Origin of the sequence: Paenibacillus sp. FSL R5-0766, from assembly GCF_037971845.1 — a bacterium.
Taxonomy (GTDB): domain Bacteria; phylum Bacillota; class Bacilli; order Paenibacillales; family Paenibacillaceae; genus Paenibacillus.
The window spans coordinates 6,920,218-6,977,888 of record NZ_CP150227.1 but is presented as its reverse complement, the minus strand read 5'-3'; the positions used below and the strand labels follow the sequence as shown (position 1 = coordinate 6,977,888).

Sequence of the window (57,671 nt, the reverse complement as noted above, 5' to 3'; positions counted from 1 at the left end):
TCTGGAGCTGATCCGTGATCTGAAGAATGAAATTAACGCAGGCATTATTCTCATTACACATGATCTGGGTGTCGTAGCTGAGATGGCTGATCGCGTTGCAGTTATGTATGCAGGCGAAATTGTTGAAATCGCAGATATCTTCACATTGATGAACGATGCGAAGCATCCATATACCCGCTCACTGTTGAACTCTATTCCCACCCTGTCTGAAGAAAGATCCAAATTACATGTCATCCAAGGCATCGTACCATCACTCAAAAATCTTCCTCGCAAAGGGTGCAGATTCAAAGCCCGAATTCCATGGATTAGTGAATCGGCTCATGAAGAGAACCCACAGATGCATGAAATTGCACCAGGTCACTTTGTACGGTGTACCTGTTACCAGCACTTTCATTTCCCTGACCAAAGCTGAGGAGGAATAACATAATGGCATTACTCGAAGTAGAAGGGCTCAAGATACACTTTCCGATTCGCGGTGGATTGCTTAAACGGGAAATTGGCAGTGTAAAGGCTGTTGATGATGTTAGCTTCTCCATTGAAGAAGGACAGACCTATGGTCTGGTTGGCGAATCAGGTTCAGGTAAGACAACAACAGGCAGAGCCATTATTGGACTAAACCATGTCACTGACGGAAAGATTCTGTTTAATGGCAAAAATCTGGCTACGGAGCGACGTAAGAACAGGCAGCTCCAGCGTGATGTACAAATGATTTTTCAAGACCCATATTCATCACTGAATCCAAAGAAGCGGGTTATCGATATCATCGCTGAGCCGTTCCGTAACTATGAGCGTCTGACAGCTACCGAGGAAAAAAGACAAGTAAGAGAATTACTTGAAAAGGTTGGCCTGAGTCCGGAATCAATCTACAAATATCCGCATGAATTCTCAGGGGGGCAGCGTCAACGGATCGGCATTGCACGGGCTATTGCACTGAAGCCGAAGTTAATTATCGCTGATGAACCTGTATCTGCACTCGATGTATCGGTACAGGCTCAGGTACTCAACTTCATGCAGGAAATTCAAAAGGAATTAAATCTGACGTATCTGTTCATCAGTCACGATCTGGGCATCATCCGCCATATGTGTGATGAGATTGGAATTATGTATAAAGGTCGATATGTGGAACAGGGCACAACAAATGATATTTTTGAGAATCCGCAACACATCTATACCAAACGTCTTATTGCAGCCATTCCGGATATGGACCCAACCAAACGAGAGGAAATGGTAGCCTTCCGTCAACAGGTCAAATCCGAGTATGAACATTCATACCGAAATTTCTTTGATGAGGAAGGGCTTGCATACTCGCTCAAATCCATTTCCGATACTCACCGAGTAGCTCTACCTCAGAAAGGTTGAAGGCCATATGTGGAAAACGATAGTACGCAGAATTATCATAATGATCCCTCAGATCTTTTTACTTAGTCTTTTGGTCTTTCTGATGGCCAAGGCCATGCCGGGCGATGCACTAACGGGATTGCTTGATCCAAGCGTTGATCCCAAAGCATTGGAAGCCCAGCGAGAGAGATTGGGATTGAATAATCCTTGGTATGTGCAATATTGGGACTGGATCAAAAACGCCATCCAAGGTGATTTTGGGCAATCCTTCCGTTTCAAAATGCCGGTTACCGACTTGATCGGTCAGCGTGTAGCAAATACATTCTGGCTCGCACTGGCGACACTTGTACTGACTTACCTGATCGCTATTCCACTGGGTATCATCAGCGGTCGTTACAACGATACCTGGTCTGATCGGTTGATCACGGGATACACCTATCTGGGGTTTGCCGCACCATTGTTCATCTTCGCACTGGTGATGGTATGGATCTTCGGATTCCACTTCGGCTGGTTCCCGACAGGAGGTAGCGTTGCGCCAGGACTTACACCAGGCACATTCAGCTATGTAATGAGTAAGTTCTATCATCTATTATTGCCGGCACTATCCATGGCACTGATTACAACGGTATCTACGGTTCAATATTTACGTAGTGAAATCATTGATATCAAGCATAAGGAATTCGTTATTACTGCCAGAGCCAAAGGTGCCTCGGAATCTCGGATCTACAACAGGCATATCTTGAGGAATTCACTATTACCTATCGCCGCGTTCTTTGGATATGAGATCACAGGACTTATCGGAGGCACGGTATTTATCGAAAGTATATTCAGTTATCCAGGTATGGGGCAGTTGTTCCTGAGTTCCATCTCATTGCGTGACTTCAGCGTTGTGACTGCACTCGTATTGTTGTATGGCGTAGCTTCCATTCTTGGGGCATTGCTGTCTGACATAATTCTGGGAATTGTAGATCCACGTATACGGATCAAGTAAGAACTTGAAGATTTCGGGGTGAAAACAAGATGAGCAAGGCCAACGAGGTAGTTGTAACTTCACAAAAGGTTGATAAAAGCCCCTCCAGCTTGAGTATTTTATGGAGGGAGCTTGTCAGAGATAAGGTGGCACTAATCTCGCTCATTTTCTTGGGCTTGGTCATGTTGCTGGTATATGGCACGTCTCTCATTCTGAATCAGGATGATATCGTACGCGTGGATCTGTTTGCCTTATATGAACCGCCATCCGCGAAATATTGGCTTGGAACGGACTATGGAGGTCGTGATGTATTTGGCCAACTGGTCATCGGTACACGTAACTCCCTGACCATTGGAATTATCGTAACGTTAATGACTGGCTTCATAGGTATCTTAATTGGCCTTTTATCCGGTTATTTCGGTGGAATGATAGACAACCTGTTTATGCGTGTTGTTGATTTCTTCATGATCCTTCCCATGTTGATGATTGTTATTGCGTTTGTTACGGCAGTACCGAAATACAATATCATCTCGTTCTCTCTTATCATGACGGCATTTCTCTGGATGGGTATCGCCAGATTGATTCGCTCCAAAGCATTACAGGAACGGGAACTGGATTATGTAAAAGCTTCAAAAACATTGGGCTCTTCTCATCTGAAGATTATGCTCTCACAGGTTCTTCCGAATCTGAGTTCCATTATCATCGTAACGATGACATTGAATCTCGCTGCCAACATTGGCCTCGAATCCGGGCTGTCTTTCCTAGGGTTTGGTTTTCCCGAAAGTACGCCTAGTCTTGGAACACTCGTAAGTTATGCACGTAATCCGCAAACCCTGGAATCCAGATGGTGGATATGGCTACCCGCATCGGTACTGATTCTGGTATTGATGTTGAGTATAAATAATGTCGGTCAAGCCCTAAAGCGTGCGACTGATGCAAGACAAAGAAGAGGTTAAAAAAAGGGAGGAAAGGTTCATGAAAAAGGGATTATTTTCACGGGGACTATTTTTCACGATGATGTTGGTCTTTGTATTGGTGCTCGCAGCGTGCTCTGAGAAAGAAGCAGCTACTCCAGCTCCAGCTTCCAACACAGAAGAGGGAAAAACGGAGGAAAAACCTGCTAATGAAGAGGGCGTTTACTCCATTGAAGACTTCAACAATGTCAAAACGAATGAGGGTACTGCGATCGAAGGTGGATCGATTACATTCGGACTTGTATCAGATACTGCTTTTGAAGGTACACTGAACTTTAACTTCTATTCCGGTAACCCGGATGCACAGGTTCTTCAATGGTTCGATGAAGGCTTGCTGACTTGGGATAAAGACTATGTGTACACCAATGATGGTGCTGCAACATATGAGACTTCCGAAGATGGCAAAACGTTCACACTGACCATTCGCGACAATGTAAACTGGCATGATGGCAAGCCGGTAACGGCTGAAGATCTGCAGTTTGCTTATGAAGTGATCGGTAACAAAGCGTATGATGGTCCACGTTACGACTCCAACTTCACTAGTGTAGTAGGTATGGACGAGTATCATGCTGGAAAAGCAAAAACAATCTCTGGTATTAAAGTGCTGAGCGACAAACAAATCAGCATTACGTATAAAGAATCTACTCCGTCCCTGCTGACAGGTGGCGTATGGACATATCCACTGGCTAAACATATCTTCGGAGATATGGATGTAGCCAAAATGTCTTCTTCCAAAGAAGTACGTGAAAAACCAATTGGTTTTGGTCCATTTAAAGTGGATGTGATCACTCCAGGTGAGTCTGTAACTTTTGTTAAAAATGATGACTACTGGCGTGGAGCTCCAAAACTGGATGGTGTAACTCTGAAAGTTATCAACCCGACAACGGTTGTTCAAGAACTGAAATCTGGCGGGGTAGATCTCGTGGATGCATTCCCGACAGATCAATACAAAGACAATGCTAACCTGTCCAACGTAGAATTCCTGGGCACAATCGATCGTGCTTATACGTACATCGGTTTCAAACTGGGTACGTGGGATGAAGAGAACGGAAAAGTTGTAAGCAATGCCGAAGCAAAAATGGGCGACAAAAACTTGCGTAAAGCAATGTGGATGGCTGTAGATAACGATCAAGTAGGTAAACGTTTCTATAATGGTCTGCGTTGGAATGCAACAACGCTGATTCCACCGTCTCACCCAGAATTCCATGATTCCAACAATCCGGGTGTAGCATATGATCCAGAAGCAGCGAAAGCATTGCTTGACGAAGCTGGTTACAAACTGGATGGTGAATTCCGTACGAATCCGGATGGAACACCACTCGAAATCAACTTTGTATCCATGACTGGTGGCGACACAGCTGAACCATTGGCTCGTTATTATGTTCAATCATGGGCAGCTATTGGTTTGAAAGTAAACCTGGAAATGGTTGAATTCAACAGCTTCTATGACCGTGTAGGTAACACAGGTAAAGATGATCCGAATATTGATGTGTATCAAGCAGCATGGGGCGTTGGTATTGACGTAGATCCATCTGGTCTGTATGGCCGCGATGCACTCTACAACTTCTCCAGATTCTCCAGCGAAGAGAATGACAAATTGCTGGCACAAGGTATCTCTGCTGAAGCATTTGATGTAGACAAGCGTAAAGAGATCTACAATCAATGGCAGCAATACATGGTAGATGAAGTTCCTGTATTCCCTACACTGTATCGTGCAGTTGTAGCACCAGTTAACAAACGTGTAATGAACTATGCGATTGGTGATGGAACAGGCGTTTACCTGAGCGACCTGCAAGTTAATGCAGACAAAGCAGTTGTAGCTGAGTAACACATTCTTAGATTAGCAGCTGTAAGGATTGGGGTCCTTTAAGAAGTCGGTTGCTAGATTATTAATGAAGAATTCTCCTGGGAAATGTTAAAAAGTGTCTTTAAAAACATGGATTCTGTACACTCTGGCATGGGTGTATGGGGTTCATGTTTTTTTGTAACCAAAAAATAAAAAAAATTTAACTTTTTTTCAAAAAAGTGCAGACAAAATGCCTCTTTACTTCGTCTATATAGGTAAGAGGTGATCATCTTATGAAAAAATGGTGGAAACGGGCAGGTATGCTGCTGGCTCTCTTGCTTATTATATATTTGGGTGTGAAACCGGACATGCTGGTAGGTAAACCGGGAATTAAAGCTGAATCTGCGGTATTAATGGATATGAATTCTGAACAGATCTTAATGGATTATAACGGCTCCGAAGGGATTGCTCCGGCAGGCGTCAGTAAGTTGATGACAGAACTGTTAGTAATGGAGGCCGTGATCAATGGTGATATAGGCTGGAATGATCTTGTTAATGTGAGTCTGTATGCCAGCTCCGTGGGGGGCAGTCAACTGACCCTGAAACAGGGAGAGCAATTCACCGTTCAGGAGTTGTTCGAGGTCGTAGCTGTCTATTCAGCCAATGATGCAGCGGTTGCTCTGGCTGAACATATCAGTGGTACAGAGCAGAAGTTTGTGCAACAGATGAATCAGAAAGCAACTCAGATTGGGCTGTCTGAGGATACACAATTCACGAATTCAACGGGCCTCAGTGAAAAGTTGCTTGGTCCTAACCGTCCGATGGAAATACAAGGGCAGACTTTAATGACGGCTATAGATGCATGCAAGCTTGCGCGATATCTGCTGAATAACCATCCCGAGATTTTAAGAATCTCCAGTCAAATGCAAGTATCAATGCATCAAAAAGGGATGTACATGAGTAACACGAACTGGATGTTGTCCTCTATTGGTGGGCCGTATGCTTATGATGGGAATGACGGATTGAAGACCGGGTACGATGAAGATTCCGGATATCATTTTGTGGGGACAGCTGAACGTGATGGCAAAAGACTAATTTCAGTTGTATTTGGAACAGATACTCGTGAAGGGCGTTTTGTGGAGACACGGAAGTTGTTCAACTATGGATTTTCGGGAAACTGAGTCCGACCAATTATTGAAGCATTACGCAAGCGTTAGTACGTTAGATAAGATATGAGGGCTGTCTCACAGGCTCGACTGAACGTGTGGCAGCTCTATTTTAGCGAATCGGAGGTAAATTGAGCCATATATCCATATTATTAAATTGACATATGGTTTTCTTTTGTTTTAAAATGACCAGTGAGTCATTATTATTCAATTCAGTTTAATATATATGTACCAAACCAACTGTACGATACTGAATTTATGATCTGATCGGGAGGTAATATGTGATGCAAAAACAAATGAAATGGCCGCTAATCCTGTTTGCCATAGGGGTATTTATGGCTGCGCTGGATAACGGGATCATCACCTCTTCACTGACCACCTTAAATGCATCATTTGGTGTGTCGCCAACATGGGGAGCATGGACAATTACGCTTTACACGCTTGGGCTCGCAGTGAGTGTTCCTATTGCGGGCAAGTTGTCGGACCGTTATGGCCGCAAGAAACTATTTCTGATTGAAGTGGCGTTGTTTGGAATCGGGTCCCTGCTCGTCGCGTTGAGCACATCGTTTACCTTCTTCCTGATCGCTCGTGTCATTCAAGCTCTGGGCGGTGGGGGGATCTTTATCATTGCCAGCTCATACGTATTAAGCAAGTTCCCGGCGGAGCGACAAGGTACAGCCTTGGGTCTGCTCGGAGGGATGAATGGTGTTGCCGCTATTTTGGGACCAAATGTCGGTGCTTTTATACTGGATCTTACGGGCAACTGGCATTGGTTATTCCTGATCAATGTACCTATCGCCATTCTGCTATTCATAGCAGGTATTCGATATATTCAGGAAGAGCAGGAACTGAATCGTGCAGCAGTGGACTGGAGCGGCATTGCTGTCCTAACGTTGGGTGTACTCAGTTTAATGTATAGCTTCAGCAATCTGGACGGTGTGAACATGCTTCAAAGCTTGGGATCACCGATGTTCTACGGTTTCTTCTTGGCAGGTGTGATCATTCTGGTGCTCTTTTACTTCATGGAAAAAAGGCTGGAAGGATCTGAACGTGAACCTGTTGTATCGACACAGCTTCTGGGCATTGCGTCCTTTCGCTGGACGCTGTTGATTGCCTTTTTCTCCGGAGCCATTCTGGCCTCGGTGATCTTTATTCCCGGATTTGTTGAACAATATCTTGGTGTATCCAATACAGCTTCCGGGTACTGGTTTACTCCGCTCGCACTGGCATCTGGCATCGGGGCAGGTGGAGGTGGATATCTGGTTGACCGTAAAGGGCCAATCTGGACGTTATCCGTTGCGGGGCTGCTATCTGCGATTGGATTCCTGCTGTTCCCGCTATGGGTGGAGCATATCTGGCAATTTGTCATCGCGAGTACACTCGTAGGTATCGGCTTCGGCATGATGCTTGGTGCGCCAGTTAACGTACTTGTCACGGAACAGGCAGGGGAGAACAACAAAGGCATCGCGGTAGCGACCAGCTCGTTATTCCGCCAGATGGCGATGGCTATTGCACCTACGATTTTCGCTGGATTCCTGGCACGTTCTTTCATTAATCTGGGGTCCAACATTCAGACAGGATTCGCTGACAAAGGAATTCAGGTGCCGCCTGAAATGCTGGAGCAATATGCCTCGGGTGGAGCATCAGGGAGTGATGTATCCAGTCTGACAGAGGGCCTGTCCCAGATTCCTGATGCAGGTATCCGTGATGTGTTGCTCCAGGCAGTGCATCAAACGACAGGGCAGGGTTACAATGGCCTTTTCTGGTCTGCGGTGGTATTCAGTGTGCTTACGCTGGTAGCTTCGCTTATAACGGGACGTCTGCGTCAAAAAGAGAAGAGCCAACATGTGGAAAGTATATCCACAAACTGATTCGATAACGTTAGAAATGAAGAGAACAGTGTACCTTTTGTAGCTAAAAAGGAGTCGCTGTTCTTTTCAATTTAACCGGATTGTAACTTTTCTTGCTCCTGCAATGATTACAATAGAACGAGCGTAAGCGGTGTCTTGATTCCAGAGAGAGAAAACTTCAGAGAACACCGAGTCACAAGGCAACCCAGACGTTTAATTGGTATTATATAAGTTGAACGAATCGTTACACTTCATCACTGCGAGTTCAGAATAACCTTCCGATCGCTGTTATCCCCAGATTTTTTTTAAATTACCTTTAATCAAAAGGTAAAAATCCGTTGATAAAGGCGAAGCGTGTGCTTTCGATGCAGCTTTCTTTCAGAAAGCTTTTAGCTACGCTTCTTCAGGTTTTTTCTGACCTCTCCGTTATTAGTGTAAATATTAGATGAAGCTTATATAGTAGGCAGTATCATTTTGATAGTGAAGAAGGAATTAATGGATGAAAAGCAGAACTAAAGAAAAGAAGAAAAGAAGAAAAGGCCTATATATAACGCTCGTTTCACTTGTTGTTTTATTAATAGGAGGGTATTTGTTCCGTCAGCAACTGGCTGTAGCGGCATTTGATCTGTTTCTCGCCGGTTCGGTAGAAGATCAGCTATCCCGCTCTTATGTACCGCAAGAAGGCAACAACACGCCTGATCCAACGGTATACCGTAAGGAACCATTCTCCGTATTACTGCTCGGTTCGGATAAACGCGCCTATGAGAAAACGCGTGGACGTTCGGATACCGTCATCTATGCTGTAGTACGTCCCAAGGAGTCCCGTGTGCTGTTGGTATCCATTCCACGTGATACGTATGTGCAGATTGTGGGACGCGATGCCAACAAGGACGGCGTAGATGATTATGATAAGCTGGCGCATGCCTATGCTTTTGGTGGGGAGAATATGTCCATCAATACGGTGGAGAAATTTCTTGATGCCGACGTGGGTTATTATGCAACGATCAACTTCGACGGAATCAAAAAAGTGGTTGATGCGCTTGGTGGTGTAAAACTGCCAATTGATGAGGACATTGTGAACAAAAACCCGGATCATGTGCAATTCACGATTGAAGGCGGTAAGCCGATCTATGACGGGCAGGAAGCACTGTATTATGTAAGATACCGTGAGGATAGCGACTTTAATCGTACCAAGCGGCAGCAGATTTTCCTCAACGCGATGGCGAATGAAATGCTGAATTTGAATCAAATCGCCAAAATTCCGGAATTGATTCAGATCATGGGAGACAGCTTCCAGACGGATATGCGAGCTTCTTTCATTATTGATCTGGCTAAACAAGTGCTTACTCAGGAGAAACCGCAGATTTCAAGCTTCACCATTCTGGGTGAGGGGATGAAAAAAGACGGTATCTATTATGGTCAGGCTGACGAGAAAGATGTCCAATATGCCAAAGAGCTGATTAACAACTGGATGGATCAATCGACCCCAGCCGGTGAAGTAATGATCCCTGACCGGCAAAAGATTGAATAACCAATTCCATACCAATGATGTGTTGTAGACCACAATCAGCAGTACGTTTATTCGCGGGCTGCTGTTTTTTTTCTTTGTAGTGAGAACTATTATCCTTTTGGAACATCCTGCGTTCTGATCCGTATAATATAAGTTGAGCGAGATAAGTTGAACGAAGAAATTCACAAGGAGGATACACAAGGGTATGAACATTGCATTTTTTTTGCTACCCAAACAAGAGGTTACGTGTGTGACGTCGGATTCTACGCTGCGACAAACGTTGGAACGGATGGAATATCATCGTTTTACGGCGGTACCCATTTTGAATAAAGAGGGCAAATATATTGGTACGGTTACCGAAGGCGACTTACTTTGGTATATGAAGAATGCCGAGGGAAAGATTTCATTTGAAAACGCTTCAAAGTTCTTGCTCAAGGACGTTCCCCTTAGATTGGATATTAAACCCGTATCCATTAACGCCAACATGGAGGACCTGATTAATCTGGCTAAAGTTCAGAACTTTGTTCCTGTGGTCGATGATATGGATCGGTTCATTGGTATTGTCAGACGGAGTCAGATTATTGAGTACTGCGAGGGCATTGTAGCCAAAGAATCGATCAAGGCGAAGTAAGGTGGTTACGAATTTAAACATTATTGTGTCATGAGGGATAATCACAGCCGTCCGGTATCATGTTAAACTTAAGAAGTCCTGAACCAGGGACGCATTCGAAGTTTTTTACAAATATATAGGTCGCTAGGATGTACGGAGGACTCCGCATAAGTACCTGACATCAGTTTCGGAGAACTTCTCCGCTTTTTGGGGTAATTTTGCGGGCCCTCTTTTTATGCTATAATCGAGAATAAAGCTTTTTCGGGGGAGAGTGACTTTCGCCAAATGCCTAAAGAACTGGATGTAGCCAAACGCGCTAAAGTGATTGAATGGCTGAAAACCGAAGTACTTGATCAGGTATCCCGATTATTCAAGGCGTTATGGGAAGGCAGTACAACTCGAATCGGGGACAGTCTTGCCAGTTTGATTATGAGTAGTTACATATTGGGCCGCAGGCTCGGTATTCCTTTCAAGGATCTGGATGCACTGCTAGTTGAGAAGTTAAAAAAGCATAAACAGGAAGGTCACCAGCTTGAAGACTGGTACCAGGATATTTCCGCGCTAGAAGATCATATGCGTAAGAGGTGAATTTGTTGAAATTTAGCTTTAAATCAGCTGTTTGGAGCGCAGTCTATCTGCTCTTGCTACTTTCGCTGTTAACTCCTTTATCGGTACTTGCCATATTTTTTATGATGATTCCGGGAGTTATTTTGTATGCTTCATTATCTTTAAAATCATTTATATGGCATCTCGTGCCCGTAGCTGTTATTTTGGTCGTATTCCACCCCATCTATCTGTTACTATTGCTCATCTTTACCCTGCCTGCGATCGTTATGGGCCACGCGTATAAAACACGCAAATCAGCCCTGTTCGCCCTGATGGCGGGAAGTGGCATGATGTTGGCAGAATACTTGTTGTTGCTCTTGGTCGGCAGTGTCATTTTCCAATTCGACCTGTCCAGTTATATTGAAGATGTGGTCAAGTTGACCATTGAACCGTTAACCAATACATCGAATCAAATGATCAACGGGTTTGCATGGACACCTGAGATGACCGAGGATGTTGCGAAACAAACACAGCTTATGATTCCATTTGCTCTCGTTGTCACATCGATGGTAATGGCCTTTATTACACACGCCATAGCTCGTCCGATCCTGAACGTGATGGGTGTGGTGGTATCGAAGCTTCCACCAGCGAGAGAATGGCGTATGCCGCGTGCATTGATCTGGTATTATTTCCTTGCTCTCTTGATCGAAGTGATCTCCAGACAAAGTGATGGAACATACTGGACCATGATTGCCATGAATCTGTCCCCGTTAATTAATCTGGGCTTCATGATTCAAGCGATCGGTTTCTTCTTCTTTCTCTCACATACAAAGAAATGGAATCCGGTTATACCATATTTCCTGGCGGCTGCGGTCTTCTTCATTGGTCCGCTTCGGATTATCGGAATTATCGATCTGGCGTTCCCGCTTCGTGAGGCAATATCGAAATCAAAACGATAGGGTGATGAGTCATGCCTAAATTTCTGAAGAAACGCTGGCACGGCTACTATACCGTATGGGCGTTCATACTGCTGCTGTTGCTCGTTATGTTCGTTACCATTTATAACTGGACGCTTGGTTTGATTAGTCTGATACTGGCTTCGGCGCTGGGAATCGTCATGATTAAGGCGGAGCTCGCGTTCCGCCGTGAGCTTAACGACTACATTAATGGCCTATCTATTCGGATCAAACGGATGGAGGGGGAAGCGGTCAGCATGCTTCCATTCGGAATTGTGCTGTACAGCGAAGATCGTACGGTAGAGTGGCATAACCGCTTTGTCGCGGAGATGTTCCAGGAGAAGACAATGGTGGGTAATCCGCTACTTAATATGTTTCCCAAACTTCCTCAGCCTAAAGAGAAGAAGGATGGGACGAAGGAACATTCATCCAAGGAGTTGCATGACGAATTCCAGTTGGATGATCGGCATTATGGAGTTATTCATAATCCGCAGGAGCGGTATGTATATGTATACGAGATTACGGAGCTAGCCATTCTTCGTGATAAATATGAAAATGAACGCCTTGCGTTGGGAATTCTCGTTCTGGATAATCTGGACGAGGCTGCCCAAGGCATGGACGATCAACAGCGTACAGCACTGATTGCCCGAGTGACCAGCGAAATTACGTCATGGGCCAAGCGGTACGAAGTGTACCTGCGCCGTCTGTCTTCTGATCGTTATCTGTTGATGCTGAATCATAAGTCTTTGCAGGAACTGGAGCAGAGCCGATTTGTCATTTTGGATGAAGTTCGGGAGATGACTGCTGACCTCAAAGTGCCAATGACACTCAGTGTTGGACTTGCGTTTGGATCGGATAGCATCAGCGAGATGGGAGAATTAGCACAGTCCAGTCTGGACATGGCGCTTGGACGTGGTGGTGATCAGGCTGCCGTGAAGTCCGGACAACGCTTGTCTTTCTATGGCGGCAAGTCTAACGCAGTGGAGAAACGGACACGGGTAAGAGCCCGCGTTATTGCACACGCGCTGCGTGATCTCATGCAGGAGAGCGATCGGGTGCTCATCATGGGGCACAAAATTCCGGATATGGACGCGATCGGCGCATCCATCGGCGTGTGGAAAGCGGCCAGTCTGTACAATGTGGAAGCACGAATTGTTCTGGATGGAATTAATCCATCGATTGAACGCATGATGGAGCAAGTGAACAAGGACGAGAAGTTGTCCAAAGCATTTGTATCACCGGAACAGGCAACCCAGATGATGACCGAGCACACGTTGCTGGTGGTGGTGGATACTCATAAGGCCTCCATGACCATGGAGCCAAAACTGGTACAGTCTGCTACCCGTGTCGTCGTTGTGGATCACCATCGCCGGGGTGAAGAGTTCATCAATGACGCAGTGTTGATCTATCTGGAACCTTATGCGTCCTCTGCTGCCGAATTGGTAACCGAACTCTTGCAATACATTCATGATAAGGTACAATTCACTCCGCTGGAAGCTACGGCTCTACTTGCCGGAATTACAGTAGATACGAAGCATTTTGCACTGCACACGGGGTCCAGAACGTTCGAAGCGGCAGGCTTCCTGCGCCGTAGCGGTGCGGACACCATTATGATCCAGCGGTTGATGAAAGAGGATCTGTCAGAATATATTGCTAAGGCAGAAATCATAAAGCATGCTAAAATGGTATATGGAAACATTGCGCTGGCGGTCACAGACCCTGGTAGCAAGATTTCACAGATGATGATCGCTCAGGTGGCGGATACATTGCTGAACATGACTGACGTGGTCGCTTCATTTGTGATTAGTGAGCGTCCGGATGGACTGATTGGCATCAGCGCGAGATCGCTGGGGCGCATGAATGTTCAAGTTGTCATGGAACGACTGGGCGGTGGCGGACATTTGACGAATGCTGCCGTGCAGCTTGAAGGAACGCTTGGAGAGGCAGAAAAACGGCTGACGAACGTACTGGCTGAAATCGAAAAGGAAGAGGGGCTGTTCGAATGAAAGTCATTTTTATAAAAGATATGAAGGGTCAAGGCAAGAAAGGGCAAGTGAAAGAAGTATCTGAGGGTTACGCACAGAACTTCCTATTGCCACGGGGAATCGCACGTCTGGCAACAGACGGCAACATGAAGACACTGGACAACCAGAAGGCGGCTGAAGAAAGACTCAAACAGGAAGAGAAAGCGGAAGCGGAAGCACTTGCGAAAAAGCTGGAAGCAGAAGTGACTGAACTGAAAGCCAAGTCCGGCGAAGGTGGTCGTCTGTTTGGCGCCATTACGAGCAAACAGATCGCAGAAGCTTTGTCTAAAAAGGGTCTGAAAGTAGACAAACGCAAAATTGAGCTGGACGAGCCTATTCGTACACTCGGCGTAACACAAGTAACTGTCAAGGTTCACCCTGAAGTGAAGGCAACCTTGAAGGTACAGGTAACGGAAGAGTAAGATGAGCGGAGAAATGTTATTCGACCGGATTCCCCCGCAGAACCTGGAAGCCGAACAGGCCGTGCTGGGTGCAATCCTGTTGCAGGGCGAGGCCCTGATTACAGCGATGGAACGGGTGCAAACCGAGGATTTCTATGATAAGCCCCATCAATTAATTTTTGAAGCGATGATCCAGCTTGGTGAGGGAAATCAACCGATTGACCTCGTGACACTGACTTCGCTTCTGAAGGATAAAGGTGAGTTGGAGGACATCGGTGGCGTTAGTTATCTGGCGAAGCTAGCCCATGGTGTACCTACAGCCGCGAACGTAGACTACTACGCTCAGATTATCGAAGAGAAATCGATGCTGCGTCGCCTGATTCGTACGGCAACACAGATCGTGAGCGAAGGATATACAGGCGGCGAAGATGTTGCAGCGATGCTCGGAGAAGCTGAACGTCGCATTCTGGAGATCTCCAACCGTCGCTCCAGTAGTGGTTTTATAGCCATTCAGGACGTACTGATGGAAGTATTCGATCGTGTGGAAACACTTCATCAGAATAAGGGTACAACGACAGGTATTCCGTCCGGGTTTATCGATCTGGACAAGATGACTGCCGGATTCCAGCGCAGTGACTTGATCATTGTAGCGGCCCGTCCTTCCGTAGGTAAGACGGCCTTCGCCCTGAATATCGCTCAGAACGTTGCCATTCGGGCACAGGAGACGGTAGCTATCTTCAGTCTGGAGATGTCAGCTGCCCAGCTGGTACAACGTATGATCTGTGCGGAAGCCAACCTGGATGCCAGCGTAATGCGTATGGGTGACTTCAAAGGTGATGAGGACTGGCAGAAGCTGACGATGGGTATTGCCGCTTTGTCAGAAGCCAACATCTTCATAGATGATACGCCAGGGATTACCGTAGCGGATATTCGTGCCAAATGCCGTCGCTTGAAGAAAGAGAAAGGCCTTGGCATGATCCTGATCGACTATCTTCAACTGATTAGTGGACGTGGTAAAGCAGGGGAGAACCGTCAACAAGAGGTATCCGAGATTTCACGTACACTGAAACAGATTGGCCGGGAACTGGAAGTTCCGGTTATTGCCTTGTCCCAGCTGAGCCGGGGTGTAGAGCAACGTCAGGACAAACGTCCGATGATGAGTGACTTGCGGGAATCGGGTTCGATCGAGCAAGATGCCGACATCGTAGCGTTCCTGTACCGGGATGACTACTATAACCAGGAGACCGAGAAGAAAAATATTATCGAGATCATTATCGCTAAACAGCGTAACGGTCCGGTAGGTACGGTAGAACTGGTCTTCCTGAAAAACTTTAATAAATTCGTCAATTACGAGAGGGCGCACAATGACGCCTTCGCGATGTAACGGGCAGGTGCTGACGGCTTCGATCAAGAAGCCAGAATCGTTTGTCCCGAAGATCAACTATTAGAGCAACTGAACTCAAACAGGTCTTATAAATACCAGATATAGATTCACATTGAAATGGGTATCCTTGAACCGGTGATAGCAGTCAAGCAAGCTTAGACTGAAGTCTCCGGTTTTTTGTGTCGAAATAATGGGTAAATCCCGAACATTACAGTTGTACTATATCTAATTGTTCGCCATTTGATTTGACTTTGAAAAAGGGTACTGGTACACTAATACTGCTGCGTTAAAGCAGCGCAAACCTTCCCTTGAATGTAACGGAAGGACATTTTTACTGTCCGTTAGCACGCTTCTCAGTCGGTTTTTTGCGTAACACGCCTGCCGGGATAGAGGACGGACAGACCAATACAAAGGTGCGCAAGGCACCCACGGAGGAATGTTAACTATGTCAACGGTAGTTGTAGTGGGAACGCAATGGGGAGACGAAGGAAAAGGTAAAATTACGGATTATTTGGCGGAGAGCGCTGATGTGGTAGCTCGTTATCAAGGTGGTAACAATGCGGGTCATACAATTCTGATTGATAACAAAAAATATAAACTGACGATGATTCCATCAGGGATTTTCTACACGGATAAAGCGTGTGTGATTGGTAACGGAATGGTTATCAACCCGAAGGCACTCATCGAAGAAATTAACTATATTCATGACAATGATTTCACAACGAAAAACCTGTCCATCAGTGAGCGCGCACATATCATCCTGCCATATCACATGGTACTGGATGCACTGGAAGAAGAGAGCAAAGGTCCGAACAAAATTGGTACGACTGGCAAAGGAATTGGCCCATGTTATATGGACAAATCAGCCCGTATTGGTATTCGGATGGTTGACCTGCTGGATGCTGAAGACTTCGAACTGAAACTGCGTCATCTGGTCAAAGAAAAAAACCGTGTCATCGAGCAAGTCTATGGCGGCCAGCCTGTTGATGTGGAAGAGATTCTGCAAGATTACCTCGGATATGCCGAAATTCTGCGTCCTTACGTACGTGATACATCGGTTGTTCTGAACGAATATATTGATGAGGACAAAAAAGTATTGTTTGAAGGTGCACAAGGCGTTATGTTGGACCTTGATCAAGGAACTTATCCATTTGTTACATCATCCAATCCGTCCGCAGGTGGCGTATGTATCGGTTCTGGCGTAGGCCCGGCTCGTATTCAACAAGTCATTGGGGTAGCGAAAGCTTACACAACGCGTGTAGGAGATGGCCCATTCCCTACGGAATTGCATGATGCAATCGGCGACCAAATCCGTGAGACTGGACATGAGTACGGTACGGTAACTGGACGTCCACGTCGTGTAGGTTGGTTCGATAGTGTTGTTGTTCGCCACGCGCGTCGTGTCAGTGGAATTACAGGTCTGTCCCTGAACTCTCTGGACGTAATGACAGGTCTGGAAACCGTAAAAATCTGCACAGGATACAAATTCAGAGGCGAGGTCATCACACACTATCCGGCAAGCCTCAAAATGCTGGCAGAATGTGAAGCGGTATACGAAGAGATGCCAGGCTGGAGCGAAGATATTACTGGAGCGAAGAAACTTGAAGACCTGCCAGTGAACACACAGAATTATGTAAAACGTGTTTCCGAACTGACAGGCATTCCAATTGCCATCTTCTCCGTTGGACGTAACCGTGAGCAAACGAATCAAGTTCTTCCAATCTACGAGTAATCGAAGATAGAGAGATTGTTTCTTGAATTATAAAATAGAATCCTTTGCCGATTTAGGCATGTTAAGCCTCCAGTTGTTGCTTTTATAGCGATGACTGGAGGTTTTTTGTATGTTTTTCGGATATAATCCCGAGATTTCCGTCAATACTGGTTAACAGTAGAGTCACAGACCCCGACATGCGCATGTTAGACGGGTGGGATAATCGGAGGGAGAGAACGGAATGAAGTTGCTTGTGTGGTTTGTCAAAATCGTGCTAACCGTGTTGCTGGTCAGTTCACTGACACTGCTCACGACCGGATTAATTGTACAGTCATATGCGAAGTCGCTACTCGCAAGTTTCAATATTCAGTGGGAAGGCCAACCCTTGGGGTTAACCGCCATGTTCCAAGGTGCCTTGGGCGGTAAAACCAACGAGGGGAATAAATCGGGAAATGGGACGACAGACCAGCCGACAGGAGCGGACGAAGAGCAGGTTCCGGAAGACGCTGTTTCAGTTATGGGGAATAGGACAGAGAGTGGTCAATCTGGCGTAGATGCAGGCAACGATGCGTCCCAAGGGAGCGGCTCAAATGAGGGCACAGGGGAAGGTTCAGGTACAGATACGACCGTAGGATCGAACTCAGGCACAAGTGCAGGCAATGGGACGGATACCGGAACGGGTAATGACTCAGGAACAGATCAGGGTAGTGGTTCAGCTTCAGGCAATGGAACCGGAGCGGCCAGCGGCGGTGCTTCTTCAGGCAATGATGCCATTGTTGTATCACCGGATGACATTACAGGAGCGAAGGACAAGCTGCCAGCAGAGGAGAAAGAAAAAATCTTCAGCCTGCTCATGAACAAGCTGCCGCAGAAAGAAATGCAGCAGATCTCAGGCGCCATGGAAGGTGGCCTGACGGAACAGGAATTACGTGAGATTGAACAGGTGATCTCGAAGTACCTGACCAGTGAAGAGTACGACAACCTGATGGAAGTATTGCAAACGGAGTAAGATGATAGGCAGGCAGGGAAGACAGGCGTGCTCATAGACGTATCGCCTGATTCATAATGTAATGGACTTGTCGATGGTGATTGAATATAATCTATTTAAATAAATACTGGAAATTGTATAGCCTATTCAGGAGGGAACATCGTATGAAGTATAAAGGTAAAGAACACGACATATAAAAACGTTCAGGCAACATTGCAGAAACCTCCAGTTCAATTCGTGGACCTCCGTTCATAGGTGCTTTCAAGAGAACCGATGGACTTGTGTTTCCGAATATACTAATTGGAGGTTGTATTGAACATGAACTTATATCATTCTAATTCAGAACCATCAGTAAAAGAGTTTGCCGAGGCGGCGAAAGAGCGATACGAGCAAGGGCTGCAAGAGGCGGAGCAGCCGTTTAGTGGCTGGGATTTTAGCTATGTAACAGGGAGTGGGCGACTCCAGAGCGGAATATTGCCTTGGTCATATGGAACGATGGCGCGCCGATTATTGAATCAGACAGAACGAATGCTCGACATGGGGACTGGTGGAGGAGAAATGCTGTCCAGACTTCGCCCCCTTCCTCCATATACATGTGCGACCGAAGGTTATCTCCCCAATATACCGATTGCAGAGGCACGTTTACAGCCGCTCGGTGTGAAGGTGTTTCCGGTGATTGATGATTCGCATCTCCCTTTCTCAGAAGGGGAATTTGATCTGATTCTTAATCGGCATGAGTCGTATGATGAGCAGGAAGTTAGGCGGATTCTATCCGCAGGAGGACTGTTTCTGACTCAACAGGTAGGTTGGTCAGATTGCAGGGAGATCAATGATCGGCTCGGCATTCCTATGCCAGCCGATTACGCTGAATGGGAACTGGATCGTGCTGTTCTTCAGCTGGAACAGTGTGGATTCCGTATTCTGGAGCAACGGGAAGCAACTCCCGCGCAGCGTTTCTATGATATAGGCGCACTGGTATATTATCTAAAGACCATCCCGTGGCAAGTACCTGATTTCAAAGTTGAACATTTCCGTGAGCGGTTAATGGATATTCATATGGAGATGGAGCAAAATGGATTCTGGGAAGTACAGCAGAAGCGATTTGTAATTCTTGCAGCCAAAGAATAGCGACATAAAAGTTAATATCTATTGTGGCATGAGATGAAATCCAGTTTTAAGATAAACCACAAACAGGTTGTTTACGTAATCCCTTATCAGAGTTGATCTGGTGAGGGATTTTATTTGTATTTTTATGAAAAATAAAGCATATTTCACTGGGTCTTAGAACCTAGTCTTAATTTGTGGACAAAAGTACATAGTACAGCGGATGTTGAGGCATAATGGGTGATGGGCCAGCCGTACTATCTTATGGATAATTCAGGGAAACCAAGCGGGGCGTGGCTTTACGGTGTGACGTGTAGAGTTGAAATGAGTGTAAAACCTGTGTTAAAGTATACGGGTGTGATAAAAGGTTAAAATTTTGACACTTTTACGAGCGCAGCTAAAGTCCTGATTTTGCGGACACCCAATACAAGTATCAACGAGCATGGGACAGACACGATGGGTGATGTCTTGACAGAAATGCGAACTGAGAAGTGCTGAAAAGGAGAGAATCATGAAAGGTTTCAGAGGCATACGCCAACCGGGCAAAGACCGGGTACACGAACAATCCGGGGAACACCGGACGGCCGAAGACAAAAACAACATGAGCATGTCCACCTTCAGTGTGAATAAGAAGCGCGTTCTGGCCTCGCGCAAATGGATCATTACAGCAGCATGTGGTGTATTCATCGCAGCATCGCTCGGGTTCGCAGGCAAACAATATGTTACTGCAAACACCGTACCGTACTATAAAGTAATGGTTAAAGGTAGCGAGATTGGTACCATTGCAGATGAGGCACAATTACAACAACTATTTACAGACAAAACTGAGGAATATCAACATAAATATCCGGATGCAGAGATGGTGCTGAACACGGATGGCATCACAACCGAAACGGTAAGAGCGTACAAACCTGAAGTGAACAGTGACGAGACGCTAGACAAACTGGGTGACATGCTGACAGCCTACGCCAAAGGTGTGGAGCTCAAGGTAGATGGTGAAGTCATCGGCATTGTGAAGGATCAGGCAACAGCGGATGCAATCCTGGAACAAGTGCAGAGCAAATACATATCGGCATCGGCTGTGCGAAGTTCGCTTAAGACGAAGTCGGTATCGGCTAACTCCTCGAAGAAAGAGGAGGGACCAAGCACAACCCTGAAGTCGGTAGGCATCAAGGAAGATGTAGCGACAGATGTGGTGAAGGCTGATCCAAATAAAATATGGGATGTGTCCGAGGCGGTTAAAGCTTTAACCGTTGGTAAAGACGCGCCTGTAACTTATGTGGTTCGTGAAGGAGATACGATCTCTTCGATCGCTGCCAAGTATGAAATTACACAAAGCGAGATTCGCCAGCATAATCCGGGCATCAAGGAAACATCGCTTCAAATTGGAGACGAACTGACCCTGACCGTGCCTAAACCAGCAGTAACCGTTAAGTCGGTTGAGCAGGTTGTTGAACAGATTGAGATCAAACCGCAAGTGGAAGTGCGCAAAAGTGCCGATTTGAAAGCTGGTACAACTAAAGTCGTGCGTCCAGGACAAAGCGGGTTAAAAAGCATGCAGTACCGTATAACCAAAGAAAATGGTGAAGTGGTTCAGGAAGAGTGGCTTGGCCAGGAAGTGATCAAAGTCGCCGTAACCGAAGTAGTTCTTAGTGGAACAAAAGTTGTTGGTGAAGGCTCAGGTGAATTTGCTTGGCCGGTATCAAATGCAACGATGAGCAGCAGCTTCGGACAACGCTGGGGTCGCCAGCACAAAGGTGTCGATCTGGTAGGTAACCGCGATGTGAAAGCGTCTGATGAGGGTGTAATTACTTTTGCAGGACAGAAAAGCGGTTATGGTAATGTCATCATTATTAACCACCGTAACGGATACGAAACACTGTATGGACATTTGAACAGCATTGGCGTTAAGGTTGGACAAGTGGTTGAAAAAGGCGAGAGTATCGGCGTTATGGGCAACACGGGTCGTTCGACTGGAACACATCTGCATTTTGAAATTATTAAGAATGGAACGGTAGAAAATCCGTTAACGTATCTGAACTAATATAGAGCTTAAGTAGAGCAAGGTTGGCTATAATGCTGGCCTTGTTTTTTGCTGCTGTAAAAAATTTTCAGATGAAAGACCTTCCAAGCCCCTGATCGGGATGTGACGGTGCTTCAGGTATGTTAAACTAGAGAGTATAAACAACAAACTAGAGAAACAAATCAAGCAGGCTTGGTACAAGCTAAACATAGAAGAGAGATATAAACGCTAACGCGGATTAAGCAGGATATAGGGGTGAACTTAGCCGATGCAGGGGAAGATTTTGGTGGTGGACGATGAACAGCCCATCGCGGACATTCTGAAGTTTAATTTGGAAAAAGAGGGGTACGAGGTCATCTGTGCATTTGATGGCATTCGTGCGGTTGAACTGGCGTTATCCGAGAAACCGGATCTGATGCTGCTGGATCTGATGCTCCCGGGCAAGGACGGTATGGATGTCTGTCGTGAGGTGCGCGCTCATCTGGAGATGCCAATCATCATGCTTACCGCCAAAGATGGCGAGATCGACAAGGTGCTCGGACTGGAATTGGGTGCGGATGATTACGTGACGAAGCCGTTTAGCACACGTGAGTTGCTTGCACGGGTGAAGGCACAGATGCGCAGACGGCAAAAACTTGCGATTACGGCAGAAGCGCATGAAGACGAAGAGAAGCAGGTCATGCGGCTGTTTGATCTGGCTTTTGATATGGACATGTATACGGCTTACAAAGGCGGGGAACCACTCGATCTGACCCACCGTGAATACGAACTTCTCTATTATATGGCGAAGCATTCCGGCAAGGTTATGACACGGGAACATCTGCTGCAAGCGGTATGGGGATATGAATATTTCGGCGATGTACGCACCGTGGATGTTACGATTCGTCGTCTGCGTGAGAAGATTGAGGAGAATCCAAGCAAACCGGAAACGATTCTGACACGCCGCGGGCTCGGTTATCTCGTGCGCAGTGCCAAAAGCGTGGGGATATAATGGGCCGATTCGCGCGATTCTCGTTCTTTCGAACGATTCAGGCGAAATTGATCATTATCTATGTACTGCTGATTCTGATTGCGATGCAATTGATCGGGGTTTATTTTGTGAGCGCGATGAAGAACTCACTAACGAGCAACTTTACGGAAGACTTGCAGGCGCGTGCGGAAATGCTGTCGGTTCTCGTGGGGGAGACGATGGCGGGTGGAGAAGCAGAGGCCGGCGAGGACAAAACGGAAAATCTGCGTGTGCTGGTGAACAACCTGTTCAACATTAACGGTGCCGAGATTCAGGTGCTGGATGCCAGCGGCAAGGTACTCACGACCTCGCTAAGTTCACATTCGGATTATGTGGGGCGAAAAAACACCCAGACCGTCGTCAGCCGTGCGCTGCAAGGCATTCGGGATAATGAGGAATATATCGTGGACGAGGATAATGTTCGCAAAAAGGTCGTCGCCAAGCCAGTACTGTCCGGCGGCAAGATCATTGGCGCGGTCTACATCGCGGCATCCATGAACGAGCTGTATTCCACGATGGAGGGAATCAACAAAATTTTTATCTCCGGAATTCTGATTGCCTTGGTGTTAACGGCGGTGCTTGGCGTGATCCTGTCCCATACGATAACGCAGCCGATTAAGGAAGTGACGCGGAGAGCGACAGCGGTCGCAGAAGGTAACTTCGATCAGCAGACACCTGTATTTGGCACGGATGAGATTGGTCAGCTCAGTCGGGCTTTTAACTATATGACCAGCAGGCTTCGGGATGCACTTTCATTGAATGAAGAGGAGAAGGAGAAGTTGACTTCCATTCTGACGAATATGAGTGATGGTGTGGTGGCTACGGATGAGTATGGTAAAGTCATTCTCGTAAACCGTCGTGCCAGCAGCATTCTGGGTATGCATCCTGCAGATATTGAAGGAAGACATTTTGCCATATTACTCGGCATTGATCCGGAGGATGCGGAAGCTCTCGCCAGTGGTTTTACAGGTTCAACGTTGCTACAGATTGCACCCGCAGGACAAGAAGAGCCCGTGGTCATTCGAATGACGTTCACACCGGTTCATCGGCGTGAACGGGGGATCACGGGAACGATTGCCGTACTTCAGGATGTTACCGAGCAGGAAGAGCTTGAGGCATCCCGGCGTGAATTCGTGGCCAATGTATCCCATGAACTGCGTACACCACTGACTACGATCAAGAGTTACGCGGAAGCACTGGATGACGGTGCACTGGAAGATCCGCAGCTTGCCGGTCGTTTCGTGGGTGTTATTCAGAACGAGACGGAGCGAATGATACGACTGGTTACGGATCTGCTGCATTTATCGCGGCTTGATTCCAAAGAGGCTTTGCTACGGAAACAGCCAACAGACATCCTGGAAATGCTGGAGGAAGTGACGGATCGATTCTCATTCCAGATGCATCAGAAGGATATTCAGCCTGTATTATCTGTGGAGAATGATATTCCAGCTGTTCCACTGGATCGGGACCAGATTGATCAGGTGCTGGATAATGTCGTGTCCAATGCGCTGAAATATACATTGGAAGGCGGCACCATTACGATTGCAGCTAGACGCAGTGATGAACATACACTTGCCATCTCGGTATCGGATACCGGAATGGGTATCCCACAGCGCGATTTGGATCGCATTTTTGAGCGGTTTTATCGGGTGGACAAGGCTCGTTCCCGCAGTATGGGAGGCACAGGGCTAGGACTGTCCATTGCCCGGGAAATTGTGAAGGCACATGATGGAAGCATCTCTCTGGAGTCTGAGGTAGATGTGGGAACGACAGTAACGTTCACACTGCCGATGCGTGAGAAAGGGGGTGAGCACCGTGAAGGAACGGATTAAATCCTTGGTGCTTGCTGCCCTTGTTGTAGCCAGTCTGGTTCAGAGTTATTTTCTGATCTACCGTTTGCCCGGAGGCGGAGATTCCATTGTGACGTCAGAGACGAACTATGTGAAGACGGAAAATATGGGTCAGGAACGTAATATTGAAGAATTGATCTTCCCCGATCAGATGGTTATTCATCTGGGTGAGGATAAACATACGGTGTTTTACCCTGGCAATACGTTCTATCAGTTGATCTATTCAAGGTTACAGGGGCGTGCGTTCGATGATTTTCAGCGCCGCAGTGTGCAATCGGTGAACTGGGATCAGATTCGCAAGGAGAACCCTGGGTTTGAGCTATCGTTCAAAGAAGGTATTCCCGTAGCATTGTTACAGCGGGTGATGAGGCTTGGGACGGATTCCTTGTTCCAAGGGGAGACCATTAACCGAATCTCGATCTATACGTCCAAAAATGAAACGAAGGCCCATGCGCTGTTCTTCAGCGCCAAGGGAGACGTGGTATACGAAGCAACGCAGGCAGACCTGACAGTGCAAGACGTGCAGCAGCATGTTGATTTTGGTACGAACTGGACGCCATATACCTTGATGGATGGCGGGTATTATATCCCGGCGGAAGCTCTGGAGACGATTGAGGCGGATGTGCCAACAGGTCAGTTCACTGTTGAGCAGATGCAGCGCAGTCTGTTTTTTGATCCAAGCATGACCCGGAACATCCGGGAAAAAGATGGATCGGAGATCTATACGGATAGTAAGCGTAGTCTGCAGGTAAAACAGGAACAGCGCTGGATCAGTTACACTGATCCGGCGGCACCGCCTGCGGGACAGATTGATCCCGCGAAGGATGCGCTGTCTGCGGTTGATTTTGTAAATCAGCATGGTGGCTGGAAAGGCCGTTCGCGCATGATGCTGGAGACCGCCGACAGCAAGACGCGGCTTGAATTCCAGCAGTATTACGGCAGCTATCCAATTATGGATTCCATGCAGTTCCGCTTTGGGACGATCAGCATGGAGATGCAGCAGGAGACGGTATCCAGTTATGAACGATCGCTGGAATACCTGAACGAAGGTGCAGAGACGAAGAAATCGGTCAAATTGCCTGGCGGAGACAAGCTGAAGGCTCTTATTAAAAAGGTCGCAGGTGAGAATCGCCAGGTTGTGGACGTGTACCCGGCTTATCGTCCTTCTTCGATTGAGGACGGACTAAAGCTGATTCCGGTATGGGTGATCCGATTCGGAAATGGTGAGGAAACTACCGTATCTTGATAGGTTATAGTCTTTGAACCAAAGAGTAGCTGTATTTTATTATTACGCGTACAGAATAACCTTTTGGTCTAAAGATGTGAACTGCCTAAGGGGGATGATAGGTTCCTTGGGCAGCAGGCTAATGGCTAAGGAATCTGGCACGCCTTAAATGCCGAATTAGCCTAGAATGCAAAATCTAACGAACCTCAGCGACGTTATTCCGGCAGAAAACGAGTGAAAACCGATGGAACGGGCTACAAATGTTAGAAATAACTTCTCTCAGATTCGTTAGATTACAAACTTGCGGAAAATGGAGCATATAAGGCGCGTGGAGTTCGTTAGCGAGCAGCGCTAACGTGGATAGAGATCAATTTCCCAAGAGTGTTTGAAAGTATTTTAGCCAGCTAAGTTAGGGGGGAATGTTTTGGATTGGGGACGGGCGAAAAATGTGTTGATCTATGCCTTTTTGCTGCTCAATCTGGTGCTGGGATACCAGATCTGGATGGATGCGCGAGAGACGGCCGGAGCCAATCTGGACTTCACCTCACTGGCAGATAATACACAGCAGGCTATGGAGGAGAAGGGCATCCAGGTGCTGGCTCCGATTCCGAATGAAACGCCGAAGCTGCCAAAGTTGTCCTATGAGTTCATTGAAGAGGACAAGGCTGGCGTGGATATGGAACTGGAACAGCCTGTAGATAGCAAGTTGATCTTCTCGCAGAGTGAACTGGAAGATGCATTGCAGCGTGAGATTCCACAGATTGGGACATACCGGCTGGATCAGCTGATGGCCGAGGATGGGGCTTTTGTGCTTCACCCACTGGTGGATGGCAAATGGCCGCTCTTCAATGTGAGTCTGGAGCTATTCTACAGCGACCAGAAAATAACGGGTTACCGTCAAACTCCAGTGCGGATTACAACCGCAGAGGAGAGCGATCAGCAGGTGCTTCCGGCGTCGAAGGCGCTGGGAACGCTGATCGAGAACTTTTTGCCAAATGATGCAATTGTCAAAGATATTCAGCTAGGCTATTACGGCCAGTTGTTCAATTCAGATATACAGGTAGCGATGCCGGCATGGCGGTTCGTGCTGGAAAGTGGCGAAGTGTTGTACGTGCAGGGCATCAGTGGGGATGTATTCAGTCCCAAGACAGACAAACCAGGGGAGTAATGCGTTATGGGGATATATTTTACCGTGTTATCCAGCGGTTCGACAGGTAATGCCACAGTCATACAGCATGGGGGCACCTCTCTCATGATTGACGCGGGTCTTAGTGCGAAGCGATTGGATGCACTGTTTCAGGAAAGGGAGATTTCTGGGGCAGAATTGGACGGGATTCTGGTTACACATGAACATTCCGATCACATTAAAGGACTAGGCGCGATGTCTCGGAAATATAATTTACCAATCTACGCGAATCTCAATACGTGGGCGGCACTGGAGAAGTCGGTTGGGGCGATTCCAGAGGAAAACCGGAGGGTATTTGAGACGGGTGAAAAGCATGATTTTGGGTCACTGCGCGTGGAATCCTTCGGGATCTCACATGATGCAGCTGAGCCGGTAGGGTACACATTCGATGATGGCACGGAGAAGCTATCTGTTGCAACGGATCTCGGGTACATGAGCGACAAGGTTCGCGAAGCGATTTCCGATTCTGACGTGCTGGTGCTGGAGGCGAATCATGATGTCGAATTGTTGCGTATGGGGCGTTATCCATGGAACACCAAGCGCCGGATTTTGAGCGACATTGGGCATTTGTCGAACGAAGCGGCAGGGGCAGCGCTTAGTGAACTGATGAACGGACGCATCAAGCGCACGTATCTGGCACATCTTAGCCGAGATCATAATATGATGGACTTGGCGAAAATGTCGGTGCGCGACGCAATGGAGAGCCGTGGATGCTTTTATCGGGATCATGAGTTCAAACTCTGTGATACGTATTACGACCGTCCTACGCCATGGGATAGGGTGGGTGAGCCATAAAGCTGTCCAGTTCGGCGGCTTTGCGCTCGACTTCCTCGCGGGTTAGGATGCCTTTATCGATAAGCAGTTCAATGATGGTACTGAGTGCAAGGGTGTTGCGATAGTGTTCTTCCTTGAGATCGGCCAGCTTGGCCGCCATATGAACTTCATCCATGGCTGTGAGTGTACGCGAGCGATCCATATATATCCTCCTCTATGAAGCTTCGAATTGTCTTTTACTATTATTGTAGTCAGGCTTGATGGAAAACATTCCTCTTTTTGCCGCTAACATTTGTGTGATGAGACGTGTATGCTGAACCTGTGACTATGCAGGGGTGAAAAAGTTCTTCAAATTTGCAAAAATGGCGCTTAGCGGACCGGATTTTGTGGTGATAGATACTATGGACCTTTATTGTTAAGCGCGTTATAGCGGAAATTTGCTTTAATTTTCGTAAATATGCAACTTTTTGTGATTTGACGTGTTTAGTATATGAGGAGCATTGTGATTTTGGCTGTTTTGCGTGTGAAATGGCATGTCATAGAATGCGAGAGCATGATTGATAGAGTCACTGACAGAATGGCGTGTCCGTTCTGTTGTACATAGACGCTGTATCTTGATTTGATGCGGGGATGCGGCGATATGCAAGACCATTTTATAAAAATGCAAAAAAGCATGGGAAACCGTTGGAGTCTTCACGTAACGAAGACGACAGAAGAAACCTGAAGAAACAGAGTGTTCGCCTTTAGGAACAAATTTTTACCTTGGAAGAGGGGATCAAAAAAATTTGTGAGTAACAGCGATCGGAAGGTTCGTCTGTTGGCGGAGTGGTGTATGTGAGAACTCCATCGTTGAACATGCGACAACTTAGGCGGCAGTCAGGGTCTTGATGCGTGACAACGAAGGGGAGAGGATCACGATGGGATTGTTTGGAGACGATTTTTATTCAACCAAAGTATCAAGACGCGCCGAACCTGAACAGAAAGGCAAACTTCAGATCATCCGCCCTGGAGGCAGAGCACGTGGACGTGACCGCTGGAGCAATCCACGCAGATCGCGTACGGGAATCAGTTCCACTGTGAAGGTAGCTGTGATTAGCTCGGTGATCAGCTCCATCGTGACCGTCCTGCTGTTTAGCTTCATCACACAGCCCGCTTCGTTACCGCTGGCTAATGCTACGGGTAATGGTGGTGGAGGCGGTGCACAGACAGCTGATCCATACGATCGGATTATCCAGGCAGCAGCCCACGTTCGTCCTTCTGTGGTGAGCATTGTGAACCATAAAACGGGTAGCAGTCTGTCGATGGAAGATTCGGCGCTGGGCTCAGGGGTCATTTTCAAAAAGGAAGATGGCAAGGCCTACATCATGACCAACCACCACGTCGTGGAGGGTGCAAGTGATCTGGAGATTGTGACCGTAGATGGGGAGACACACAAAGCGAAGCTGGTCGGTAAAGACCGTGTAAGTGACATTGCTGTACTATCCGCAGAAGATAAAGGGCTGGGTGCAGTCGCGGAGATCGGTGATTCCAGCAAACTTCAGCGCGGTCAAACGGTGCTGGCGATCGGGAACCCACTTGGTCTGGGCGGTACGCTGACATCCGGTATAGTCAGTTACACGGATCGTATTCTGCCTGTATCAATTAATCAGGACGGAGTATACGACTGGGAGCAAAACGTGATCCAGACGGATGCGGCCATTAACGAAGGCAATAGCGGCGGTGCGTTAGTCGATCTTAATGGTAAAGTGGTCGGCATTAACACGATGAAGATCTCGGATACGGGCGTTGAAGGTCTCGGCTTCGCGATTCCGATGAATGAAGTGATGAGAACGGTCGATTCTCTGCTACTGAACGGCAAAGTATCTCGTCCATACCTGGGCGTGTACACGGTCGATCTGAGCAACCCTTATGCCCCACTGGATGACGAGCAGCGCAAGGATCTGAAGCTGCCATCTCATGTGGACAGCGGTGTGGTTGTGTTGGAAGCATCCGGTCCGGCATCTGATGCGGGCATGAAGCTGAATGATGTCATTACGGAATTTGACGGGCAAAAAATTACCTCCACGCTGGATCTGCGGAAATATCTGTACGATGAGAAGAAGATTGGGGATACGATTGAAGTGACCTTCTACCGGGATGGCAAAGCTGAGAAGGTATCAGTGAAGCTGACGGATAAACCGGAGTAAGGGAAGATCAACGAGCGAGCCCATAATGTTGCGTGGATTGAAATAGGGAATGCTAGAAGAGTGATCAGATTAACTGACCACTCTTTTTTAGTTGTTATGGGTGGACGTGCTCGTTCGACAGTAAATGAGTAGATCAACCATTTTATATTCTCATGATCAGTTAGACCCGGAGCCAAAGGAGCAGATACATAAGACTAGGGCTGTGGTAAACTGATGTCAATATGTTGGAGACGGTCGCTGATGCAATAACATCTGTTTGTCGATCTGATTTTATTTCAGAATGGAAGGGGTATTTTGATGAAACATTTGAAGAAAAAGATGCTTGGGGGAACGAGTTTGGCTCTGTCCCTATTTATGTTGTCCGCCTGTGGGTCTGAGGTAGCTACGACAGGAGCATCTGTAGATACGAGTGCTCTGCAAGAGAAGATTGCAGGGCTTGAGAAGAAACTGGTGGAGCAGGGAGCCAAGAGCGTTGAGCAGGAGCAAAAGATCGCAGCACTTGAGACCAAGTTGAATGAGTTGAGTACAAATGTGATTGCGGTAGGTGAGGCTGGTGGCCAAACGCCTGTAACATCGGGAAACAACGGATCGGCGGGGAAAGGCGATGGGGTGCTGATTACCTTTGCCCAGTATGAGAAGCTTGAGGTTGGCATGTCGGTGGGAGATGTCATCGAGATCCTCGGCGGCGAAGGTGAAGCGCTGAGTGAAGCGGAGAATATGGTGGTGTACAACTATAAAGGCACAGCCGGCAACGGTGCTAATGCTGTTATTGCTTTTCAAGGCGGGAAGCTGTTGACGAAGGCGCAGTCAGGATTGAATTAAAAGAGTATGGGTTAGAGGCTATTCCTAGAATGGAATGGAACAGAATAGGGGAATACGTAAATCTGTTTTCGCAATTCAGGTGTAGGCGCAGGATTCATTCGCTATGTGAAGTGATTGTTGCTGTTACAGGAGCATTCTTTTCGTGGTACCGTGGAGGTATCGGGAAGAATGCTTTTTGTGTTCTTTTACGGCGAATGGAGAGGTTTGGTGGAGGTTGGGCACGATAAATTAGGGCTGGGGGTTTCTTTTCGGTGGCAGGTGTGATAGAACTGAGAAGTGGCTATCCTGTAATGGGATAAGCGGTTGTGAATCGGGAACATAGCTGGTTACAGAAAGGATGCTTAACGGATGTACGTTGTATGCAAAGAACACGTGGACATTGCCATTGACATGTTTGTCGATGAGTATGAGGACGCTCCAGATATCGTTGATCTGAAGGAGACGGAATTTGCCGACTGGGACCCGCCTGCGAAATGCGCCGAGTGCGAACAGCATGCGGAATTTCTCGTCGTTTAGCGTACTGTAGGACTTAGATGGCCGGAGGCGTGACTTAAGGTGGCGCTTCGGGCTGACTTTCCATCCGGTATGAACATCACAGCAAGAAGCCAAGGAGAGCGTGATGAGCGCTCTTTTTGGCTTTGTGTGGGGAATTGGTGTGGTTAGTAGGTAGCGTGGAACTGGGGCGAGGGTCGTAGGGGCTGACGGGGGAGTAGGCGAGAGTAAGAGAAGATTAAGGTAGGTAGATGCCGAGTTCCGAGTTGGGAGTGAGCTAGGTTGTAGCAGGGGTGCGAGGTGTGTAGGTAATAGAAAACGAAGCCCGAGCCCGAGCATGGGAGAAAAGTGACGTTGGGTAACAGCGACGTGGGTAGGGATGGAGGCTTGGCTGGCCAAGTTGCTATAACGAACCGGAGACGTCTTATTTGGGGCAAACACCGCCTGGTTGAAATCTAACGAATCGTAGACACGTTACATTACTGAAAAGGCCTCGAAAGAGGTGGGGAAAGCTCGTTTTGACTGAGATAGCGTGTTTCAGATTCGTTAGATTTTAAAGGAGCCGAAATAGGGCTCAATAAGGTGAGTGGGATTCGTTAGAATTTGGAGAAATGTGTAGTATAGGTATAATACAGTTGGAATGAACGATGCGATGAAGCATCTTACCTATAGAATATCTTGCAAGAGAATTTAGGAGGAATGGATTGTTATGTTTATTCAGATTATTGGCGTAGGCAAATTGAAGGAAAAGTATCTCACGCTGGGCATTCAGGAATATGCCAAGCGGCTCGCCCCGTACATCAAGTTTCAGATGATCGAGGTCGCAGACGAAAAGGCGCCCGATACACTGAGCGAAGCTGAGGTTCGGGCGGTAAAAGAGCGCGAGGGCGAACGCATCCTCGCGCATGTGAAGAGCGAGGCGCATGTTGTCGCGCTCGCATTGGATGGCCAGCTCTGGAGTTCCGAGGAGCTGGCATTGGAGATCGACAAGCTCGGCACGTATGGGACGAGCCATGTCGTGTTTGTCATCGGAGGAAGCCATGGGCTCTCCGATGAGGTGTTGCGCCGCGCGAAGCAGCGCTTGAGCTTCGGGCGCATGACCCTGCCGCATCAGTTAATGCGGCTGGTGCTGGTGGAGCAGATTTATCGTGCGGTGAAGATAAATCGGGGGGAACCGTACCACAAGTGATGGTAAAGGAAAAGTTTGAGATGACTATACCTTTTCGAATTGTATTACAATGGAAAGGTATATAGTGTTGCTTCCTCTTATAATATGAAAATATTTGAAAAAATTGTCCAAATAATTAGCTGGACTGTTTGGTTATATAAATCTTGTTACATTTCTTTTTAAAGCAACATCCGTCTAACAAACGGGTGTTACTTTTAGTTTATATTTTCTGCAATCGAACATTTATCGCCTTCCATGACTGAGTATTTTTCTTTTTATCAAACGAGCGTATACTATCAAATACTACAGTATCATTCTCCTTTATACTGGAAGGTAATTCTGATTTATAACAAAAAATAGCTTCGCTGTTCGGTAAATATATAAAACAAAAAGGCTTTTCATTTTTGCCAATCCGTACATTACCAATAAGATCTATTTTTTTAGGATTAGTAGGAATAGTATTATTTACAATTGAATTGCTACTAGAAGTAGAATTCCATACCTCTCTACATAATTTTAAAGCCTCGAATAGGCTCTTGGGCTTACTATCATTACCTATTTCCTTATTGAGGTCATTTATCTGAGAAAGTAATTCTTCTGTGATTTTCCATTCCTGTTTTTCTCTAACATAGAGAGTTAAATATAAATGATTTCTGGAATTTTCAAGGTTGTTGTTTTCTTTGGAAAGGGTACTTATGTCTAGAAAAAGTGTCACCATAGATTCAATTCTAGGGTTACTTGCAGCAGCTTGATACATTAATAACAATGCATTAGTTGAATTACCTGTATTTTTAAGTACTTTTGCATATTCATGTAATAGCCACCAATCGGTTTTGGGATGCTTACACAAATTGCTATAGATTATTTCTGCTTTATCATATTCTCCAATAAGATAGTAGGTTAGTGCTTCAAGTCTAATGAAGAATTTTTGTTGCCCACGTGGAATTTCCGGTAAAAGTAAATTTATTAATTCTATAGCTTGAGAATACTGACTTAATTTGATTAGTGCATTAATTTTATAGTTATACCAAAGTGTATAATAGCTCCAACCTTCTCGCTTATTCTCTAGTATTGGATTTTTACTTAATAATGAGGGGTCAACTTTAGATACCCATTCATTAATAATATCCCATTTGTTTGTTTTTTTTGCGAATTTCAATGTAGAAAAAACCACTTTCCTTAAAGCAATATCCTCAGGTTGTAAGCTTAAAATTTTAGTAGCCACTTGTAACACGTTATCTAAAGGCTCTTTTTCTCCGAACTGCTCTAGTTTGCCCTCTATATATGTCCAAATGATTTCAATTTTACACCAATTGAAATCTTTATATTTTAATAAAAGTTCATCCGCTAGAGGTAAAGCTTCATCAAATAACTTTAATTTTCTAAGACAGTGTAGAAAACCCGCGCCATCAAATTTGTCAGAGCTTTCTCCCCATAAGGTTCTATAGATATGAAGCGCATCTATTAAATTGCCCGATTTACGAAAATTATTTGCCTGTTGTTTAAGTTCACTCGTAGTAGTCATGTTTACTTAGCTCCAGTTCGAGTACTCAGTATTTTGGTTAATCTTGAAGCGCTATGACGACATTAATTATTTTGTTCTCTACAGACTTTTGGATTACAGCCAACTTTGAGTTTGAAACTGCGGCACCTAAACTATCTTGAACTCAATTAGTCAATTACAGTTTTTTTGTTTATGTATGGAAATATAGGCAGTTCGATTACATATCCACATATATCCAGTCTATCATAGATTGATAGTACTAAAGTAGTGTTGAGGGGATGAATTATGACTAAACTAGTCTTTACGCCATAATCGATAGATTGTAAACTAATAAACTTCCGAAAAGGTAAGTTCACTTTTTTTTAATTATGTACATAATTGCTAAATTTAAATAAATGTTCGACAATATTTGACAAATATAATTCAGTTTCTCTTATATAATATGTTTAGTCCAAATATGGTGGTGATCTATTATTGCAAAATACTATGCAGTGAGAAACGGGAAGAAAGCAGGCATTTATAATAGTTGGACCGAATGCAAAAAGCAGGTTGAAGGACATAGTAATGCTGAATATAAGGGGTTTTCAACGCTTGAGGAAGCTAACGAATATTTAGGGTTTTCAACTAGTGCCGGTGAATCGGTATCGGTAAAAGAAGATGCCGACGTAAATGTAACTAAAACATTAAGGGCATATGTCGATGGAAGTTATTCAAAAGAAAATTCCCTATACTCTTATGGCTGTATAATGATTGACGGAGATAAAATCGAAAAATTGTCCGATGTAGGAAATGATGTTGATTTAATCGAGTTATGGAATGTAGCGGGTGAGTTAACAGGTGCTATGAAAGCTATTGAATGGGCTAGTAATAATAATCATAAGAATATTACAATTTACCATGATTATGAAGGTATTGCTAAATGGGCTAGTGGGGATTGGAGGGCAAATAAGAAAGGTACTAAGGGATATATTGAATTTATAAAAAAGTATAGACAAGGTATCAAAATTGAATTTGTGAAAGTGGCAGCACATACTGGTGTTCGTTACAATGAAGAAGCGGATGTATTGGCTAAAAGTGCTATTCAAAAATATATAAATAACAATTCAGTAGTATCTAGTATGGGTATTTCTCAAAAGACCAAGGAATTAGAACTTTTTTATTCAATTATGGCAGAGAACGATAACCTGAAGAATAAGTTTTCTTTTATTTACAATGGGGTAGAAATAACTGAAGGTAAGCTAAGAAAGTTTGCAAAGAACATCTGGAGAGAAACCGGTCATAAAATAAACGAAATTGAGGATCTGGAAATACAATTAGAATGGGAAAATTGGGATCTCAAAATAACTATGAACATAAAAGTTAAAAACGGTGACAGTCAGAAATTGATATTATATGTCAGTAAATCAGGAGGAAATTATATTGTTTAGGAATCTCAACTTAAATAGAGATAAAATACATTGTTCTATTGATAAGTTCTTGAGGGTAAAAGGTTTGATTTGTACCCTTGCACCTTTCGAATCTTTTGGTGGAACGAGAAGACGACTATATATTAGTGGAGAGTGCGATACATATATTGATTTTCAATTTCTAAGTAAAGGAGGTACTTCTATTGATTTATCAAGTGGTAAATCTAATGAATTTAAAGAAGAATTAGCTAATTTTATTAAAGAAGACCCGGAATGTTCAATGGGAACTTCTAATAACCAGTGGTTTGTTGTGAAAAACATTGAAGAGGATGATTTTTTAGCTGTTATTGAATTACTAAAGATAAGTGAGTATACCAGAGATTATTGTAATCATACAGATGGTAGCTTTCGCTTTACTGGAATATATGATGAAAACTTGGTCATTCATCGTTATCAAACTAAGACCGTAATGATACAAGGTAGACCACTTTTATTATATAACGAGGCAGTCGTATGTATAACTGAACTTATTGATTTAGATGAATTACCAAAGACCTTTAATGATAACTATAAAGTTGATGTAAAAAAGTCAGATGTTGAAGCACAATATGAGTACTATTTCCCATTGTCATATGATAAACATGGTAATAAGTTTAAAAAGGTTCTCCATCAAGGGATATATAATTTACAGCTGCATGGGGATATGTTTGAATATTCACACCTTTTATTTCCAGCACTTAGGGCAGTTGAAGGTCACTTAAAAATTGCATTGTATTCTTATAATATTCCTTTAGGCCCCAACAGTAGCTTCAATATGTTTAAACGTGACCCTACTAGGGGAAGATATAGATTAGATGAGGATTATTCTAATCAAATAAATAACACGCATAAGGTAGGAAATCTTGAAGATGCTTATAATTTTTACCAAAACCAACGCCATAAATTATTTCATTGGGCAGATCAAAATATACATTATGACGATACCAGAATAATTGAAAATTTAGGGGAAGCAAAAGGACTCATAAAAGACGCATTTTCCATTATTGACCTATACTATACTGTATAGCGTATATTTTGAAAATAAACTGTGTTATAATAATTTGATTACCCGGTAAGGAGGGGATAATGATGAAAGGTTACGAATTATTACAGTTGGGTTGTGATGACTATGAATATCTCGTACTTTCCACATCATTTGAAACGCCACTTACACATTTAATGGATATTACCACTGAGTTAAATTCAAAATCTAACATGAATAATTTTAAGGTTGTTTTTGATTTGCTTTTGAATATGGGTAATAATTCGGAGCGTTTCATCGAAGCATGCTATGATGGCGAGCAAAAAAGTATCTATTTATTTAATGTCTTGAAAATAGATAAAAAAAATAATTTAAGGAAAATCTCATGTGAGTATCTAAAACAAAATAATGTCTTCTTAGATAATTCGGTATTAAATTCCCAACAAAAGAAAATGATTAGCATGGGAATTCCAATTTAATGTATTGACTCGCTTGTTGAGTCACACAATAGGACGCTAGGCATTATGTCTGACGGCGAGCAAGGATTGTGTAAAAAATTTAAATGTATCAAAAAGAGTAATTTCCCTTCAAACTTACAAAACTTAGATTATATATAATAAAGCACTTGAACACAGTTTTTGTGTATTCAGGTGCTTTTTTTGTGAAGCGCGTTAAGGGGGGGACTTATATTAATGATTTTTTGCAGATTGTTATTAGGTGCATCATCGTTATGCAAAAAATAAAATCTGGGGTTTACAGTAACAGGTAATTGACTGTAAACTATAAACGTAAACTTATAAACCTTACAAAACCTTCAAACTTGTAGCCTTTTCCACTTGCGGAAATGGCTATTTTTATTTTCTAAGAGAGGGTGCGGAATGTTATGACGAAGAAGTAAGTTAGTGAAGTTGTGAGTCGAATCAAACAGGAAGAATTGAAACTCAAGGAGATTGAAGAACGAATTCAATTTTTTTCAGCAAGGGCACGAGACTGCCGAGACATATAGGGAATAAATGTAATGGCAGAGATAGGAAGGCAGATGTTAGGCTAAATTGGTATTGCTAAAAGCTAAACCACATCACTACCCTATGAGGTTGTGTTTTTTGCCTTTTGAGGCTTTAGCTATTGTTAAAAGCTATAACCAGCCATGTTTTTTTCATATAACATACTATCTTTCCAATCATGCTATACTCAGTGAACCAAAAAGTTAGAAGGAGAAATAGTTATGATACCATTTCGTAATGATCATGTAGGTAGCTTTCTACGTCCTGCAGATTTAAGTCAGGCACGTGAACAATATAAATCAGGCAACATCACATATGAGGAATTAAGAGCTGTGGAAGATAAAGAGATTATACGAATTATTGAAAAGCAAAAGGAAAATGGCGTATTGGCAGTTACGGATGGTGAATTCCGCAGAAGCTGGTGGCATTTTGATTTTCTGGGCGGCTTGGATGGCGTAGAGTTGTATGAGCAAATAGACGGACCGAAATTCCATAATATGCAAACGCGCAAGGGTGGGATTCGTGTTGTTGGTAAAGTTGATTTCTCGAGTCATCCCTTTGTTCAGGATTTTGAGTTTTTGAAAAAGCATGCAGGTGACGCTGTGGCGAAACAGACGATTCCAAGTCCTAACATGCTTCTATATCGATTGGAGAATGACGCTAATATCTATACGGACCGAGAGCAATTCCTTCAGGATACGATTGCGGCGTATCAAAAAGCAATTCAAGCCTTCTATGATGCGGGATGTCGATACTTGCAATTAGATGATACAGCTTGGGCGGACCTATTCTCAGAAGCTGGTCACGATAAGCTGCGTGCCAAAGGTTTGGAACCGGCAGAAGAGTTGAAAACGATGCAGCGAATGATTAACGAAACATTGGCTCATAAACCTGCGGATTTAGTTGTGACGATGCATATTTGTCGTGGTAACTATAAATCGAATTATTTCTCAACGGGTGGTTACGAGTACGCTTCTGAAGTTATCTTTGGAGGCTTAAACGTAGATGGATTATTTTTAGAATTTGATGATGAGCGCTCAGGTGGGTTCGAGCCATTAAAGTATGTGAATCGAAAAGATTTGAAAATCGTGCTTGGTTTACTCACATCAAAAACAGGCGAGTTAGAGGATAAAGAACAAATTAAAGCTCGGATTGCAGAGGCGGCAACCTATGTACCACTTGAGCAACTTTGCTTGAGTCCACAATGTGGCTTTTCATCTACAGAAGAAGGCAATATTTTAACGGAAGAACAACAATGGCGTAAACTTCGTTATGTGAAGGAAATTGCAGAAGAAGTTTGGAATTAATCCATTTAATTAAAGGAGGGGATGTAAAATGACGATCCAAGCAGACCAAGAGACAATTATAGTTGAAGCGTTCATTAATGGTCAGAATGTAAAATCCCTTTCGCAGGTAGCAAAAGAGAATCCGACAAACCCAACTGAGATCGTAGGTTATTTCCCTGTCACTACGAAAGAACAAGCCGTTGAAGCGATTGAAGCGGCGGCAGGGGCTTTTAAAACATGGAAGCAGACCCCCATTGATGAACGCATTATGATGATGCGCAAGGCGATCGAGAAGATTAGAGCAGCTGAGAATGAAATTGTACATTTGCTGTCTAGAGAGCATGGCAAGCCCCTGTATGATGCACACGGTGAAATTTATGTTTCGTTAATGTGGATGGAGTTTGCTTGTAATGAAGCCAAATCGGCTCTACAGGAAGAGATTAAAGAGCATGAGAATGGTAAAACGATTCTAACCTATGATCCCATTGGTGTGGTGGCAGCGATTAGTCCATGGAACTATCCCATTGCTTTATCTACCATTAAGATTGCTCCTGCCTTACTTGCGGGCAACACGATTGTGCTTAAACCAAGCCCATATGCGCCACTGGCGGCAGCGAAGGTAGCAGAGATTATTGCGAGTGAGTTCCCGGCTGGTGTGATCAATGTGGTCCATGGTGATGCGGATGTGGGCGTTGAACTGACTAGTAATCCTCTTGTTACTAAAATCGCCTTTACAGGTGGAACCGCAACAGCTAAGCATATTATTAAAGCGGCTTCGGAAACGATTAAAGATATGACGCTTGAGCTTGGTGGTAATGATGCGGCTATCTTCTTGGAAAGCTTTGATGTTCATGATGAGCGAGCCATGCGCCGGATTGTCATTTCTAATTTCTTGACTGCAGGCCAGATCTGTATGATCGCCAAACGTGTGTATGTACACCGTTCTATTTATGATGAGTTTGTAGAAAAATATATAGAGGCGGCTAATCGCTGGATTCGAATTGGTGATCCATTTGATTCGAATACGACAGTAGGTCCGGTTAATAACCTGAAGCAGAAAAATGTCGTGCTTGGTTTGGTTGAAGATGCGCAAAAGCGCGGAGCTAAGGTCATCCCTCTCGGTCAAATTCTTGATCAGAAGCTGTTTGAACAAGGTTACTACCTACAACCTACGCTTGTTTTGGGTTGCGATGTTCATGATCCGATTGTAGTGGAGGAACAGTTTGGCCCTACGGTTCCGATTCTTCCATTTGACGATGAAGAGCAGGTTATTCATCTACACAATGAAAGCATATATGGATTGACGAGTTCTGTGTGGGGGAAAGAAGAGGATGCCATCTCCGTCGCACGTCAACTCGAAGCTGGAACGACAATGATCAATACAGCTGCTGTGCAGGGTCTCGACGTTCGGTTCCCTTTCGGTGGGGTTAAGCAATCCGGTATTGGCCGTGAATACGGCGTGGAAGGTATCCGCACTTATACAGAAAAGCATGTCATCAACGTTCCGAAGACACTGGATCTTCCTTATATACCCGAATAAAAGGTATAGAGGTTGTTCAAAAAGGCTCTAACTTTGCGCTTTGTTTACTGATCTTTAAGAATCAGTAGACAGGGCGTTTTTTTGTCAGATCAGTTTGACCGCAGCAACTTTTTAGAAAAAAATAACTCATATCTGATGGAGATGAGCCTGAAGAAATAAAGAAGCCACTCCATTATTTTGAAGTGGCTTTGTACTCAGTTATTATACGGTGAACGGCGGTTATCTTCTACCTAGTGTCTCCCAAATTCCATGGAGCCAGGAGTCGAATTCAGCATCTTTGTCGCCCTCGTAAGTATCATAAATATCCAGACGTGTCTTTTGCAGTTTTTCCTTGAATTGCTCGAATGTGTGACCTTCAGGAAGGCTTTTTTTAATCCGTAGCAAAATTTTGTTAGTACCTTTAAACAGCTCACCTTTGTTTTTGGCAGGCATTTGTACATCTTCATCCAACTGCTTCAGCTTGTGATATGCGGCTTCACGCACCTGGAACACTTGATCATTTTTCAAAACATGCTGAAGCAACTTAATGGTAGGGGCTGTATTCCAGTTCCCCAATTCGTTCACCGCATTCAGTCTGTCTCTCCAGCTTGACGTCCGGTTAGCCGCTCGTTTGAGCTCTTCAAAGTTCTCCGGTAGTTCGTTAACTGCTCCAATATCATGGTTGTTCGTCAAAATTCAATCTCCTTAATCATCGCCATCTCGGCAGAATGATGAATGTTATTTATGTGATCACTATTATAGCACGAACCTGACTAAACTACTCATATGAAGCCGATTGAACGCCTAAAGATCACATTCACCAAGTTTTTTTTCCTTAATGAAGTCCACCATATACACCCAACCAATCAGTCCACATAAAACAAAACCAAACGCATGCAGAGATCCGTAAATGGGAATAAAATCAAGTATGGTTAAGGAGTACATATTTTTCAGTAACGGATAGAAGATGGAAATGACAACAACCGTGTAAAAGGCTAGACAAGAAAGGCCTAAGAAGAAGGCTGCCTTAATATCCAAAGCATTTTTCCTCAAGTAAGCAAGGAGATAAGCGGTGTAAACCACAATATTGCAGGCGAACAAACCGACACCAATGTATTCAATCGGCTTGGAGAAAATCATACCAATAGCAATCAAGATGGGTCCGATGATATCGATGGCAACAACCCAAGGATACCAGCTTTTCTTCGTCATGATGCGTCCCAGTGCACCAATAAAAATCGGAACGATCGCAGATGAGAAATGAAAGTGGAGCGAGTTTAACGCATGCGTTGAAGGATTAGCTTGGAACAGGTTCAATTGATATTGATATAAGGTAAACCATATGCCCCCGATAAAAAAATAAACGAGCCCCGCACCAATCGCTATTTCCGCTGCTTTTCCTTTAGAGATTACAATCGTGGTTAAGCCATAGATGCCGAGCAGCAGTGTGAACAGTAGCCATCCAAGAGACAGAATCCCTGGGATTTCCGTACTTTCTAACCCCCACATCTTATTACTCATTACCGAGGCCAGGGTCAGAAGCGCAGCGGGAAATTGAAGCCATTTCATAGCAGCATAAATCATTCGTTGATGTTTATTTTTTTCATCATGGTTCAAAAGTAAAATCACAAGAGGTACAATGACAAAAGCCGCAAAAAGTAGAAATTTTTCAACAAGTTCTAATTGGAAGTAATCAAGGTAAAATATCAGAATGGTTATGATTCCACCGGGAAACACGGGTACTAATAATGATTTCATTCGTTGCTTCAAGGAACTATTCATTAGGTTTCCTTTCTAACTACGTTTATCGTAATAACTGCCTGCATCCAGTTGTGTAGCATTCTTTAGTATAGATCGGCAATTCTTCTTTTAGTAGTCTAACACATTTATTTGTAAATATATGAAAATACAGTGCTTTAATAAAGGAGCTGTGGTGTCAAATGAATAAGAATGAAAGTACAGAAATGAAATGCTCTTCAAAAGCAGAAAACATTCTATCACAGATCAATAGTAAAACTAAGCTAGGTGACTTACGAAAAATCGCGAAGGACATCAAAAAAGATCACGAACTTGCTATGGAACTTTGGTCGACCGAAGCGTTTTTGCCCAGACTATTAGCTATTTTAATTATGGATAAAAAACTTCTTTCACAAGAATTGCTCAATAATTTTGATAAGGATATGCAGACTCACACTTTTGATGAGCGAAATAACTTAATGGATTGGTTAATGGCTAATCAGCTCACCAAAGACAAAAAGACCATTGCATTGATGGAGTCATGGGAAAAAAGCCCTTCTGCTCTTCAAAGGCGAGCTTTTTGGTATTATCAAGCGCGATTGAGATGGACTGGACAAACACCGCCTGATAACACCGAAGACTTACTATCTGCAATTGAAGCTAATATTACGCAGGAAGAGCCGGAAGTGCAGTGGGCTATGAATTTCATTGCAGGCTGGATAGGCATTTATGATCAAAAGTATCGTGCACGTTGTATTAAACTTGGTGAGAATACAGGTCTTTATAAAGATGAAATGGTTTCCAAGGGTTGTACTCCTAATTATTTGCCAGAGTTCATTGCAATTGAAGTTAACAAACGAAATAAGAATTAGTTACCGCTGAAATATTCATTAGGGTCTGATGTGAAAAAAAGAATTCGAATCCTCAATATGGAAAAAGGATCTGGAAGTAAGCTTCCAGATCCTTTTTGCTTGGAGGGCAATTGCAAAAGTTTTATGACACTACTAATCACTATAATTTGTGTGAAACCAAGTTTTTAACTCTTCACTCATTATCTCATACTCCTTGTCGGTAGCCTTCGGATCCAATTCGATTCCTCCAGATGGTCCGAAGATAACGATGTCTAGGCTCGTCTCGTCTAGCCGCACACCATGCGGCTCTCCATCTAATTTTAACGCCCGCCCGTATTGGAAGCCCAGACAGGAATCCAACTGTTCGGATAATTGCTATTGGTCAAGGTTGTGTTATAGAGAACTAAATTCCCATCACTTTGCATGACCAGTGTGTCACCTGTTGTGTTAGCCGGTAAGCTGCTCCCGTGATGACCTGGAATCCATGAGGTGGTATTGGGAGACCAAGCAGCTACCTGTACAGAAGTATCAATCATCAAAACTTTATCCCATCCCCAACCGGTGTAATATTCGAATTTACCTGTAGCCGGGTTGAAACCATAACGATAACCATATTGGTAAACGTCTTGATATTTCATGCCATATTTATAGATGACAGGTTTTCCGTACTGTGATTCAAAATTGAACGAAAGAGCCCCACTGTTACTGGTACCGCTACTCCAAAGAGAAGAACCGTTTTGATAGATAACAAAGTTCCCGTCATTCTGCCAAATGGCTGAGAACCTGCCATCTTGGGAGGTGAGATAGTCACCCTTTGCCATGCTTTGGCCGATCGTGAGCTTATCACCAAGATAGCCAGCAGAAGCTGTTGTTGGTACGGCAAATGCAAGAATCAACAAGCAAGCCATAAGAATGCGAAATGATCTGGGGAAAAGTTGTTTGTTCATTGGACACGCTCCTATGTTTTTATAATGGTTAAAGTTAAATGCACAAACTACAAACCCTTACAGTTATCGCGTATTTCTGCACAGCATTCGGTTAGGTGTGGTGAAAGAGCAATCAACACATCCCCCAGTGGTAGTTATAGGGAAAATCGATTCACAATGCTCTCCGGGGTCACCTCCTTTAATAGACAATAAGTTGCTTGAATACATAGTATGAAAATGATATGTGTTAACTAGAGTTGAGGGGTTTGAGGTCCGAGGAAGCTTACTATTATAATTGCCCGTACATGTGATCACAAAAACGAATATGACTTTTTATCCCATTATATCAACTAAAAAGATAAAATACATAATTTTCTATTAAAATCTTTCCGGGCCATAGTGGAAGGCATAAATGAATACTTTTAACTAGTCTCACTCTTGATTTACAGTTAGTAGTTCGGCTGTGGCAAACGATTTATTTTTATTTGTGGATATAGGAATTTGAAAGAATGTGTCGAATGAATGATTAGATTGATTTGAAGTATTTCAGAAGGGTTTCAGATGATTTTTTCATCCAGAAGAAAGATACGAGGAGGGTCATATGAATTTTGGCAAAAGGATAGGGAGCTTGGTTCTTGTATTATCACTCATTACAGGGTTGTTGTACTTAAAACCATCGGATAAGGTGTATGCTGCGGCTCCAACATCAACAATTACAATGGATAATACGCTGCTGAGAATTGGCAACACATCACAGGTAACCTTTACGTTCTCAGAAGCGGTACAAGGGTTGGATACGGGAGACTTAACGGTTCCAAACGCTACACTGACTGCACCTTCATCTTCAGATGGAGGCACTACGTGGACCGCAACTCTTACACCTAAACCCGACACTACAGATGCAACCAACGTCATTACTCTCGACAACGCAGGTGTGATGAATCAAGACCGTACTGTAGGTGTAGGTATAACCACCTCGAGTAATTATGCGATTGATACAATAAGACCCACAGCAAATATTATCATAGCTGGTACGGTCCTTACTGCCGGGGAGACATCACTGGTTACTATTACGTTTTCCGAAGCAGTGACAGGTTTTGACGTCGCTGACCTTTTGGTTGAGAACGGTACGGTGAGCGACCTTAGTTCCTCCGATGGAGGTATTACATGGACCGCGACATTAACACCAGCTTTGGGTATCACGGATGCAACTAACATCATCACGCTTGATAATACGGGCATTAGTGATATTGCAGGCAATACAGGCACGGGGACAACGCCTTCGAATAATTATGAGATCTATAACGCCCGGCCAACGGCAACGATTGTCGTAGCCGATACAACGTTGAATATTGGCAAGACGTCTGATGTCACCTTTACATTCTCTGAAGCAGTGACCGATTTTACGCTTGCCGACCTTGTGGTGACGAATGGAACCATTAACAATCTGGCTACGAACGACAATATTACGTATACAGCAAAATTGACCCCTACCGCCGGCATCACTGCTGGAACGAACAAGATTACACTCGACAATACGGGTGTGATGAATCAAGGCGGCATAACAGGTACGGGTACAACGGATTCCAATAACTACGCCATTGATACGGTCAGACCTACAGCAACGATTGACGTTACCGATACGACACTGACTGCAGGGAAGACATCGCAGGTTACCTTTACGTTTTCCGAAGGGGTTACAGGCCTTACCAATGACGACCTGACAGTTTCAAACGGTACGCTTAGTGCCGCTAGCTCTTCCGATGGAGGCATTACATGGACCGCGATATTGACGCCGACTGTTGGCATCACGGATGGAACGAATATCATTACGCTTGATAATACAGGCATCAGTGATGTTGCAGGCAATGCCGGAACGGGTACGACGGATTCGAATAATTATACGGTTTATACCGCCCAACCAACGGCAACGATTGTTGTAGCCGATACAACGCTGACCCGTGGCAAAACATCAGTGGTAACAATCACATTCTCTGAGGCTGTGTCGGGTTTTGATAATGCAGATCTGACGGTTGCAAGTGGTACACTGAGTGCTGTTCAATCATCTGATGGGGGTGTGACGTGGACAGCAACGTTAAGACCTCAAGCTAACGTGAACAAATCGGTCAATGTTATCACCCTTCAGAATAATGGAGTGTCCAATGGTGCCGGTAATGCAGGACAGGGTATAACGGAGTCCAATCCGTATTCAGTTTTCACTGTACAGCCCGTACAAACAACAAGTCCGAGTACTCCTTCAGCACCAATGGCTCCAATAGACAATACAGTCACTTCAACAACGGGTAAAATAACCGTTCCGGTGGGCAAATCAGGGTTGGTTAGCTTGGGAAAAGAGATTCAAATCTCAATTCCAGCAGGGGGATCACCTCAAGAACTGACTTTATCGATTGATAAAGTGTCTAATACCGAAATTTTGCTAACAAATAAAGAGATTCTGGCCAGCCCAGTTTTTGAGCTTCTGAAGAATTTCCCGGAGAACTTCCTCAAGCCGGTAAAAATGACCTTTACATTTGATTCATCAGGTCTTGAGAGTCATCATTCGGCAGCTGTATTTTATTATAATGAAGCGAATAAGGCATGGGAGAAAGTGGATGTCGGTATTATAAAAGGGAACCAAATCATAGTCGAGGTCAATCACTTTACGAAGTTCGCCGTCCTTGTTGTAGACAAAACCAGCGGAAAGCCGGTCTTGAATAGTCCAGTTGAACCCACAACGGAACCTGGTTTTGGCGATATCTCGGGACACTGGGCTGAAGCAAGAATTAAACAAGCTTCAAGCAACGGCATCATCAACGGTTATCCGGATGTAACGTTTAATCCGGGGAAGAACGTCACACGTGCCGAGTTCTCAGTCATGCTGATGGGTGCGTTGAGTTCACAAAAAGCAGAAGTGGAACTGGTATTCTCAGATAAGACCGAGATCGGAACTTGGGCCAAAATGGCAGTCTCGCAAGCCGTGCAAGAAGGCATTATTAGCGGTTATCCAGACGACACGTTCCGGCCGAACGCCAATATCACACGTGCCGAGATGGTAGTGATGGTTGCGAATGCGCTCAAGGTATCTACTACAGTCAATGCTACGACGTCTTTTGCAGATGACAAATCTATTCCTGTTTGGGCAAAAACCTCTGTGGAAGCTCTGAAGGAACTTGGTCTTGTAGAAGGAATGGGTAACAACGATTTCAAACCTAAAGCAAAAACCACCAGAGCAGAGGCTGTTGTTATATTAATGAACATGATAGATAAAACCAAAGCAGAATAGTAGTCGACCGAGAAACATCTCTACCTCTATAAAGAGGAAAGCAAATTGGAGTAAAAGATAGATACCTCGTCGTCTGAGTGTTTTGAGATATTATATGAAGAAACTAAGGCACCCTGCAGGGTGTCTTTTTTTAGCCAGTGCCAGTGTACTATGTCGAACGTACCCAGTAGGTGATAGCGTAAGAAGAATTGAGCTGCGTGTCAGAGTACCAATAGTGAAGTTTTGGCTGAATGTCATGTTGTTGTTCTATCAATCTCTCAACTTTTTACATCCATTTTATATATTTAATGATTTTTATGAATTGAACTATGGTAAAATATCTCAGGATCTAAAATTGGAGAGGGGTTTTTTCATTCATGTTTTGGAAAAAAGTTTTGGGCAAAAGCACACTGCGTGTAGCTACTGCTGCACTATTACTCACGCAACTATTGGGCGCAGCAGGTTCTGTCTCTGCCGCAGGTAACGATGTAGAAGTACACTTGATTGGAATCAATGATTTCCACGGTCAGTTAGATACGACATCAATCGTGGGTGATAAGAAGGCAGGAACGGCTCCAATTCTAGCAACCTATCTCAAAGAAGCTCAAGCCAAATATGAACACTCCCTACTCTTCCATAATGGGGACTCTGTTGGTGCATCTGCTCCAGCCTCATCTTTGGATCGTGATGAGCCTACCATGGAATGGATGAATATGATGGGCTTTGATGTAGCATCTCTGGGTAACCATGAGTTCGATCAAGGAATTGCAGCATTAAAAGCACAAATCTTTGGTGGCCTCGATCCAAAAGAAGGTAAAGTAACGCATGCCGGTGCAAAATTTGATTACGTCAATGCAAACGTGATTGAAACTGCCACAGGAAAAACATTGATTAAGCCGTATGTGATTAAAGAAGTGGGCGGAGTCAAAATTGGATTTATTGGACTAGTGACGAAATCCACACCTGCCAAAGTATCTCCATCTGGGACAGCTGGCGTACGTTTCTTAAGCGCAGAAGAAGAAGTGGAAGCTGTTAATAAATATGCTAAAGAATTGCAAGACCAAGGGGTAGAAACGATCATTGTTTTGGCACATGATCCAGCAACAACCAAAGAAGGCATAACCACTGGAGAAGCAGCTGATCTGGCAAAAGCTTTACCGGCGGACTCCCCTGTTGACGTTATCGTTGCAGGTGACAACCATGCTTTGGCTAACGGTGAAGTGAATGGAAAGTTGATCGTTCAAGCTTATTCCTATGGTACGGCTTTTGAAGATATCAAGCTGATGATTGACCCTGCCACCGGGGATGTAACTGAAAAATCAGCTACGATTACAACGACGTTCCAAGAGGGTGTAAAAGAAGACCCTGAATCTTTAGCTATTATTAAAAAATCATTAGACAAGCATCCTGAGCTGACGAAGCCAGTAGGTACAACGGATGGTTCTGTTACCCGTACAGATGCTTATAATAACGAGGCCCCTCTAGGCAACCTCATTGCAGATTCAATGCGTGAAGCAGACTTTGGGGATAAGGCCAGTGCTGCTGACTTTGCATTTATGAATCCAGGTGGTATTCGTGCGGATCTGCCACAAGGCGATGTGACCTTTGCTGATCTTGCCAAAATCCAACCGTTTGGTAATACTCTAGTAAAACTTGAGCTGACTGGCGAACAGGTTAAAACCTTGTTGCAGCAGCAATGGGGTACCAATGCTGACGGTACACCTAATACCAAAACACTCCAAATCTCTGGTTTGAAATACACTGCAGATTTCAATAAGCCTGTCGCAGAGCGTGTTAATGGTCTCAGTCTTGAAGATGGAACAACGATTGATCCTGCAAAAACATATACGGCTGTAGTTAACAACTTTATGGCTGCAGGTGGAGATAACTATAAAGTGCTGCTGGATGCTAAATCCTCCCTGGCAGGTCCTATCGATCTGGATGTATTCTACCAATACATCGTAGACACGTATAAAGGCGGTAGCATCGAAGCTAAAAATGAAGGACGTATCACAAACCTGGCTGCATCTACCGTGCCAACAGAAACACCTGTAACAAAAGAAGTCATTTCTCGTGCTGAATTTGTAAGTGCTCTGGTTGACATGTTGAAACTTAACGAAGTAGCTACAGCACCTGCATTCAAGGATGTTGCGGCTAATGCTGCATATGCAGATGCGATTGCTGAAGCTACGCATGCTGGATTTATTCAAGGTTATGGTGGAAACTTCTATCCTGATCGGGATATCACGCGTGAAGAAGCTGCAACCATTCTTGCTAAATTGTTAAAAGATCAAGCTACCGATATAGACGCTGCTACGATTATTGCTAGTTTCGAAGATGGTAAATCTGTGTCTGCCTATGCAATTAAACCTATGGCAAAACTGATTGACAAAGGTATTTTTGCTGGAACAGATAAAAAATCACTTCAACCTAAACAAGGTCTTACTACTAACGATGCCAAAGCATTACTTGAAAAAGCAATTGCCGCAAAAGCTTCATAATGTAGAACTTATTCAAACTTTATATTAAAACAGAGAAACACATCCTATCGGGCGAATGAGCATTCCTCTACGGATAAACCCTCTCATCAAGTAGTTCTTCAATTGGTGAAAAGGGTTTATCCAGGAGAATGCCATATCCCAATTTAGGATGTTTTTTTTATGCTTAAAATCCACGATTCTATGGAGAAATCCATGTCTGAATTGGCTCTATGCTCTGGTTACCGCGTAGTGTTCAGAATTTGGTAAGGGCTCTACAGTAAAATGGTAAGGCAAGCCATATGAACTTGATGAATTTTATCAGTTTCTGTTGTAAGGATGGAATGGCCAAAGGAAAGGGAAAAAGTTTCTGGTTGCTGCAAAAATTTTAGAAGTGGAGGAGATTTTCGTTTGAAACAAAAACGCAATATAGGTAAACCGTTATTGTCTTTATTTCTGGCAATGTTGCTCGTCTTGCAGACAGTGATATACTCCACCGCCGCATATGCGGAGAGTGTGCCAACGGATTCCGGAATGGAAGCGGTCAGTGAATCTGACTCGCCGAGTGCCGATGAACCACTTTCGGTACCTGAGGCAGTGTACGATGCACCGAACAATTTCGTAGCGATGGCGGCAGTCCCAACGGACAAAACAGCGGTATTTATGGAATCTAATTCAACCTTTCCGCTGGAAGTGACACAGGGGAATGTTGTTATTAATCCGAACGGTCTTATTCAGGGTAGACAGCCCTTTACACTCAAATCGGAAGGTCTCAAGGTACCAGTGAATGGTGATGACCCAAATCCAACTAATGCAGATCCTGATAAATACATCCAAAAGGGTGACTGGATCGAGCTGAAAAGAGAAGATTACTTCAAGGAAGTGATGCTGCCAACAGCTACTAAAACCTTGAATGCACAGACGGAATCAGGTACAAAACAGCTGGGTACCGCCTATTTCACTCCAAATAGCATCAGGATTGTATTTAACGGTGATGATTATTTTTTCAATGGTGTTGGACGAGGCATTGCCTTCGGCTTTGAATCTACTGCCAATGCAGATATAACGGGACTAGCGTATGGCGATAAAAAGCCGATCAACATCTTTGGTGGTGCATATCAGCTAGAGAACCCAGATGTTACAGCAGAGTATAACATTACTTTAAGCTCGCCTGGAATGATCAGATGGGATCAGTATAGTTATCGCGGAATTCAACCAGCGCAATTTGTTGAGGGAGCTGTTACATGGCAGTCAACCGTATCTGCGTTTGATCAGTTTGATAAAACAATCAAATTGCCACTAGACGGGAAGACCTTTTATACAAATCCCTCAACGTATAATACCAGCTCTGGAAATGTCCGCGGCACCTATATGGAGGATTCATTTAAAGTAAATGACCAAAATGTAACTCCAGTCGTTGGTCCAGACGGATCGCTGACTTACATTTTTCCACAGGGAACCGGTCTAGATCCAAAGGTTGAATATAAAACATGGATTTCAAAGGAAGCTTATTATTACGAGTATCGGAATCCGCCAGCCAATCTCGGTCGCAGCCACCGGGATATGAATGGCAAAGTGGAACTGAGAAAAGACAATGATATGTTGGTGCAGTCAGGTTTGGAGATTGCCTTTGCTCCCGACTGGATTCAAGCCAGCGCTTCGTATGACCATGCGAATGAAACCATTACATGGAAGGTCACGGTTAACCAATATAATAAAAAAGGGTTAAAGGACTTTACCATCACAAATGTATTACCGGCTGGGCTGGAATTTGAATCAGCTGCATGGCAGACATGGGTAGATGGCGCTGTATCTGAAGAAACGCCAATTACACCAGATTCGAACGGCGTTTATTCCTTCGGGGATATTAACGGAAAAGTCGAATTGTTGATTAAAAGCAAGGCGATAAGTGGTTCCAGCTTCCAAATTGATCCTCGTGCCAACTGGAATTTGGATACACCGGGTGGTATACAGAACAACGATGTAATGACGGGTAAAAGACCTATTGCCGTGACGGATGAGGCAGTCGTCAGCATTGGCGCACACACGTTTACAAAAACAGGCTCAGTATCAACCGAAGATTATAACCTGGGCAGTATCACGTGGACGGTTAATCTAGCACCACAATATGCCTTACCTAACGCTGCAATATACGATGTCCTTGTGCATGGCGGTGACTTGAACGTCTTGGACAACGCCGTAGATGAAACCAGCGAGGTGAGTGCGGAGACAATTGCGAAAATTAAAGCAAATATCACTTCTGCGCAGCTTTGGAAGCAGTACAAAGCGGGAACTCTGAAGTCGAATGCAACTGGATTGACGATGAAAGCTATTCCATTAACGGTGGACGGTAAAGTGGTGGCGGATTTGATCAAGGTGACCGGATACACCGAAGAAGCTGCATCCTTCAGCTTCCGTGCACTTGAGACCAACCCAAACATTCTCTTCAGACAGGATATTAACGCAGGGAAAGTAAGCTCGAATCGGGCTTTGCTCATTGATGGCGAAAGCGTAAAACAAGCAAATAGCAGTGCAAACCTACACCTGCATATGTTGAACAAGGATATGCTCTTTGCTTCGAGGCCATTAAAAGCAGATGGTACTTTTGAAAATGTGACGCCGAATAACGTTAGCAGTTACATTAGAAATGATAACAATGAAGCATGGACGATTTCTGGCTATGACAGGACAACCAAGACGGTCACATTCCGTTTAGGGGTTAATATGCCTGGATATAACACAGAAGAAATGGCTAAGGATGGCGGTAATCGAGTCATTAGTAATATTAAGCTAGTGGATACACTTCCCGAAGGCTGGGAATTCGTTCCTTTCTCTGAAACTAAGGATTTTGAGCTGTGGAAAGGATTTTCGGACAATGGTGCAGGAACAGAATATGGTGTTAGAAACGATGCTAGAACTCTAATTGAACCAGGTACTAGTTCTCATGTAGTCCATTTTTCACACATTGGAAACGAGGGTACTTTCACCTTCTCCAAGTTGGAAAGTCCTTATATCATTCTAGTGAAGGCAAGACCTTCCAATGATGCTCTGCAGAAGTATTTAGAGGAATACACCATCAACGGTACAGACAAACAGGTGCTGTATAACAAAGCCGATCTTCATATGACATGGGGTGGAGTGGAGAAGGTTGTCACCGAACAGCGCGAAGTTATTGTACCTATTCAGACCCTTGGAAAGTCGGTAACTAAGCCAGTTCCAGGAGTGCTGGAATGGACGGTGAACTATACCCCGCCATTTAACATGAAGCAGGGTGTTTATTTGCAGGATACCCTGGGTGCAGGCATGAATTTGCGTTATGAAGAAAACGGAAAGCTTGTGCTGACATCACCTAGTATGGCAGTCTATCCTGCTAAATTGACCGCAAGCGGCACTCTTGAACGAGAGGGCGCAGCACTGGACCTCAGCGACCCGAATGCTGAAGTTCAAGTAGAAGCTGTACCAGGCGCAGGTGGCACTACGGTTCTAACATTTAAAATGGACGACCCTAATCAGCTTTACCAGTTTGTGTACCAAACAGAAGTTGATCCATCTACAGCGAAAGCTGGAGACACTATGGGCAACGAGGTAAAACTGGAGGGCGATGACAATCTGAAATCTGTCAGTGCCAGAAGTGAAAGCACACTGGACAGTTCGGACGTGGCCGGCAGTTCAAGTTCCAATGCTCTGTTGCCCCTGAAAAAGGTAGATCCCAATGGCAATCCGCTAAAAGACGTAGAGTTTACACTCTATAAGAAAGACGGCGGAACTATAATCACCCAAGGAAAAACCGATAGCGGAGGGAAACTTAATCTGCTATTCCCTGATCCAGGGTATTATGAGCTGAAAGAAACTTATATTGACACCAATACTTGGCTGCCAACTACAAGAGTATACCAAGTATATGTAGGGAATACGCCAGGGAAGCCCATCTGGGTAGACGGGGTAAAATTAACCCCTGATAATCCTCTGATCGTGCCTACACCGGCCCAAGGCAAGCTGACCATTACCAATAAGGTGGAAGGCAACGGCAGTAATCCGGACAAAGAGTTCGAGTACACCGTGACCATCACCGGCGAAGGTAAGGACAGAGAGTATACCTATAAGAAGTCAGATGATACGTTTGGCAATATCAAGAGCGGAGACAAGGTTGCTCTCAAGCACGGGGAATCTGTGACGTTCCCAGCATTGCCTGCGGATCTGGTCTATACCGTAACCGAGGACGATTATACATCCGTTGACGGTTATACGACGATACCGGGTACGAGAGAACTGTCTGGCTCAATCATGAATAAAGGTGATCACAAGGCGGACTTCATCAACGAACGGACCGTTAACAAGCTGACCATCAGCAATACGGTCATGGGCAACGGCGGCGATAAAACGAAGGAGTTCGAGTACACCGTCAACTTTGAGGATGCAGGCAAAGAGGAAAGCTACACTTACGTGAAGACGGACGGCGGCACAGGTACGATCAAGTCCGGCGGTACCTTCCGCCTCAAGGATGGAGAGACACTGGATATTCTGGGTCTGCCTAAGAATCTGAAATACACCGTTACCCAACAAGACTACACAACCGATGAATACATGACTACTCCTGAGGAACGGTATTATACCGGAGTCATGAAAGGCATTGATGAAGATGCCTCATTCACGAACGTGCGAGTTTTGAAGGGCGGCCTATTAATCAGCAACACAGTTAAAGGCAAAGATGAAGACAAGAAGAAGCTGTTTAAGTACACGGTTGCCTTCACTGGCGAGGGATCGGACGAATCCTACGTCTATGAGAAGTCAGACGGCAGTAAGGGCATGATCAAGAGCGGTGAGAGCTTCGAGCTTACAGATGGCCAGACGCTCATTGTCCAAGGGCTTCCAACCAATCTTCAGTACAAAGTGACCCAAGATGACTATACGGAAGATGGCTATGTGACTGATCCAGAGAGTCTCATTCACATTGGCACTATTCCAGAGAAAAAATGGTCTGAAGCACATTTTGCTAATACCCGACCGTATCTGGAAGGCGTGTTGCGTAACAATAACACAGGAGAAGTCATTCCGAATGCACTGATTACGGTAACCGATCTGAATACAGGCGAAGAGGTTCAGACGCAGACGAATGAGAAGGGTGAATATTCAATCCCAGCCGTAGCGGATACCGACTATACGATCAGATATACGAAGATGTATCGGGTAGGCGGTAAGGATGTGCCTGTTGAGTTTACGCAGAAAGCAAATGTGAACAGCAGTGTAACGGACGAGACTGTTCCAGCGGACATTACGGCCGTGGGGATCATTCTGTTCAAACAACTGGATGGAACAACAGTGCTATTCAACGATTTGTTGACTAACCAGATGCATATCTATTTGAAAGACAAGGATGGCATTTATGTTAAGGAAAACGGCCAACCTAAAGCATTTCCTATGGCTTCGAATGGAACTTTCTCTGTAGAAGGGCTAAGCGAGCAGAAGTACACAATGGAAGTTCGCTATCAAGCTGAGACAGGCGAGGAATTGCTCCTCAAAGTGGCGCAACTTGATGTTAAAGCTAACGGAGAGCTGAATATTTCAGAGGAATTAGTTGACCCTTATGGTACGGTTTATGATGAAACGACAGGAGATGCCAGCACAGGCAAGAAAATTGAAGGAGCCATCGTTACACTGTATTATGCGGATACGCAGCGGAATAGAGATAAAGGTCGTATTCCGGGTACAAAAGTAACACTTCCTACGGTTCCAAATTTCCCACCGCACGACAATAAGAGTCCAGAGCAGGATAGCGATGCAAATGGCTTCTATGCGTACATGGTGTTTCCTGAAGCGGATTACTATCTGATCGTAACGAAGGACGGATACGAAACGCACACAAGTGGTACCATTTCAGTCGATTTTGACATTGTCAGGTACGATGTGCCAATGAAGCCAATTAGTTCTGGTGGCGGCACTGGCGGCAATGGTAACAACGGAGGCGGCACCGTAACGCCAGATCCAGGTACTGTAACGCCAGATCCGGGCACGGTAACGCCAGATCCGGGCACGGTAACACCAGATCCGGGCACGGTAACGCCAGATCCAGGCACGGTAACGCCAGATCCGGGCACGGTAACGCCAGATCCGGGCACGGTAACACCAGATCCGGGCACGGTAACGCCAGATCCGGGCACGGTAACGCCAGATCCGGGCACGGTAACGCCAGATCCGGGCACGGTAACGCCAGATCCGGGCACGGTAACGCCAGATCCAGGCACGGTAACGCCTGAACCAGGCACCGTAACGCCAGATCCGGGCACTGTAACGCCTGAACCAGGCAATGGTAACGATCAGCTTAAGAACGATAACAACGAGTTGGACGATGCTCCGAAAACTGGAGATAACAGCGTATCGCCATTCTTGTATATGGTTTTGGCGCTGATGTCCTTAATGACGATCGGGTTCTGTCTGCTCGGGTACAAGAAGAAAAAGCATATCCAGTAATGGAAGGGAAGGCGGTAAGAAAATGAGCAAAACTAAAAAAGTTCTTATCGCTGTTTCCTTGCTTGTGTTGGTATTTTCACTTGTCAGTCTTGCGGGGACTTTCTTGCGAGATTATGCCGAGAAGCAGAAAATCGAAGAGTTAACAAAGGTTTGGAAAGAAGGATCAGAACAAGGTGGAGGGGATGCATTCCCCTCCCTTTTGTTGAATAAAGGCAATGAGCCGGTTGTGCTCCCCGAATTTCGAGATCTTTACGAGAGGAACTCAGACATCGTTGGCTGGCTGAAGATTGACGGTACCCGAATTGAGTACCCGGTCATGCAGAGCCCACAGGATTCGGAGTACTATCTCAATCATGATTTTGATAAAAATGAAAATATAGGGGGACTCCCCTTTTTGGACAAGCATAGCCGGGCTAATAGTTCGGACATTTTGCTGATTCATGGTCATCACATGAAAAGTGGTTGGATGTTTAAAGATTTAATGAAGTACAAGAACGAAAGCTTCTATCAAGAACATGCTACGTTTCAGTTCAGCACGCTTTACGAAAAGGAAGAGTATGAGATTGTTGCCGTTATTCTGTCAAAAGTTTATCGCAAATCGGACGACGTGTTTAAATACTACCAGATTGAGAATGTAAGTACGCCCGCCGAGTTCGATTCATATGTTCAGAATATCCAAAAACTCTCTCTTTATGACACAGACGTAACAGCACATTATGGTGACAAGCTTATTGTGCTGTCCACATGCGAGTATTCGACCGAAAACGGTAGGTTAGCGGTGGTGGCTCGAAAGCGTTAATTGACGATGCTGAAACACAAAATCAATCTGCTTTATTGGGGCTGTCCCATAAGTCATAAAAATGGCTAGGGACAGACCTGTTTTCCAAATTGTAAAACAAAAAGAAGCCTTTCCTTGGTAAAATGGAAGTGTCGAGCAACCATTTCTAAGGAGGGCTTCTTTTGTACATTCAATATACCATGGATCAACTTTTCTTGCCAATGGATTTGGAGACAGATATCCCCGAAAACCACCTCGTTCGTGTTGTAAATGACGCAATCAATCGCCTGAGCGATTCCATTTTTAGTGCAGCATATCCTGGCGGGGGCCGCCATAGCTATCATCCCAAAATGCTCACCAAAATCATCATCTACGCCTATACCCAACGCATCTATTCATCCCGGCAAATCGCCAAGGCTGTTCGCGAAAATATCATGTTCATGTGGCTCGCTGGGCGGCAACAACCGGATTTTCGGACCATCAATCGCTTTCGTTCCGAGCGGATGAAAGAGGTACTGGAAACGGTGTTTACCCACGTGCTAGAACTGCTGGTTCAGGAGCAATACGTGTCCATGGATCACTACTTTCTGGACGGAACCAAGCTTGAGGCGAATGCAAATCGGTACACCTTTGTCTGGAAAAAGGCTGTCGTCAAGTACCAGGCCAAGCTGCAAGAAAAAGTACATACCCTGTTCCAAACCATCGAAGCGGCCGAAAGTGAAGAAGATGCGCTCCATGCGGGTACAGACCTCCCTGAGCTCGGGGAAGCTTCTGCACTCACGGCAGAAAAGCTGGAAAAAGCCATTGAGCAACTGGAGGAATCCTTACAAGAAAAACCGAAAAACAAAATCGTAAAGAAAGCCGTACGCCAGTTACGCAAAGACTTGCTACCGCGGCTGCAAAAGTATGAGCACCAGATCCAAACCGCAGGGGAGCGGAATAGCTATAGCAAAACCGATCCAGACGCAACGTTCATGCGAATGAAAGAAGATCATATGCGAAATGGTCAATTGAAGCCAGGGTACAATGTGCAGATTGGAACGGAAAACCAGTTTGTTTTAGGTTACACGGTGCACCAGCGACCCACAGACACGAAATGTCTGAAGCCCCATCTCGACCATTTCGAAGAAACGCTCGGCAAAAGACCGAAGACCGTCATTGCGGATGCAGGATATGGAAGTGAAGAGAATTACAGCTATTTCGAGGAGCAAAACATCCAGGCAATCGTCAAATATGGGACGTACCACAAGGAGAAAACCAGGGCGTGGAAGCAAGCGATTGGCAAGGTGGACAACTGGAGCTATAACGAAACGGAAGATACATGGACCTGTGCGGCGGGGAAGACGTTACATTTTCGGTACGAAAGCGAGACAGTCACG

At 44.8% G+C, this 57,671-nt stretch carries 43 protein-coding genes (2 of these 43 only partly in view); 38 read left to right on the top strand and 5 right to left on the bottom strand.

Features of this window, described 5'->3' with window-relative positions; translation table 11 throughout:
• The 23 genes from MKY66_RS30020 to MKY66_RS29910 form a co-directional block, all read left to right on the top strand.
• Nucleotides 1–412, top strand: partial view of an ABC transporter ATP-binding protein gene (locus MKY66_RS30020; RefSeq protein WP_076216673.1) — the end only. 578 nt of this gene lie to the left of the window's left edge; only the last 412 of its 990 coding nucleotides appear in the window; the start codon falls outside the window, past its left edge; its stop codon occupies nucleotides 410–412.
• A gap of 14 nt (nucleotides 413–426) precedes the next feature.
• Nucleotides 427–1,359, top strand: coding sequence for an ATP-binding cassette domain-containing protein (locus MKY66_RS30015; RefSeq protein WP_017691436.1), 933 nt, complete (start codon nucleotides 427–429; stop codon nucleotides 1,357–1,359).
• Between the two features lie 7 nt (nucleotides 1,360–1,366).
• Complete coding sequence (gene opp4B / locus MKY66_RS30010; RefSeq protein ID WP_036611942.1) at nucleotides 1,367–2,329, top strand: oligopeptide ABC transporter permease; 963 nt, start codon at nucleotides 1,367–1,369, stop codon at nucleotides 2,327–2,329.
• Nucleotides 2,330–2,358: 29 nt separating this feature from the next.
• Nucleotides 2,359–3,264, top strand: a complete 906-nt coding sequence (locus MKY66_RS30005; protein WP_036611941.1) for an ABC transporter permease — start codon at nucleotides 2,359–2,361, stop codon at nucleotides 3,262–3,264.
• 19 nt (nucleotides 3,265–3,283) lie between these two features.
• Nucleotides 3,284–5,110: an oligopeptide ABC transporter substrate-binding protein gene (locus tag MKY66_RS30000; protein ID WP_076216647.1), complete on the top strand. Its 1,827-nt coding sequence runs from the start codon at nucleotides 3,284–3,286 to the stop codon at nucleotides 5,108–5,110.
• Between the two features lie 251 nt (nucleotides 5,111–5,361).
• Complete coding sequence (locus MKY66_RS29995; protein ID WP_076216649.1) at nucleotides 5,362–6,249, top strand: D-alanyl-D-alanine carboxypeptidase family protein; 888 nt, start codon at nucleotides 5,362–5,364, stop codon at nucleotides 6,247–6,249.
• A 269-nt stretch (nucleotides 6,250–6,518) separates the two neighbouring features.
• Nucleotides 6,519–8,105, top strand: coding sequence for an MFS transporter (locus MKY66_RS29990; RefSeq protein ID WP_076216651.1), 1,587 nt, complete (start codon nucleotides 6,519–6,521; stop codon nucleotides 8,103–8,105).
• 478 nt (nucleotides 8,106–8,583) lie between these two features.
• Nucleotides 8,584–9,615: an LCP family protein gene (locus MKY66_RS29985; RefSeq protein WP_076216653.1), complete on the top strand. Its 1,032-nt coding sequence runs from the start codon at nucleotides 8,584–8,586 to the stop codon at nucleotides 9,613–9,615.
• Nucleotides 9,616–9,799: 184 nt separating this feature from the next.
• Nucleotides 9,800–10,225, top strand: a complete 426-nt coding sequence (locus tag MKY66_RS29980) for a CBS domain-containing protein (RefSeq protein ID WP_017691444.1) — start codon at nucleotides 9,800–9,802, stop codon at nucleotides 10,223–10,225.
• 264 nt (nucleotides 10,226–10,489) lie between these two features.
• Nucleotides 10,490–10,792, top strand: a complete 303-nt coding sequence (locus MKY66_RS29975) for a MazG-like family protein (RefSeq protein WP_017691445.1) — start codon at nucleotides 10,490–10,492, stop codon at nucleotides 10,790–10,792.
• 5 nt (nucleotides 10,793–10,797) lie between these two features.
• The gene (locus MKY66_RS29970; protein ID WP_036612044.1) at nucleotides 10,798–11,709 is read left to right on the top strand and encodes a DUF2232 domain-containing protein; all 912 of its coding nucleotides are present in this window, start codon (nucleotides 10,798–10,800) and stop codon (nucleotides 11,707–11,709) included.
• 11 nt (nucleotides 11,710–11,720) lie between these two features.
• Entirely contained in the window at nucleotides 11,721–13,712 is a 1,992-nt protein-coding gene (locus MKY66_RS29965) for a DHH family phosphoesterase (protein ID WP_076216655.1), read from the top strand.
• On the top strand, nucleotides 13,709–14,152 hold the full coding sequence (rplI, locus tag MKY66_RS29960) for a 50S ribosomal protein L9 (protein WP_036611925.1): 444 nt from the start codon (nucleotides 13,709–13,711) through the stop codon (nucleotides 14,150–14,152). The genes MKY66_RS29965 and rplI overlap by 4 nt, the downstream gene beginning before the upstream one ends.
• 1 nt (nucleotide 14,153) lies before the next feature.
• Nucleotides 14,154–15,515: a replicative DNA helicase gene (gene dnaB / locus MKY66_RS29955; protein WP_076216656.1), complete on the top strand. Its 1,362-nt coding sequence runs from the start codon at nucleotides 14,154–14,156 to the stop codon at nucleotides 15,513–15,515.
• 445 nt (nucleotides 15,516–15,960) lie between these two features.
• Nucleotides 15,961–17,247 carry an adenylosuccinate synthase gene (locus tag MKY66_RS29950; RefSeq protein ID WP_036671866.1) on the top strand — a complete coding sequence of 429 codons (1,287 nt, stop codon included), beginning with the start codon at nucleotides 15,961–15,963 and terminating at the stop codon, nucleotides 17,245–17,247.
• A 220-nt stretch (nucleotides 17,248–17,467) separates the two neighbouring features.
• Nucleotides 17,468–18,235: a hypothetical protein gene (locus tag MKY66_RS29945; protein WP_076216657.1), complete on the top strand. Its 768-nt coding sequence runs from the start codon at nucleotides 17,468–17,470 to the stop codon at nucleotides 18,233–18,235.
• Nucleotides 18,236–18,532: 297 nt separating this feature from the next.
• Nucleotides 18,533–19,342, top strand: coding sequence for a class I SAM-dependent methyltransferase (locus MKY66_RS29940; RefSeq protein WP_256704361.1), 810 nt, complete (start codon nucleotides 18,533–18,535; stop codon nucleotides 19,340–19,342).
• 487 nt (nucleotides 19,343–19,829) lie between these two features.
• Nucleotides 19,830–21,362 (top strand): peptidoglycan DD-metalloendopeptidase family protein, encoded by a 1,533-nt coding sequence (locus MKY66_RS29935; protein ID WP_143760398.1) that lies wholly within the window; start codon nucleotides 19,830–19,832, stop codon nucleotides 21,360–21,362.
• Nucleotides 21,363–21,609: 247 nt separating this feature from the next.
• Nucleotides 21,610–22,332, top strand: coding sequence for a response regulator YycF (yycF, locus tag MKY66_RS29930; RefSeq protein WP_017691453.1), 723 nt, complete (start codon nucleotides 21,610–21,612; stop codon nucleotides 22,330–22,332).
• Nucleotides 22,332–24,182 (top strand): cell wall metabolism sensor histidine kinase WalK, encoded by a 1,851-nt coding sequence (walK, locus tag MKY66_RS29925; RefSeq protein ID WP_076216658.1) that lies wholly within the window; start codon nucleotides 22,332–22,334, stop codon nucleotides 24,180–24,182. The genes yycF and walK overlap by 1 nt, the downstream gene beginning before the upstream one ends.
• Nucleotides 24,166–25,446, top strand: coding sequence for a two-component system activity regulator YycH (gene yycH, locus MKY66_RS29920; protein WP_076216659.1), 1,281 nt, complete (start codon nucleotides 24,166–24,168; stop codon nucleotides 25,444–25,446). The genes walK and yycH overlap by 17 nt, the downstream gene beginning before the upstream one ends.
• Before the next feature lie 403 nt (nucleotides 25,447–25,849).
• Nucleotides 25,850–26,593, top strand: a complete 744-nt coding sequence (gene yycI / locus MKY66_RS29915; RefSeq protein ID WP_017691456.1) for a two-component system regulatory protein YycI — start codon at nucleotides 25,850–25,852, stop codon at nucleotides 26,591–26,593.
• 6 nt (nucleotides 26,594–26,599) lie between these two features.
• Complete coding sequence (locus MKY66_RS29910) at nucleotides 26,600–27,406, top strand: MBL fold metallo-hydrolase (RefSeq protein WP_036611902.1); 807 nt, start codon at nucleotides 26,600–26,602, stop codon at nucleotides 27,404–27,406.
• Here the strand turns inward: MKY66_RS29910 and MKY66_RS29905 are convergent.
• Nucleotides 27,375–27,587 (bottom strand): hypothetical protein, encoded by a 213-nt coding sequence (locus MKY66_RS29905; protein WP_076216660.1) that lies wholly within the window; start codon nucleotides 27,585–27,587, stop codon nucleotides 27,375–27,377. The two genes, MKY66_RS29910 and MKY66_RS29905, sit on opposite strands and share 32 nt — an antisense overlap.
• Nucleotides 27,588–28,302: 715 nt before the next feature.
• Here MKY66_RS29905 and MKY66_RS29900 point away from each other — a divergent pair.
• The 4 genes from MKY66_RS29900 to rlmH all read left to right on the top strand — a co-directional run bounded on the left by MKY66_RS29900 (nucleotide 28,303) and on the right by rlmH (nucleotide 32,074).
• Nucleotides 28,303–29,571 (top strand): trypsin-like peptidase domain-containing protein, encoded by a 1,269-nt coding sequence (locus MKY66_RS29900; protein ID WP_076216661.1) that lies wholly within the window; start codon nucleotides 28,303–28,305, stop codon nucleotides 29,569–29,571.
• 297 nt (nucleotides 29,572–29,868) lie between these two features.
• Nucleotides 29,869–30,393, top strand: a complete 525-nt coding sequence (locus MKY66_RS29895) for a hypothetical protein (RefSeq protein WP_256704362.1) — start codon at nucleotides 29,869–29,871, stop codon at nucleotides 30,391–30,393.
• Nucleotides 30,394–30,741: 348 nt separating this feature from the next.
• Nucleotides 30,742–30,909: a CxxH/CxxC protein gene (locus MKY66_RS29890; RefSeq protein ID WP_017691462.1), complete on the top strand. Its 168-nt coding sequence runs from the start codon at nucleotides 30,742–30,744 to the stop codon at nucleotides 30,907–30,909.
• A gap of 685 nt (nucleotides 30,910–31,594) precedes the next feature.
• On the top strand, nucleotides 31,595–32,074 hold the full coding sequence (gene rlmH / locus MKY66_RS29885; RefSeq protein ID WP_017691463.1) for a 23S rRNA (pseudouridine(1915)-N(3))-methyltransferase RlmH: 480 nt from the start codon (nucleotides 31,595–31,597) through the stop codon (nucleotides 32,072–32,074).
• 199 nt (nucleotides 32,075–32,273) lie between these two features.
• On the opposite strand, the gene MKY66_RS29880 is transcribed toward rlmH, so the two are convergent.
• A complete protein-coding gene (locus MKY66_RS29880; RefSeq protein WP_017691464.1) occupies nucleotides 32,274–33,578 on the bottom strand; it encodes a hypothetical protein in 1,305 nt (434 codons plus the stop codon).
• 470 nt (nucleotides 33,579–34,048) lie between these two features.
• On the opposite strand from MKY66_RS29880, the gene MKY66_RS29875 reads away from it, so the two are divergent.
• The 5 genes from MKY66_RS29875 (at nucleotide 34,049) to MKY66_RS29855 (ending at nucleotide 39,814) form a co-directional block, all read left to right on the top strand.
• A complete protein-coding gene (locus MKY66_RS29875) occupies nucleotides 34,049–34,984 on the top strand; it encodes a ribonuclease H family protein (protein WP_076216662.1) in 936 nt (311 codons plus the stop codon).
• The gene (locus tag MKY66_RS29870) at nucleotides 34,977–36,029 is read left to right on the top strand and encodes a type II toxin-antitoxin system RnlA family toxin (RefSeq protein ID WP_076216663.1); all 1,053 of its coding nucleotides are present in this window, start codon (nucleotides 34,977–34,979) and stop codon (nucleotides 36,027–36,029) included. The genes MKY66_RS29875 and MKY66_RS29870 overlap by 8 nt, the downstream gene beginning before the upstream one ends.
• Nucleotides 36,030–36,088: 59 nt before the next feature.
• The gene (locus MKY66_RS29865) at nucleotides 36,089–36,463 is read left to right on the top strand and encodes a type II toxin-antitoxin system RnlB family antitoxin (RefSeq protein WP_081595079.1); all 375 of its coding nucleotides are present in this window, start codon (nucleotides 36,089–36,091) and stop codon (nucleotides 36,461–36,463) included.
• Between the two features lie 746 nt (nucleotides 36,464–37,209).
• Entirely contained in the window at nucleotides 37,210–38,295 is a 1,086-nt protein-coding gene (locus MKY66_RS29860) for a 5-methyltetrahydropteroyltriglutamate--homocysteine S-methyltransferase (protein WP_076216664.1), read from the top strand.
• A gap of 28 nt (nucleotides 38,296–38,323) precedes the next feature.
• Nucleotides 38,324–39,814 carry an aldehyde dehydrogenase family protein gene (locus MKY66_RS29855; protein WP_076216665.1) on the top strand — a complete coding sequence of 497 codons (1,491 nt, stop codon included), beginning with the start codon at nucleotides 38,324–38,326 and terminating at the stop codon, nucleotides 39,812–39,814.
• A 219-nt stretch (nucleotides 39,815–40,033) separates the two neighbouring features.
• Here MKY66_RS29855 and MKY66_RS29850 read toward each other — a convergent pair whose 3' ends face one another.
• Both MKY66_RS29850 and MKY66_RS29845 read right to left on the bottom strand, forming a co-directional pair.
• The gene (locus MKY66_RS29850) at nucleotides 40,034–40,486 is read right to left on the bottom strand and encodes a HEAT repeat domain-containing protein (protein WP_076216666.1); all 453 of its coding nucleotides are present in this window, start codon (nucleotides 40,484–40,486) and stop codon (nucleotides 40,034–40,036) included.
• Nucleotides 40,487–40,597: 111 nt separating this feature from the next.
• Nucleotides 40,598–41,551, bottom strand: coding sequence for a YndJ family transporter (locus MKY66_RS29845; RefSeq protein ID WP_256704363.1), 954 nt, complete (start codon nucleotides 41,549–41,551; stop codon nucleotides 40,598–40,600).
• A 182-nt stretch (nucleotides 41,552–41,733) separates the two neighbouring features.
• On the opposite strand from MKY66_RS29845, the gene MKY66_RS29840 reads away from it, so the two are divergent.
• On the top strand, nucleotides 41,734–42,402 hold the full coding sequence (locus MKY66_RS29840; RefSeq protein WP_076216668.1) for a DNA alkylation repair protein: 669 nt from the start codon (nucleotides 41,734–41,736) through the stop codon (nucleotides 42,400–42,402).
• A gap of 299 nt (nucleotides 42,403–42,701) precedes the next feature.
• Here MKY66_RS29840 and MKY66_RS29835 read toward each other — a convergent pair whose 3' ends face one another.
• Nucleotides 42,702–43,328: a hypothetical protein gene (locus MKY66_RS29835; RefSeq protein WP_076216669.1), complete on the bottom strand. Its 627-nt coding sequence runs from the start codon at nucleotides 43,326–43,328 to the stop codon at nucleotides 42,702–42,704.
• 580 nt (nucleotides 43,329–43,908) lie between these two features.
• On the opposite strand from MKY66_RS29835, the gene MKY66_RS29830 reads away from it, so the two are divergent.
• The 5 genes from MKY66_RS29830 to MKY66_RS29810 all read left to right on the top strand — a co-directional run.
• Nucleotides 43,909–46,590: an Ig-like domain-containing protein gene (locus MKY66_RS29830; protein ID WP_076216670.1), complete on the top strand. Its 2,682-nt coding sequence runs from the start codon at nucleotides 43,909–43,911 to the stop codon at nucleotides 46,588–46,590.
• A gap of 356 nt (nucleotides 46,591–46,946) precedes the next feature.
• A complete protein-coding gene (locus MKY66_RS29825; protein WP_076216671.1) occupies nucleotides 46,947–49,070 on the top strand; it encodes a 5'-nucleotidase C-terminal domain-containing protein in 2,124 nt (707 codons plus the stop codon).
• Between the two features lie 387 nt (nucleotides 49,071–49,457).
• On the top strand, nucleotides 49,458–55,514 hold the full coding sequence (locus MKY66_RS29820) for a carboxypeptidase regulatory-like domain-containing protein (RefSeq protein WP_339806623.1): 6,057 nt from the start codon (nucleotides 49,458–49,460) through the stop codon (nucleotides 55,512–55,514).
• Nucleotides 55,515–55,536: 22 nt separating this feature from the next.
• Nucleotides 55,537–56,313, top strand: coding sequence for a class B sortase (srtB, locus tag MKY66_RS29815; RefSeq protein ID WP_076216672.1), 777 nt, complete (start codon nucleotides 55,537–55,539; stop codon nucleotides 56,311–56,313).
• Nucleotides 56,314–56,474: 161 nt separating this feature from the next.
• Nucleotides 56,475–57,671: the 5' portion of an IS1182 family transposase gene (locus tag MKY66_RS29810; RefSeq protein ID WP_339806620.1), read on the top strand. Its footprint extends 363 nt past the window's final position; the window shows 1,197 of its 1,560 coding nt (coding positions 1–1,197); it begins with the start codon at nucleotides 56,475–56,477; the stop codon falls past the right edge of the window.

Bases quoted from the DNA above. Each gene is read 5' to 3' on its own strand.
- MKY66_RS29945 (WP_076216657.1), top strand. From the start codon at position 17,468: ATGAAGTTGCTTGTGTGGTTTGTCAAAATCGTGCTAACCGTGTTGCTG.
- MKY66_RS29990 (WP_076216651.1), top strand. From the start codon at position 6,519: ATGCAAAAACAAATGAAATGGCCGCTAATCCTGTTTGCCATAGGGGTA.
- MKY66_RS29840 (WP_076216668.1), top strand. From the start codon at position 41,734: ATGAATAAGAATGAAAGTACAGAAATGAAATGCTCTTCAAAAGCAGAA.
- MKY66_RS29965 (WP_076216655.1), top strand. From the start codon at position 11,721: ATGCCTAAATTTCTGAAGAAACGCTGGCACGGCTACTATACCGTATGG.
- MKY66_RS29910 (WP_036611902.1), top strand. From the start codon at position 26,600: ATGGGGATATATTTTACCGTGTTATCCAGCGGTTCGACAGGTAATGCC.
- MKY66_RS29940 (WP_256704361.1), top strand. From the start codon at position 18,533: ATGAACTTATATCATTCTAATTCAGAACCATCAGTAAAAGAGTTTGCC.
- MKY66_RS29855 (WP_076216665.1), top strand. From the start codon at position 38,324: ATGACGATCCAAGCAGACCAAGAGACAATTATAGTTGAAGCGTTCATT.
- MKY66_RS29995 (WP_076216649.1), top strand. From the start codon at position 5,362: ATGAAAAAATGGTGGAAACGGGCAGGTATGCTGCTGGCTCTCTTGCTT.
- yycF (WP_017691453.1), top strand. From the start codon at position 21,610: ATGCAGGGGAAGATTTTGGTGGTGGACGATGAACAGCCCATCGCGGAC.
- dnaB (WP_076216656.1), top strand. From the start codon at position 14,154: ATGAGCGGAGAAATGTTATTCGACCGGATTCCCCCGCAGAACCTGGAA.
- rplI (WP_036611925.1), top strand. From the start codon at position 13,709: ATGAAAGTCATTTTTATAAAAGATATGAAGGGTCAAGGCAAGAAAGGG.
- MKY66_RS29845 (WP_256704363.1), bottom strand. From the start codon at position 41,551: ATGAAATCATTATTAGTACCCGTGTTTCCCGGTGGAATCATAACCATT.
- MKY66_RS29980 (WP_017691444.1), top strand. From the start codon at position 9,800: ATGAACATTGCATTTTTTTTGCTACCCAAACAAGAGGTTACGTGTGTG.
- MKY66_RS29935 (WP_143760398.1), top strand. From the start codon at position 19,830: ATGAAAGGTTTCAGAGGCATACGCCAACCGGGCAAAGACCGGGTACAC.
- MKY66_RS29880 (WP_017691464.1), bottom strand. From the start codon at position 33,578: ATGACTACTACGAGTGAACTTAAACAACAGGCAAATAATTTTCGTAAA.
- walK (WP_076216658.1), top strand. From the start codon at position 22,332: ATGGGCCGATTCGCGCGATTCTCGTTCTTTCGAACGATTCAGGCGAAA.
- srtB (WP_076216672.1), top strand. From the start codon at position 55,537: ATGAGCAAAACTAAAAAAGTTCTTATCGCTGTTTCCTTGCTTGTGTTG.
- MKY66_RS29985 (WP_076216653.1), top strand. From the start codon at position 8,584: ATGAAAAGCAGAACTAAAGAAAAGAAGAAAAGAAGAAAAGGCCTATAT.
- MKY66_RS29860 (WP_076216664.1), top strand. From the start codon at position 37,210: ATGATACCATTTCGTAATGATCATGTAGGTAGCTTTCTACGTCCTGCA.
- MKY66_RS29825 (WP_076216671.1), top strand. From the start codon at position 46,947: ATGTTTTGGAAAAAAGTTTTGGGCAAAAGCACACTGCGTGTAGCTACT.
- rlmH (WP_017691463.1), top strand. From the start codon at position 31,595: ATGTTTATTCAGATTATTGGCGTAGGCAAATTGAAGGAAAAGTATCTC.
- MKY66_RS29835 (WP_076216669.1), bottom strand. From the start codon at position 43,328: ATGAACAAACAACTTTTCCCCAGATCATTTCGCATTCTTATGGCTTGC.
- MKY66_RS30015 (WP_017691436.1), top strand. From the start codon at position 427: ATGGCATTACTCGAAGTAGAAGGGCTCAAGATACACTTTCCGATTCGC.
- MKY66_RS30000 (WP_076216647.1), top strand. From the start codon at position 3,284: ATGAAAAAGGGATTATTTTCACGGGGACTATTTTTCACGATGATGTTG.
- MKY66_RS29895 (WP_256704362.1), top strand. From the start codon at position 29,869: ATGAAACATTTGAAGAAAAAGATGCTTGGGGGAACGAGTTTGGCTCTG.
- MKY66_RS29900 (WP_076216661.1), top strand. From the start codon at position 28,303: ATGGGATTGTTTGGAGACGATTTTTATTCAACCAAAGTATCAAGACGC.
- MKY66_RS29950 (WP_036671866.1), top strand. From the start codon at position 15,961: ATGTCAACGGTAGTTGTAGTGGGAACGCAATGGGGAGACGAAGGAAAA.
- MKY66_RS29905 (WP_076216660.1), bottom strand. From the start codon at position 27,587: ATGGATCGCTCGCGTACACTCACAGCCATGGATGAAGTTCATATGGCG.
- opp4B (WP_036611942.1), top strand. From the start codon at position 1,367: ATGTGGAAAACGATAGTACGCAGAATTATCATAATGATCCCTCAGATC.
- MKY66_RS29975 (WP_017691445.1), top strand. From the start codon at position 10,490: ATGCCTAAAGAACTGGATGTAGCCAAACGCGCTAAAGTGATTGAATGG.
- MKY66_RS29890 (WP_017691462.1), top strand. From the start codon at position 30,742: ATGTACGTTGTATGCAAAGAACACGTGGACATTGCCATTGACATGTTT.
- MKY66_RS29830 (WP_076216670.1), top strand. From the start codon at position 43,909: ATGAATTTTGGCAAAAGGATAGGGAGCTTGGTTCTTGTATTATCACTC.
- MKY66_RS30005 (WP_036611941.1), top strand. From the start codon at position 2,359: ATGAGCAAGGCCAACGAGGTAGTTGTAACTTCACAAAAGGTTGATAAA.
- MKY66_RS29865 (WP_081595079.1), top strand. From the start codon at position 36,089: ATGATGAAAGGTTACGAATTATTACAGTTGGGTTGTGATGACTATGAA.